Source organism: Stenotrophomonas geniculata ATCC 19374 = JCM 13324 (assembly GCF_001431625.1).
GTDB lineage: Bacteria > Pseudomonadota > Gammaproteobacteria > Xanthomonadales > Xanthomonadaceae > Stenotrophomonas > Stenotrophomonas geniculata.
In genome coordinates this window covers 1-53,652 of the sequence record NZ_LLXT01000046.1, presented here as the reverse complement: position 1 = coordinate 53,652, position 53,652 = coordinate 1, and the positions used below count along the sequence as shown (strand labels likewise).

Below are 53,652 nucleotides of genomic sequence, written 5' to 3'. Positions count from 1 at the left end.
TCGAGCTGTTGCCGATGCCCGCAGACATCCGGGCCATCTACGACGCAGCCCAACGCAACACGCCTTTCAGCAAGGACGTGGACGACGCCCTGGCCGCGCACCGCAACGCACACGGCGAAGCGGAGCAAATCGAGCACGCCCAGCGTGTGGATCCTGCGGATGCCATGCCCTCGGAGCGCTACCGGGCGTATGTGAGCCAACGCCGCTATGCGGTCCGCGCCTGCATTCAGGCCGGCATGGCACGAAAGGACATCGCAAGGTTCCTCGGGGTGGCTGTTTACACCTTGCAGAAAGATGCTCAAGCCCTTGGACTGCGGTTGCCGGTCTGCCAACGACAACCGAGGAGCATTGCAGGGCACTCGGTTGAGGAAGTGCTGAGCCTGCTCCACGAACTGGGCACCCGCACCCGTGTGGCGGCTCGGATCGGCGTCACGCAGCAAGCGGTTAGCCTGTTTTGCAAGAAATACGAACTGGACATACCGCAAAACGGAAAGAAGGCGGTTGTTCTGGCTCGGCGCAAAGAGGTGCGCCGGTTGAGCGAGGCCGGCCTATCGGTGTCTGAAATGGCGCAACAGTTGGCCGTGCCATACGCGTGCATAACGGCCGACCGCAAAGCGCTGAAGCTGCCGCGTGTGCGTCTGCCGGCAGAGAAAATGACCCTTTTGGGCTTGAGTCGAGCAGAGATCGAGGCCCTTCTTGCTCGATTCCAGACCATCAAGGCAGTGGCGTTGCATCTCGGAACCAGTGGGGCGCATGTGTCCTCTTACATGAAGAGAGCCGGCCTCAAAGCGCCACGGGACGGGCGATGCCGCCAGGCCAACACACCATCGACCGACCGCAAACCGCTGAAGCTTCCGGGCATGCGTAAACCGGCGGAGAAAATGACCCTCTCGGGCTTGAGTCGAGCAGAGGTCGAGATCCTGCTCGTCCGATTCCAGACGGCCAACGCTGTGGCTCTGCATCTTGGGGTCAGCGCGTCGTCTATATCTGTTTACATGAAAAGAGCAGGTCTCAAAGCGCCGCGCGATGGGCGACGTCGTCAGGCCGCTCCATCATGATTCCACGCAAAGGCTTCCTCGGCGGCCGCTCCCCGGCCCAGGTTCAATCCTTGCTGGACGAAGGGGGGACTCAGCGCGCCTTGGCCCAACGCCTGGGCGTCACCCACCAAGCCGTGAACCGCTTTGTCCGGCGGCACCGCCTGGCGGGCTCCGGACGGCAGGCGTTCCGGGACCGCCAAGCCCGCGAGCTCGCTGAGCGTCGCCAGCAGGTGCAGCGGCTGGTCCGAGCCGGGCTGACCTCGGTCGAGGTGGCCCAGCGCTTGGGCGTGTCGCCGGCCACCATCGGCCTGGACCGCCAAGCCCTTTGGTTGGGGCGCGTCCTGAAAGGGCCGGAGCACCGCACCTTGCGGGGGCTGGCCCTGGACCAGGTTCGGGCTCGCTTAAAGGAGGTCAGCCGGGCTCAGTTGGCGCGGGAGCTCGGGGTGAGCAGCTCGGCCGTGTATCGCTACTGCAGGAATGCGGGCCTCAGCACGTAGTAGCCGAGACATATCTCCAGGCCCAAGTGCCGATGCGTCGTCAGGCTCTAAAGCCCCGCCGGTTTCCTATTTCGCAAAGCTCATTTCGATCAATGATTTAGAGCCGGATGGTCCCTTAGGGATTGGCCCAAATGCACCCGTTGAAGGATACTTGGAGCCTGTTCGAGGGGATGTATTCGATGCCACTGCTCAACTGGTCCGACCGTGATGAGGACCTGACCCGCTCCGCCCTGACGCCCTATCGACTCTTGGAGCCGGTGGCAAGCTTGTCCTATGGGGAGGTGGACGCTCCCAACATGCTGATCGAGGGCGACAACCTGGATGCGTTGAAGGCGTTGCTGCCTTACTACGCCGGCCAGGTTGGTTGCGTCTACATAGACCCGCCGTTCAATACCGGAGCGATGTTCCCGAAATACGACGACAACTTCGAGCATTCGATTTGGTTGTCAATGATGTATGCCAGGCTCGAACTCATCCACGAGCTTGTTTCAGAGAAGGGATCTCTTTTTCTTCATCTGGACGATAACGAGGTTGACTATGCGAAGGTGATGCTGGATGAGATTTTTGGCCGGTCCAACTTCGTCAACAGGATAACTATCGCTGCCCGCTCTCCTTCTGCATTTAGCACTGTCAATCCTGGTGTATTCAAAGCATCGGAATACATTCTTTGGTATGCCAAGAACAAAGAGAAGTTTGAAGACGTAAGTGCCCGCATTCCACGCGGTGTTGATTATGCCTACAACCTTTGGCTGGAGAACCGGGATTTGCCTGAGAGTGAATGGAGGTTTTCGTCTCTTGCCGATAAATACGCTGAGGTGCCACGGAACGCAAGGATCAAACACCCTAAGTCTATTCTCCAGCACTTCGACAAGTGGGTTCTGAAGAACTCAAGCCAAGTCTGCCGCTTAGCATCCATTAGCGACTCCGGTGCGGGTCAGGCAATCGTTGATCTAAAGAAAGAGTCTCTCAGTCGACCTGGTGAGGTTCTAAAGCTGGAGCGGGGCGAATCGCTCGATACGGTCTACATCTTGGACGGTCAGCAAATCCTTTTCTACAGCAAGAACGTTGTTGAGATTGATGGAGAGCCTGTCGCCTCCTCAATGCTTACGAATATCTGGAGTGATATCTCGTGGGAGGGTATTGCTGGCGAGGGCGGCGTGACATTTAAGAAAGGTAAAAAGCCCGAGCGGCTCCTGCGTCGTTGCATTGAGTTAACGACTAAACCTGGGGACCTTGTTCTCGATAGTTTTCTTGGAAGCGGGACGACAGCAGCAGTTGCTTTGAAGCTCAATCGCAGGTTTGTTGGTATTGAGCGAGGTGACCAGGCGCGAAGCCATTGCCAAGCGAGGCTTGTATCCGTTGTGGAAGGAGAGCAATCAGGTATTTCGAAAGAAGTCGGTTGGAAAGGTGGCGGTGGCTTTCGCTTCTACAAGCTCGGCGTGCCCGTGTTCGATGACGAGGGTCACATCCGCGACGGCATCAAGTTCGAGCACCTGGCCGCCCACGTCTGGTTCGCCGAGACTGGTGCCGCACGCTCCACTCGAGCCCCGAAGCAGTCGTTCCTGGGTGAGCACCATGGGATCGGCTACTACCTGCTGTTCAACGGCATTTTGGGCGATGAGAGCAAGACCGGCGGCAACGTGCTGACCAAGCGGGTGTTGAAAGGCCTGCAGCCCTTTGACGGGCCCAAGGTGATCTACGGGGAGTCCTGCGACTTGCCAAAGGAGCGTCTGGAAGAACTCCAGATCACCTTCAAACAGACCCCCTACGACATCAAGGCACGCTAAGCATGGCTCTCTCCCTCAAGGTGTATCAGCAGCGGGCCCTGTCCAGCCTGGCCCAGTTCCTCGAAGACGCCCGGCTGACTGGCGCCGCATCCGCGTTTGAGAAGAACGTGGATGCCGGTCTGGTCACGCAATACAAACCCATGCCTCATCTGGAGGCCTCGCCCTACGTGTGCCTGCGCATTCCGACGGGCGGCGGCAAAACCGTCATGGGCGCACACATCATCCAGGCGGCAGGTGACGCCTACCTCGAGCGCGAGTTTCCGCTGGTCATGTGGATGGTCCCCACCACCCAGATCAAGACCCAGACGCTGGAAGCCTTCAAAAACCCCCGACACCCCTACCGGCAAGAACTGGACGAGGCGTTCGGGGGCAAGGTCGCCGTGTTCGATGTGGAGGACTTCACCCACATCCGCCCCGCTGATCTGGGAACCAAGGTCTGCGTGGTCATTTCGACGATGGCCGCGCTGCGCGTGGAGAACCAGGAGGGGCGCAAGGTCTATGAGCACCACGAGGACCTAGAGCCCCATTTCGCCGGCAGCGTGTCCGATTTGCCCTACTTGGAGCAGAACAAGGCGGGAAAGGCCATCGCGTCCTTTGCCAATCTGCTGAAACTTCACGGTCCGTTGGTCATCACCGACGAAGCCCACAATGCCAACACGCCCTTGTCCTACCAGGTCTACGAGCGGCTTGGTGCCAAGGTCGTGGTGGAGCTCACGGCCACGCCGGAAGCCAGTAAGAGCAACGTGCTGGTCAGCGTCAGTGCCTTTGAGCTCAAGGGCGCGGACATGATCAAGTTCCCAGTCGTGCTCAAGGAGCACGTGGGGCAATGGGAAGTCGCCGTGGGCAGCGCTGTGGCCCGCCGCAACGAGTTGGGCAAGACCGCGCTGGGCGAGCCGGACTACATCCGGCCGATCCTGCTCATCCAAGCCGAAAACGCCAAAGGCACCGCCACGGTCGAGGAGGTCAAGAAGCACCTCATCGACAACGAGAAGGTGCCCGAGAAGGCGATTGCCATCGCCACGGGCGATCAGCGGGAGATCGACGGGGTGGACCTGTTCGCCAAGGACTGCCCCATCGAGGTCATCATCACCAAGCAAGCGCTCAAGGAAGGGTGGGATTGCTCCTTTGCCTACGTCTTTTGCTCGGTGGCCCAGGTCAAGAGCGACAAGGACATCCAGCAGCTGCTGGGCCGCGTGCTGCGCATGCCGTATGCCACCCGCCGCAAGCAGGAGGCCATGAACAAGGCCTACGCGCACGTCACCACTGCGGCGTTCAATCTGGCTGCCGCAGAGCTCACCAAGTCGCTCATCGACATCGGGTTCAACCCGCTGGAGGCCGTGGGCGCGGTGCTGGCGGATCCCACACCTGGGCCCGGCTTGGACTTGCGAGGCGGCAAGGTCAATCCGGTTCCCGTGACGCCCAAGACCACCATTGCCGTGAGCAAACAACCGGATCTTACTGGTATCCCTGCTCGGGACCAGACCAGCGTTGTTTTCACTCCGAACGAGGAAGGCAAGGGCGGCTCGGTGGAGATCACGGGCGAGGTGGACGAGTCCACCGTGGAAGCGATCACCAAGGCTGTGCCAACCAAGGAGCGCGAGGAAGCGGCGGCTACAATCCAGCGGCACCAGATCGCCGCCAAGGCCGTCAAAGCCCCTAGCCAGAACGGCGCGGTGTTCAGCGTGCCGCGGCTGGGGGTCATGGAGCAGGGCGAGCTGGAGTTCGTGGAGAGCGGCGCCACGCCGCCGGGCTTCACCTGGGACTTGCTGGCCTATCCGCCGGACCTGTCCAGCCTCAAGTTCAACGTCGACAGCCAGACCTTTGAGGTGGACCTGGTCGATTCGAAAGTGAGCTACACCAAGATCGACGACGACGTGAATACCTACCTGCCGGGCTTTGCCAAGGACCGCACTCAAGCGGACTTGGTCGGCTGGCTGGACCAGAAGATCCGTGATCCGGCGGTCAAGCAGCCCGTGCTGCGGGAGTGGTTGCGCCGGTCCATCAGCGGGCTGTCCGAAGATCGGGGCTTCTCGCTATCGCAACTGCTCAATGGCCAGTTCGTGCTCCGACGGAAGCTCGGCGAGCAGCTTCAGATCGCCAAGGCGGAGGCGCTCAAGGAAGGCTTCCAGCAAGCGCTGTTCGGTGCCGACGCCGACATCGTGGTCAGCGACGAGCCCGGTGCGATGTTCACCTACCCGGCGGACATGACCCAGTATCCGGCGCATGCCTACTACCAAGGCGGCACGTATCGCTTCCGCAAGCACTACTACCCCCTCGTGGGCGATCTTCAATGGAAGACCGCTGGGGGCAAGGTGGGTGAGGAGTTCCTCTGCGCCCAGGCCATCGACCAGCTGGATGAGGTGGAGTTCTGGGTTCGCAACTTGGTGGACAAGAGCCAGTTCTGGATGCCGACGTCCAAGCAGCGCACCTACCCGGACTTCGTGGCGCGGCTTAAAGATGGTCGACTGCTCGTCGTTGAATACAAGGGTGGTGACCGTTACTCCGCGGACTCCGAGAAGGAGAAGCGCATGATCGGCGAGCTATGGGCCGCTAAGAGCAACGGCCGAGGTGTCTACCTCATGGCCCAGCTGCGGGACGAGAAGGGCAACAGCATCACCGAGCAACTTAAAGCAGCGATCTCTAAATGATCAGGTGTGAGTGGGGTTCACCCCCGTATTACGAACACCGGAAGGCCGCTTGACCATACAGTGCAAGGAGGGTGTGTGACCGAAGACGAGATCGAACAACGAAAGATTGAAGCCAGAGTGCGCTTGGCTAAAGGAAGCATGGATAAGGCTGGAAAAGAGCTTGAAGAAGCTGAAAGGGTCGCGAAGGAGAGTCCTACACCTTTCAAGCGGAAGCTGGTGAATCAGGCTAAGGGGCGCTACAGCAAGGCCGCGCAAGTTTTTGACAGAGCCGTGGGCGACAAGATGAAGAGAGAGCTTGGGGGCGGTAAGGATGGACCCGGGCGAAGGATGTAAACGGGATGCTTATCGCACGGGCTGATTCTCGGATCGTTGATCGCCCGCTATACGAGCCCGCGATGCCTTGGTTGAAATCCTAGATATGGATCGAAGGCTGAAGCGCATGGCGGATCACGTAGCCTCCCGTTGGCTGTTCTCCGCTAAGGTCTCAAGCTGCGATACGGCGAGCGTCTAGGTTGGCAATGCCCAGAATGTCGAGAGCAAGGAAATGGTCCGCACCACAAACTGGCCCAGCGCGAAGTTGTCCCCCCAGCAGAAGGCCATCGTCGCCGCGCACGCGGTGCTGAACCTGGCAGAAGGCAAGGCCGGCGAACGCGAGCTGCGCAGCCTGCTGGTCAACGAGATCGGCCTGGCCTGGGCACCGTTAAACTGCCTCCAATACCTGTCCGGCAAAGAAGCCCCGGCCGCGCTCACTGCGTTGCCAGACGAATGGCAGGCGCTGGAGCGCAACAAGAAAGACCCCCTGCGTGCCTCGGTCATTTCCTTGGTCATGGTCAAAGACGTCTGCGGCGCTGGGGGCTGCAAGCTCTCCGGCGCCAAGATAGCCGAGCGGCTGGAAGAGCTGCGAACCGCAATGGAGCCCAAATAGCGATGGATCACTTCGAAGGTGTGGTGCTGGACTATCTGCGCGCCGACCGAGCGCTGTTCGTCAACAGCCAGTGCTGCATCCAACTCAACGAAGGCGCGAACCCGGATACTAGCGGCCCGCACTGGTATTGCGACGCCGTCGCGGTCAGCTTCAAGGAGCAGGCGGCCTACCTCTGCGAAATCACCTACGCCGCACGCGCGCCGTCGCTGCTGGCCCGTCTGCGGGCGTGGGACGAGCATTGGCCTGGGGTCAGGGCAGCCCTGGCTCGGGACAGCGGTGTGCCGCTGGATTGGAGTGCCAGGCCCTGGCTCTTTGTCCCAGAGTCCAATGCCAAGGGCATTCAATCCGCCATCGGCGGGCTGAAGAACCTCCCCAGCCCCCGTGTCACCTTCTTGGAGGAAGTGTTGCCCTGGCGCTACCGCTCCTGGGATCGCGGTGCATACGTGGACGAGTCGCCATGACCGATCTCAATATCACGGCCACCAGCTACGCACTGCTGCAGGGCAAGTCCACCTGCTGGAAGTGCTCGGAGTCGATCGTGGTGACCGCCATTTGGGTGCCTAGGTTCCTCGACAACGAGGACGAGGAGTATCCAGAGGAAGGCGGCCCATCGCTGCTGAAATACGTCAGCGAGCTGGACGTGGGCACGATGGCCCGGGTCAGGGCCGCGGCCCCCTGGCTCAAGCCCAACTACTCGCAGACGGCCAACCAAACCTATGTGGCCAACCACTGTCAAATCTGCGGTGCGCTGCAGGGAGACCATTTCATATTCAGCCCAGACGGCCCGTTCTTCCCCCAGGACCAGGCCGGCGTGGACCAGCTCACGGTCATCCCCGGGCACGGGCCCCTGATGGCGAGCGCTTCCACGGCGCAGTCGGACTGGATGGGACTGGTCAAGCTTCCCACGCACGCCTGACATCGAGGCAGACGGGATTTCGGCCAAGGGTCTCTACCACTGCGAATGAGGCTGGGCATACTTCTGCCCATCCCTTGTTCCTCGGAATCCTTCTGCTGGCTCATCCCCGGCCTATTTTTTTGCCTGGTGTCAGGCCTCGCCTCGCTGGGCTTGGCGGTCCTTGGTGAGCGCAACCGCCTCCTCATACGTGGCTGCTTTGCCGCTAAGAAGCAGATCCAACGCGACCCGGTGCCGGGCGGTGTAGTAAATGTTCCCCAGTGGCAACACCGTCGCTGGACGCATCGCGGGGCCAAGGGTGTAGACGAAGTGCGGAGAATGGGTTTCCGGCCAATGCGGGTCTACGTCCTGAAGCCGATCAACCGTGTCTACGCGCTCGATGAAGTGGACACTTCGGAACTGCGATAGGTAGCGGAAGCCGATGTAGGCCGGCGGGACAGTGGGCCAGCCATTGCCACCGATGGGATGGAAATACTTGCCCTGCTTGGTGACGACATCGATCCAGGTCAGCTCTTGAGAGCTGGGCATCAAGTCTCGGCTTAGCGAAACCACATAGGCGAGCGAGTCAAACGCGTTGGAGGTCATTCCGTATTCCGATAGGTGCAAGGCGAGCTGGTCCAGCCACAAGCGTTCGATTTGGTTTCTGGTCGCAGCATGAGCCCGCTTCGCCATGGCACGGATTTCAGACCAGGAGAGGTGATCGACGGGGATGCCCTTGACGTCCGCGGGAAGGTGCCTAACGGCCCAATCCTTCCGAGCCGCGCTGACCGAGATGAGCCGCTTGTGCTGCACATTCGAGTCGGCCAAGCGATGGACATACCGGGCAAGTTGCGCATGCGTGGCCACCTGCCAGTGTCGCTTGGCTTCAAACACCAGATGAAAGGCCGTGCCTGAAAGAACCTCCAAATCAGTGAACCCGCGATCCTTCATGCCGAAGTCTTGGCTGGAAAGCGCCACCTGTGCCAACGGATCAAGCCCCATGGAACCGAAGAGCTCCGCACGAAGCGCTGCGGACTGCTCCAAGCACCATCCCAGGGCATAGGTGCCCGCGTTCTCATCGCAGCCGGCTAGCCCAAAGCAACTGACGGGTTCTGCCCCCCGAATCAACATCAAAGCCTCCTTGCAGTGGGGCAAGGCATCGCCCCTACTGGGTCGACTGATGTTGCCAGAACTTCTGGTTTTGGGGCCACCACTTCCCCGCGTTGACGCGCCTCATCACGAGCGCCCGGAAAGCATCGGCGGAAGGAGCTGGCCCGCTTCGCTTGTGCCTGCACTGGTTGCACCGGGCATGCGCGGCCACCACGTTCCCGGATACGTCTCGGCCCCCGTCTTGCTGGGCGAGCAGGTGCTCGGCGGTGCATTGAAAGGCTCGGGCCTTGCTGGGCTTCAGCCCGAGCTCTGAAGGAGCCGCGAGCCACATCGGCAGGCCGCAGTAGTAGCAGCGGCCGAACTGGGCATGGAAGGCAGACGTGCGGAGGGATTTGCGGCGTTTGGTCGTCATGGATGGCTCCGGAATCAAAAAAAGATTCCCGCGCCCCCATTGGGTGGACCTCGGGCACCCGGAGCCTATTGGCTATGCGAGCACAACACCGACGCTTCTGCGACCGGCGATTGCTTTTTAGCTCACTCGTGTCCTCGGTGCAAGCGCTTGGGTTGGCTCCTGCAACTCTTGTTGCCCGATCCTCTTGCGGAAATGGATTTATCGAGTATTGGTGAAGTAAGCCCAGGTCGGGCCATATCCCTTTTCCCCAATATCCGAGGAGGATTTTTCATGCGCAAGACCCTTTCTTTTTCTCTGGCCTTGATGGCCGCGTTTTCTGCCACTTCGGCGTCCGCCGCTGACGTCACCGAAGACCTGATGATTTCTGCGACCGTGAACAACGAGTGCAGCCTACTCGTGACCCAGCTGGGCGGCGGTGAATACAACGGCTTGGCGTCCGGCACGCAGGGCTATTCCAATGGTGCGTTGATGGTTCGCTGCAACCAAGGCACCGCCTTCAGCATCGTGCCCGGCGATGGGTTGAACTACGGCGCCGCGATTGCTCGTCCCAATCACCGCGCCGTGTCCGATGGGGCCGGAAACTTCGTCGCCTACGGCCTCTTCAAAGATCCTGGTGCCAGTCAAGTGTGGGGCAGTGGGGGCGACGCTTGGGAGGGCGTGGGAACCGGTGAGCAGCAGATGATTGGCATCGGTTATGCCTTCTATGATTTGAACAAGGTGCCCGGCGGGACCTTCTCCGATACCATCGCCGTGACCCTGACTTACTGACCCTCAAAGGGTTTCTACCAAACCCCCGGATATCTCCGGGGGTTTTCTTTTGAGGGTGGGTTGACAACTTTAAATGTTTTGGTTGGATCAAAGGAGGTGATCGATTTGGAGGAATGATGTTGAAGCGTTTGTTGGTGGTTCCATTGTTTATGCTGTGCGCCGCTCCTGCGTGGGCGGGCAACGTGTCGTTGTTTCCCACAAGCATCGTGGCCCCGGCTGGAGAAAAGGCAGGGGCGTTGACCTTGGAAAACCATGGGGAAACCCCCGAGCGCTTTCAGGTGACGGTGCTGGACTGGTCCCAAGATCCCAGCGGGCAGGACGTGACCGGCCCCGCCAAGGCGGTGATCGCGGCACCGTCCATTGTCGAAATCCCGCCTGGGTCACGCCGGGCCGTGCGGTTGGTCCGCACCCAAGGCGTCGGCACGCCCGGCTACTACCGCGTGCTGCTGCGCCAGTTGCCCCAGCCGTCCACGGCGGGCCAGGTGCAGTTGTTGATCCACCAGAACCTGCCGGTGGGGTTTGAAGACGCCAAGGCCGGTCCTCCGGTGCTCACGGCCCGCCTGACCGCCAACGGCCTTCTGCTGACCAACACCGGTCCGACCGCCGCGCGCCTGACCGCCGTCGGTCCTCAAGGCATGCCGGCGTGGCGCGAAGGGGCGCTGGGATGGGTATTGCCGGGGCAGAGCAAGCACGTGGAGCTCAAGCCAGGCCTCAAGGCGTCCACGCTCTCAATCACGGTCAACGGGTCCCCCGTCGCCGTCCCCGTGAACTGAGGGCGACACGTGCGGCGTGGAAGCGTCCTGGGCCTCGCGCTGGCCCTGTCCATCGGCAGCGCTCACGCGGCCATTCCAGACGGGGTGGAGCCGGTGCTGGCCGCGCCGATCCAGGCTAACGGGCTGCCCGCCAAGGACCCGGTGTTGCTCTGGCAGCAAAGTGGGGCCTGGGTGGCCGAATCCACGACCTGGCAGCAGCTCGGCGTGACCCTTCGCCCGGGCGAGGAGGGCCAGGACCTGACCGACCAAGCCTTGGGCGTGACCGTGGCTTACACCCCCGAGAACGCCACCGTCCAGCTCACCATTCCGGCTGACCGCAAGCCGGCGCAGCAGCTCAGCCAGCACGGCACTCCGGTTTCTCAGGTGTCGCCCGCCATCGGGGGCGTCTTGGTCAACTACAACCTCGCCACCCAGATTGCAGGCGGCCAACAAGCGACGTCCTTGGCACTGGAGGCGCGCACCGGAGGGCGTTGGGGCGTGGTCTCCACCACCGGGCAGCTCAACCAATCCCCCAACGGGTTTGGCATGCGCCGCGGCATGACCGCTTGGCAGAAAGACGACCTGCCGCGCCAACGGACTTGGCAAGCCGGCGATGTCTACGCCACGCCCCGCATCGGCCCGGTGGCGCTGGGCGGCATTCGCCTCGCGAAGGACCCGGCAGCGCTGGATCCGCTCACGCCGACGTGGCCCGTCCCGACCTTGGGGGGCATCGCGTTGGATCCGGGGCAGGTCAAGGTCCTGTCCAACCAAGCCGAAATCACGCGCCAGGACGTCAACGCCGGCCCCTTCACCGTGGACGGTCGAAACGTGGCATTTGGAGCCAGCCAGACGGCGGTGGTGGTGCGTGACGCCTACGGCCGGGAAACCGCCGTTTCCACTGCACGGCTCTATGTCGCCCCGACCCTGCTGCGTCCCGGGCTCTCCGCCTGGGAAATCGCCGCCGGCCAGGTCCGCGAAGACGAAAATCGCTACGGCACGGCCGGCGTCAGTGCTTCTTGGGCCAAGGGCGTCAACGACCGCTGGACCATCCGAGCCGGTGGGCAGGTGGACGAGAACGGCAAGGGCAACGTCACCGTGGGTTCCACCTGGGCCCCGGGCACCTGGGGCGTGCTTGACGGCGAGGTGGGCCGCTCAAGCGACGGCGGGACGCGCTGGGCTGCCGGCTACGACTACCGAGGGCCCGCGTTTGGCGTGCGGCTGGAACACGAAGAAAACGACGGCTTCTGGCGACTGCAGAGCGAGACGGCGCTGCCCATCGTTTCGCGCACCCAAGCCAGCGTTTCCTACCGCCCGGATCGCCGCTTCACCGTGCGTGGCATCTACAGCGCCATCGACACGGGGCGCTCCAGCCTGGCCTTCGCCTCCTTGGGCGCGAGCGCGAACCTGGGCACTGCAGGCCAGGTGTCCGCCAACGTGCTGAAGGACCTCAACGGCGGCGATCTCCAGGTATCGGCGAGCTACACGTATCGCTTCGGCAGCAAGGCCAGCGTGGGCGTGCGGGCCCGCCAAGCCCCAGGCCAGGATGCCCTGACCACCCGAGCGACCTACCGCACCGACGGCGGCCTTCGCTTGGCGGCAGAGCACACCGAGGGCGATCAGGGCAGCACCCGGGCCACGGCGGATGCCATGACGCGTTACGGCGACGCCCGGATCATGGTGGACCACTACGACGGGCAAACCCAGGTGGCGGCCAACTTCTCCGGTGCCGTGTTCCTGGACCACCGCGGCGTGGCCTTCGGGCGTCCCGCCTACGCCAGCTTCGCCGTGGTGGATGTGCCCGGGCAAGCGGGCTTGCCGGTGCGGGTCAACGGGGCGCCGGTGGGCATCACCAACCGGCAGGGGCGCGTGCTGGTCACCAACGTGCCCTCCCTGCTGCACACCACCTTCAGTCTCAAAGATAAAGACCTGCCCGTGGGTGTGGAGATTGGGGAGACCGAAAAGCAATCGGTGGCCCCCCGCCAAGGCGGCGTGCGGGTGACCTTCCCCGTGCTGACCCAGAACGCCCGGGCCTTCACCCTGACAGGGGCCAGCATCGCGCCGGGCACGCTGGCATCTACGCCGAACGAACAAGCAATGGTGGGCTACGACGGAGCGCTCTACTTGGAGCACCCCGAGCCGGGGATGGCCGTCGAGGTGTCGGGCGTGTGCAAAGCCGTGTTGCCGTCAGCCCTACCAGGCGTGGAAGCCGTGGTGGAGGTGAGGTGCAACTAGCCGCTTAGATCTCCCTCGCGAGTGGGCGGCACCCCTAGCACTCTTGCCTTTGCAGCAATGACTGCGCAAACGGTCAACCCACATTCTGGGCAAACCGCAGGCTTGAGGAGCCTCTCTGGCAAGATAGGAACGATGGCCCCGCATTCGCAGCGCAGCCCCAGGGCTTCGACCTTCTGCACCCGTCGCTCCGGGTCCCCCTTGATGGCCAAATAGCTCGAGTTGCACTTGGTATTCGGGCAGAAAACGGGCTTGTCCCCCGCTTGCTCTGCCGGGCCGAGAATCAGCACATGGCCGCAGTCGACGCATTTGCCCGTCGCGAGATCCTTGCCGGCAGCGATCAGCGTCGAGCTCGCAACCTCTTCCAGCTCACCGATGAGAACACGGAGCCTTTCGATCTTCGGCCGTGCGTTCGTCAGATCTTTGCGCAAATGGAGAAAGCTCCCCAACGAGTTGTAGTAACTGCGAAACTTGCCCCAAGGAATGCGTTTGGCCTCGCCTATCGGCAAAAAATCCTTGTCCTTGAAAGCGGCCTTCAAGTCAGTTGAGGCGAAATCGAGGTCTTCGGGCAGCGGCGTGACCGAGATGGAAAAGCTGGCTGTTTGATCAGAGTTGGGGTCGAACGTGGCCAGCATTTTGATGATCTGGTCCGGTCGCCATTCGCGAGCAAGCTCGGTGGAAACGTCTTCACCGTATGCAGCCAAGTTCTGATAAGCCACAGATTCCAGGCAGAATCGTAGTTCCAGCGCGGCGTAGATCAATGACGCGTCATCGCCCCTGCTGATTAGTTCTTTAGCCGTGCTTAAACGTTCCGCGATGTTGTAAAGGGCCATAATCAAAGGTTACTCGATTGGAACTCGGGATCAAGTTAACAGCTGCCTGTAGGCGCTATCTCCCAACGCGATTGCCTAAATGCGTGGGCGGGACTAGAGTTCGTGGAAGGGGGGATGGCCAGACCAGTTGAGAAGGAGCGCCCAATGCCCATCAGGGCCGTGGTGTATGTCAGCGAGGCGTCCGACGCATTGCGCGGCGATCTGCTTGGCCTCCGGAGCGGCAAGCTCCAGGAGCTGGTCGACGACGCAACTCGTTTTAACCGGGACGCAGGTGTCAGTGGGGTGCTCTTGTTCGACGGGACGCGCTTCCTCCAATACTTGGAGGGCCCCCCGGACGGGTTGGACGTGGCGTTCTCAAGGGTGCTCGGAGCCTCGAGTCATCACGATCTGATCGAACTGCAAAGAGGGACGATCACGGATCGTCGCTTGCCTTACTGGCCTATGCGCTGGTTGCCTGTGGAAGTCAAAGAGCTGAGCGAGGTCGCAGAGGGCGACTGGGCCGGCTTCAAGGTGCGGGGGGATGGAGAAGCGTTGAACGCAACCGCGATCGACCGTTTAATGTTCCTAGTGAGCAGGCGCGCACTGGTAGGAAGGTGAACCAGTGGCGACCGCCAGGCAGCGCAAGGAATCCGACCCCTACGTGCAGCCCAAGTCTTCGTGGATCGCCGTAACAAGCTGTCGGAAGCGGTAAGGCTTCGGGAGAAATCGAACCTTCTCGGGCAGCGGGGGCAGCTGCGAGCGTTGAAGGCCAGACGCGAGCATGACGCGGGCCTGGGGTTGAGCAACCGCGGCTTCCGCCGCGACCTCCAGCCCGTCGGCGCTGTCCGGCATGTTGAAGTCGGTCACTACCACCGCGAACTTGGCGCTGCCGCGCAGGAGGACGAGGGCCTCGTCCCCGTTGCTGGCGGGAGTGACTTGGAAGCCCTGAGAGGTCAGGGCCTCGACGACGACGCTGCGGAGATCGTCTTCGTCTTCAACAAACAACACGTGGATCGGCATCTCAATGCTCTGGTGCGGGGAAGCAAAGGCTGACGCGGGTTCCCTTCCCAAGCTCGCTCTGGAGCTCGGTGAACCCGCCGGACTGGGCCGTGAAGCCAAACACTTGGCTCAAGCCCAGCCCGCTGCCCCTTCCGATGGGTTTGGTAGTGAAAAACGGTTCAAATACCCTGGCCTGCTGGTCCGCCTCAATCCCTGAACCGTCGTCTCGGACGCTCAAGCAGATGTAAGGGCTTTCACTGGCGTTGGGCAACGTAGGATCGCGGGTTTGCCGCGCAGAGGCCGTGATGAGGATCGTTCCGCCCTTCGGCATGGCATCGCGGCTGTTGCACACCAGGTTAAGGATTGCGGCCTCCAGCTGTGCTTTGTCCAGCGACAAGGTCGGAAGGCCTCGAGAAACCTCGACCGTCAATGCGATCGCGTCGCCGGCAGAGCGGCGCAGCAGCGCTTCGCATTCGGCCATCAAGGCGGCCAAATCGACGGCCTCTGGCACCAGGGTTTGGCCCTTGCCAAAGGTCAGCAACTGCCGAGTCAGAAGGGCCCCGCGCTCAGCGGCCCGCTGCGCCGTGTCAATGAGCTTGGCCACGCCCCCGTCTTTGACCCGCAGGCTGATGAGGTCCAGGCAGTTGGCCACGATCGTCAACAGGTTGTTGAAATCATGGGCCAAGCCCAGCGTGAACTTACCGATGGCCTCCATCTTCTGCGCCTGCAGGAGATCGCGCTGGGCTTGGAGCAGCTGCTCCTGCGCTTCGTGGCGCTCGGTGATGTCGCGGGTGATTTTGGCAAACCCCACCAGTTCCCCGTCTTCCCAGATGGGGTCTATCACCACACTGGCGCGAAAGCGCGTTCCGTCTTGGCGCAACCGCCAGCCTTCGGCGACATAGCGCCCCTCCAAGGCCGCGGTCCGCAGGTTTCGCTCTGGTAGGCCGGCTTGGGCCTCCTCGGGCAGGTAGAAGCGGGAAAAGTTGGTGCCGACCACGTCGGCAGCCTGGTAGCCCTTGATTCGTTGCCCACCCGGGTTCCAGGTCTGGATCACCCCGCTGGGGTCGAGCATGTATAGGGCGTAGTCGGTGACGGAGTTCACCAGCAGGGCAAACTGCCGGCTCTCGTCCCTCAAATCGGTTTTCGCTTTCGCTGGTCGGTTCATGGGTCATCCTCTCGGCAGGGCCACCGAAGGGCGACAGAGTGCGCAGTGTAGAAGAGCGACGGCCGTCATCCTTTTACGCCCTCTTCACAAATCGGGCGAGCCCTCGGGCCACACTGTTCAATCGTGGCACAACCACGCAGAGCGCTTGTAGGGAGAAAGTCATGGGATTGGACGGCAAAGCAGTAAGGGTTCTTCTTGTAGAGGACGAACCCACCCTCATGATGGTCTTGGAGCAGGCCATTGCCCAAGTCGGCTACGACGTCTCCAAGACGGCGGAAGACTTGCCCACAGCCTTGGCATGCGCCGAGGAAGCCGCTTTCGATGTGGCGGTGCTGGACGTCAACTTGAACGGGGTCGAGTCTTACCCCGTGGCCGATCGCTTGGTCGAGTTGGGGGTGCCGTTCCTGTTTACGACCGGTCTTGGGGCCAACCGGCTGCCCGAACGCTTCAAAGGCACGCCCTTCCTTGAAAAGCCTTTTCGCCTGAAAGAGATCGCCGCCGCCCTCCAGTCCCTTCGCCAGGAACTGGAGGTTCACTGAGTTTCCGGACCTAGCACCGGTCGGGACCTTCGGGTCCCTTTTTTTATTTCAGCGGGGCGGCGGTCTGCTGGTAGGTGCCCACGATCTCGCTCACGCCCAGGATGTGGCCCTTCGCGGCCTTCAGCACCTCGTCCCGCGTTGCCCCGGCCTTCATATCAAGCACGGTGTCCAAGGCCAACAGCTGGAAGTGGTAATGGTGGGGTCGATCGCCCACTGGCGGTTTGGGGCCGAAATACCCCACAGACCCCCGGCTGTTCACCCCCTGCAGCATTCCCTCCGGCTTCAGGAGTCGCGGATCGACCGGCAGGCCCTCCGGCAGCGATGGCGTGCTGGCGGGGATGTTGTAGGCGACCCAGTGAACGAAGGGTTTGACGTTGGCTGCATCCGGGTCCTCCATGATCAGCGCATAAGACTTGGCACCAGGCACCGGGCTCCACGAAAGAGCGGGCGACGCATCGTCGTGATACGCGCTGAAGCGGGAAGGCAACGCTTGGCCCGAGGAGAACGACGGAGAGCGGATCTCGAACGCAGCGGCGTTGCCGATCCGATCCTTGGCCAACGGGACCCCCGAGCCTTGATTGACTTGGGCCATCAAGGGCCTGCTAGGCACTGCCGCCGCGGGGGAGGCGGACGCTTGGCCCTGGCCGTAAGTCACACGGTAGATGACGCCGTTGGCATCGTCGCCAACCAGCAGGGCCCCCCCCTTGGTCATCGCCAGACCGACGGGCCGTGCGATGTGCGCTTGGCCGTTGTCGACCAGGAAGCCGGTCAAGAAGGGCTCAAAGCCGACCGGCTTGCCGGCGTCGAAACGAACCCGCACCACCTCGTAGCCCGACGCAGGCTTGCGGTTCCAGGAACCGCGCATCGTCACGAAGGCGTCCCCCCGGTAAGCTGCCGGAAACTGCTGGCCGGTGTAGAACAGCATCTGCATGGGGGCCGCGTGGGCGGTGTAGCCCAGCACCATGGGCTCGCTTGTCGCCGCCCATTGCTGTTTGCTGATCTGCCCTGGCGGTGTGCTCTGGGGATTCACCCCGTCCTTGCCCCAGATGTGGGGCCAACCATACTTCTTTCCTTTCTGAATGCGGTTGAGCTCCTCGGGCTGCTCATCGTTGCCCAAGTAGTCGATGCCGTGATCCATCCCCCACAGCTCCCCCGTTTTGGGGTCCCAAGCAAAGCCGATGGTGTTCCGCAGGCCACTGGCGAAGATGGAACGGCTCTTGCCATTCGGCGAGGACCTCAGCAGTGCCGCGTGCTCGGGATTGGTCTCGTTGCACGCGTTACAGGACGAGCCCACGCTGATGTAGAGCATCCCATCGGGGCCAAAGGCCAGCGTGCGGTTGGGGTGCTGACCGCCATCGGGCAGGTCGTTGATGATCCGTTCCTCTGGACCCAACGTCCCGTCGGGGTGTATGGGGGCGCGATACACGTCGTTGGCCGTGGCGACATACAGCTGCCCGTTGGCGATGGCCAGGCCGTGCGCCCCTGGACGCGAGAAGACCACCTTCGGTTCGGCGTCCAAGGCTCCGTCTTCATTGGCATCCTCCAGCAACAGCACGTCGCCTTGATCTCGACGTGAGACATAAATCCGCCCGTCTGGTGCCACGGCGATGATCCGGGGATTCTGAAGGCCTTGCGCAAGGGGACGCACTTGGAAGCCGCTGGGCACCTTCAGGGCCTGAACGCGCTCGGGCGTCGCATCTACCTTGGCGGGTTTGAACGTATGGACGTTGGCTTGGACGTCGGTTCCGTCCCCCTGCTGAGCCAAGGCGAGGGAGGGGGCCAAGAAGACGAGCAAAAGCGCGGAACGGGTCATGAGGATGGCCTGGCGCTGAGGAGCGTTCAGCATGGGGCGGGAGCGGTCAATGGGCTGCGAATGCGTCGCATGCGCGCCGTTCACCACGAAGGCCATCGATCGCCAGGCCCACACATCGCCGGTCTCGGACGGTCCGCCGTTCGCCAAGCCTTCACTCGGGGATCGCTTGATCCGCATCCCAGCCTCGATACGGTAAGGCTTCGCCCGACACGAGAGGAGGACATCCATGGCAGAGCTCAAAGAGAACCTGTTGGACTGGCTGCGCGACGCACACGCGATGGAACAGCAAGCCGAAACCATGCTGAAGGGGCAGGCTTCGCGGATCGAGCACTACCCCGTGCTGAAGGCGCGCATTGAAGAGCACATTCAGGAAACCATTGGCCAGCGCGAACGGCTGGAAGGGTGCATCAAGCGCTTGGGCGGCTCGCCGTCGACCCTCAAGGACGTGATGGGCAAGATGGCAGCCTTCGGTCAGGCCGTCGGCGGCATGACGACCTCCGACGAGATCGTCAAAGGCGCGATGGCCGGTTACGTCTTCGAGCATTTCGAGATCGCCTCCTACACGGCCCTGATCGCCGCAGCGAAGACGGTGGGCGATGCAGAAACGGCCCGGATCTGCGAAGAAATCCTCGTGCAGGAAGAGGCGATGGCCGACTGGCTGGCGGCCCACCTGCCCGAGGTGACCGAAGAGTTCATGGTGCGCGACGCCACGCCGGGCGTCGAAGCCAAAAAGTAACCGCTGCGCCGCGCCGGCCGGGTTCACGCCCGGCCGACGCGGCCGGGCCTACAACGAAAGGCCCTAGGATTGGAGGCGGCTGGCATGCCCAGGCCCATCTGGAGTGGTTCGTTGTCCTTCGGGCTGCTCAACGTTCCGGTGTCCCTCATGTCCGGCGAGCGTCGCATGGATCTGAGCTTTCGCATGTTGGACGCACGAAACAAAAAGCCCATTCGCTACGAGCGGGTCAACGCCGAAACCGGCGAAGAAGTGCCTTGGAAGGACATCGTCAAAGCCTTCGAATACGACAAGGGCAGCTACGTCGTCATAGAGAAAGAAGACATCGCCGCGGCCGCCCCCGAGACGCACGAGTCCATCGACGTGGAGGCCTTTGTCGACGCCGAGAGCATCGGGCTGAGGTTCTTCGAAAAACCCTACATCTTGGTGCCTGGCAAGAAGGCAGAAAAGGGCTATGTCCTGCTCCGAGAGACCCTGAAGGAAACCGGCAAGGTGGGCATCGCCAGGGTGGTCATCCGCACGCGCGAATACATTTGCGCGGTGATGCCCGAAGGCGATGCGTTGATCATGATCCTGCTTCGCTACCCGCAGGAGTTGGTGGCTCCGGACGAATACAAACTGCCGCAGGGGGGGGCGTCGGACTACCGGGTTGCGCCCAAAGAGCTCGAAATGGCCAAGCAGCTGATTGAGAGCATGACCTCTGAGTGGGAGCCGGACAGCTACCAGGACGAGTTCCGCGAGCGCCTGTCCGACATCATCAAGAAGCGGGTGAAGCAGGCCGGAGCCACGACCACCTTCGAGGAACCGGAACATCGCGAGGACTCGGCGACCAACGTGGTGGACTTCATGGCGCTGCTCCAGAAGAGCTTGGAAACCAACAAGCGCACCCCGGCGAAAGCAACGCCGGTGAAGACCGCCTCCAAGTCCTCCACCAAAGACAGCAAGCCTGCCAAGAAGGCCGCCATAAAGAAGGCCCCAGCAAAGAAAGCCGCAAAGAAAGCCCCCGCCAAGAAGGCTCTAAAGAGCGCCTGATCACCCAAGGAGAATCCCATGAGCGACGACAAGAAGAACACCGGCAGCCCGGACCGCGACCGCATCAACGTCAACGAAGACTACGAGCTGCAGTATTGGACCAAGGCGCTGGGCGTGTCGGTCGATCAGGTCCGGGCCGCTGTCAAAGCCGTTGGCCCCACCGCTGCGGCCGTTCGCAAGCACTTGGGCAAGTAACGTGGCGCCGTCATGTCCTTGGTCGAATACCGTCGCAAGCGCCGCTTTGACCAGACCAACGAGCCCGAGCCTGGCAAAGCGCTGCCGCAAGGGCAGCGCGCCATTTTCGTGGTCCAACTTCACCACGCCAGCCGCCGGCACTACGACTTCCGGCTGCAAATCGGCGACGCCCTGAAGAGTTGGGCCGTCCCCAAGGGCCCTAGCTACGACCCCAAGGTCAAGCGGATGGCCGTGGAAGTAGAAGACCATCCCGTCGACTACGCCAGCTTCGAAGGCGAGATCCCCAAGGGGCAATACGGCGGTGGGCACGTGGCCCAGTTTGATCACGGCGTCTGGGCCACCCAAGGAGACCCAGAGGCACAACTTGCCAAGGGTCACCTGCGCTTCGAGCTGTTTGGCACCAAGCTCAAAGGCGGGTGGCACCTGGTCCGCTCCGGCAAGCCTGCCCGTCAGCCGCAGTGGCTGTTGTTCAAGGACGACGATGCGTATGCGAGCGATCTGGAAGCGGACGATCTGCTCGCCGATGTGTCGGCGGCCCCAACGGCAGACATCAAGAGGGCCGGCGGCGGTAAAGCCGACAAGAAGAAGCTCAAAGCCCCCCCTGCAAAGCGTGCGCGACGGAAGAACTGGGCCAAGAAGGCCTTGGCCCTGCCCAAAGCGAAAGAGGCGGCCCCGCCTTCCGGTCCCTTCGAGCCCCAGTTGGCCAAGCTGGGGGACGCCCCACCGCAGGGCGACCAATGGGTCCATGAGATCAAGTGGGACGGGTATCGGATCCTCGCAACGGTCGCCGATGGGGCCGTCCGGCTCTGGTCCCGCAACGCGTTGGAGTGGACCGACAAGATCCCCGAGATACGCGACGCCGTGGCGGAGTTGGGCCTTACCTCTGCTGCCTTGGATGGCGAACTCATCGCCGGATCGGGCACCAAGGAGGACTTCAACCTGCTCCAGGCGACATTGTCCGGGGAGCGGCAAGGCGCGCTGGCCTACGCGCTCTTCGACCTGCTCCACATCGATGGCGTGGACGTGGCCGCAGCACCTCTGTTGGAGCGCAAGGCGCTCCTGCAGGAGCTGCTGGCGGGCCAGGCCGGCCACTTGGCCTTCAGCTCTCACGTCCAAGGCGACGGCAACGAAGCCTACCGCCTGGCTGGCGAACAGCACTTTGAAGGCATCATTTCCAAGCGCGCCGATCGCGGCTACCACCCCGGCCGCAGCGACGACTGGCGCAAGACCAAGCAGCTGGCCAGCGACGAGTTCGCCGTGGTCGGTTACACGGCCCCCAAGGGCAGCCGCAGCGGCTTTGGCTCGCTTTTACTGGCCAAGCCCGACGCCAAACACGGTTGGCTCTACGTGGGCCGGGTGGGCACCGGGTTCTCCGACGCCTTGATCAAGGACGTGAGCAAGAGGATCCAAGGGGGAGGCAAGAAGCCGACGGCCTACGTGCCCACCGAGGACACCGATCTTCGCTCTGCCACGTGGTTCGAGCCGCGCTTCGTGGTGGAGGTGTTCTATCGCGGCATCGGGGGGCAGCAACTGCTGCGCCAAGCCTCCTTGAAAGCCGTGCGGGCCGACAAGGACGTGGCCGATCTGACCGACTCAGACCGAGCCCCGGTAAAGGGCGGCCGCGGGAAGCGGGCATCGGCGGTGCCTTCTGCCCGCAAGACCGCCCCAACGCCTCAAGCCGATCGCATGCCGCCCAAGCTGTCCTCCCCGAGCAAGGTCCTTTTCCCTGGCGACGGCTATACGAAGCAAGACGTTTGGGATTACTACTCGGCGGTCATGGATCACCTGCTCCCAGAGGTGATCAATCGGCCCCTCTCGATCATTCGCTGCCCCGCCGGCACCGGCAAGCCTTGCTTCTTCCAGAAGCACCACACCGCCGGGCTGGAGCTGGTGGACTCGGTCAAGTTGAAGGAGGACAGCGGCATCAACGCCCACTACTTGGTGGTCCGGGACGCGGCTAGCTTGCTGGAGCTGGTCCAGTTCAATGCCCTGGAGTTCCATCCGTGGGGAAGCCACGCGGAGGAGCCCGACCGTGCCGACCGGGTGGTATTCGATCTAGACCCCGGCCCAGACGTGCCTTTCGCGGAGGTAAAAAAGGCTGCCACTGATATCCGGAAGCTTCTGGCCCAACTAGAGCTGGAGTCCTTCCTGCGGGTATCCGGAGGCAAGGGCCTTCATGTCGTGGTGCCCCTCAACCCGGGGTGCGACTGGGACCTGACCAAGCGCTTCGCCAAAGGATTCGCCGACGCGCTGGCCCAGTCGGAACCTCAGCGGTTCTTGGCCACCGCCGCCAAGGCCCTGCGAAACAAGCGGATATTCGTCGATTACCTCCGCAACGGACGAGGAGCCACCGCCGTGGCATCCTATTCACTGCGAGGGAGGCCTGGCGCTCCGGTGGCCATGCCCTTGGCGTGGAGTGAGCTGGCCAAGCTCAAGCGGGCTGACGCGTTCACGATCAAGGACGTGCCGGGCAAGCTGAAACGTCGCCGCAAGGACCCTTGGGAGGGCATCGATGCGTTGAAGCAGAACTTGTCGAAATGGGCCCGAAACGACTAGCCCTTATCTCCGCGGTCGTGTCCGAGCGCAGACGGGCAGACGCGAGCGTCGTTGGCAGCTGCCGAGCACGTGATGAGCACGCGGGCTTGATGCCGGCTCCTGTCCAATGAGGCTCATGCAGTGCGATGCTCCCGCTCCGACCCCGGTGACCGTCTGGACCATCGGGCATTCCACTCGACCTTGGGACGAGTTCTTACACCTGCTGTTCGCACAAGGCATCTCGGCGATCGCGGACGTGCGTCGTTTCCCAGGATCGCGTCGTCACCCTTGGTTCGCATCCGAGCAGATGGCTAAAACGCTGCCAGCGCACGGCGTGGAGTATCTTTGGATTCCTGAACTGGGCGGGCGGCGCAAGGTGCAGCCGGATTCGCCCAATGGTGCGTGGGACAACGCCGCGTTTCAGGGCTACGCAGACCACATGGCGACCGCCGAGTTCGCCGGCGGGCTATCGAAGGTGCTTGCACTGGGGGGCGAACATCGGACCGCGCTGATGTGCGCGGAGGCACCGTGGTGGCGTTGCCACCGACGTCTCATCTCCGACCTGCTGACGCACCGGGGCCATGAGGTGCTGCACATCGTGTCCCACGCCGAACCCAAACCGCATCCGCTGAACCCGATGGCGCAGGCCGTCGGGCCAGCGCTTGTCTACCCACCGGCTCAGACGGAGCTGTTCTGAACCAACCAGTAGGGCGATCGCGTGTCGGGCCCGCCCGGCGCATTTTCTCCCTATCGAAGCTATGCGGACATGTCGGCTGCCTTGCAGTTGGCGCGCGCTTGCCGCACGGTGTTGTTGATAGACGACGGGCAGCCGCGCAACCCTGCCTGAATCGGCTTAGGCGGTCGTCCCCGGTCCCGGCTTCAGGTAATGGATCGGAGGCTGCCCCGTCAGAAAGTTGGCGTTCTCCTGAGGGATTCAGACAGGCTTTCGCTCCTTATGTCTGCCATGAAGTAGTCTGGAAGCGATGTTGATGCGCAGGTAAGAACACGATGCGGGGGGGGACGAGAAGTGACCGGTATGACTCGCTCTGCAGCGCGCTCGATAGGATTCATGGACGGCAAGAGCTGACGGAGTTCGCTTCGGATTGGGGCCTCCACCGCAGTCCTAGCGAGGATGGCACAGTGGAGGTATGGAAAGGCGCGGCGATGGGGGCCGGCGTTGAGATCTTGTTGCTTCCGCCCGTGTCCGCTTCCAGCGACTGGGCCATCTCGACGCTGGTCACGGTCGGAGGCCGGGTCGAGCATGTCAGACGACGTCCGTTTCGGATCTGACGAAGAGTGGCTGCTAAACGCCTACCACGGCTTTCCTTGGTGCAGCCAATACTGGGTCAGCAGGGAGGCGGCGCGTCGGTTCGCCGACGTCGACGCCAAGCCAGGACCTGTCCCACCACGGCCGTGAGCAGCAGCAGGGCATTGGTCACCACGAATACCGTTGACCCCAAAAGTGCACTGTAAACGGTGAACAGGGTGGACGCGGTCATCTGACCGACGAACAGCCACTTGGAGACCGTTTCGGGGTGGGGAGACTGCCACTGTTTGATCATTTGCCGGACCAGCGTGGCAATCAGCACTACGGTTGCAGCCCAGCCGAGAACATCAGGATGCATGGCCGCTCAACCGTCCTTTGAGTCGTGGACAGTTGAACCGTCTTGGTCGTGCGCCGGGCGCTTATGAGGCTCCTCAATGATTTCCTTGTTGAGGATGCGAACCTCACCCACCATCAGCAGGCGCATGTCGCGCACGATGTAGTCGGCCAACGCCTCATTGGTGATGTCGTCACCGGCGATGTCCAGCCGGAAGCCTTGGCCCTGAATCCCGCCCCCGTTGCTGAAATCAATCTCGAAATCAAAGCACACCCGCTTATCCATGTTGCCCTCTCCATCGGTGAGATTGGGCGGCACTGAAGGGCCGCTTGCTACGCTAAAGGCGATCATCGGCGTAAGGAGGGCAGCCCACAACTGGCCCCATGCCCGGATCTGAGGGCAGGCTCACTGCCGTTCCCGCTTTCGGCGGTCGTAGAGTTTCATGTCCGCGCGATTGATGGTATCGGCCACCGATTCCCAGGGCCGACCAATGGCGCAACCGCCGGAAAAGCGGATCGGTGCAGGTCAGCGTGGCCGAAATAGTGCGGCGGGCGTTGAACGATTTCTGACCGTGCCAGCACCCGTGGTGGTGCCCGTGTGCGACAAGATCCTGGCTTGGGGACACTACATCCACGGTCGCCAGTGGAAGCACCCGGAAACCCTCCGAGCCTTGTTTGAAAGTCGGCTCATCCTGCACCCGGCTGATCCGTCTGACGACACCGCAAGCGCTTGGAACTGGGTCAAGGCATGCTTGCCAGCGCAAGTGTGGACGCGCATGGAGGCTCCAACCCCAGCAGAGCTTGAGCGGGTCATACAGACCGATGCGAAGGCCCGGGAAGCTTTGCTTGCTCCACGCCTGGAGCTATCCGAGGAAGAAACGAGGCGATGCTTTGACGTTCGGTTGATCGCCGGACTGCCCATGACCGTCGCCCGGAAAGGATGGCCAGGGGCGCCATTGATGCATGGCGCGTATGGCCGCCACTGGATCATCGAATCGACCGCGAGCAAGAGGGAAGATATCCTTCTGCAGGACATCGGATTGCGTGTCTGGGCCGAGTCGATGGCCATGAAGGCCAATCGCGCCACCCAGCAGGCTGCATCCGATGAGACACGGGGCTCCGAAGGGTTCTTGGTGACGCACGAGGTGGGGAACTCCTGAAGCCGTTCCTGGGCGGGCGGTTTAAGAACGGCAACATCCACGTCATCTTCCACAAGCACGCCTTGCACCTGGTTGACCGCCTGAACGCCCGGATCGCGGGACCGCTGCCCAAGGCTTTGCCGGCGCCCGGTAGCCTCTAGACATTGCGGCATTGCATGGTGGAACGTGGGGGTGGGCACGGCCAGTCCCCCGCAACCGCCGAGGCCTGCTCCAGTGGCCGGCGGAAGGCATGCCTTCACTGACTCTTGAGGGTGAAGCCCCGTAACAGTCTCCAAGGGAGAGCGGGGGTTGAGCCGTTGAGGATTTACAGCGGTCTCGCAAAACGGCAGGATCGGGGTTTGACCAACCCCAAGGGAAAGCCGTGGCACTGACGCTTGAACAAATCCGAAAGAAAAAGGCCGAGGCCGAGGCCTTGCTGGCCGAAATGGAAAAGGCGGAAAGCGAAGCGGTCGCCGCTGAAGCCGGGGCCAGCTTTGCAGGAGTCTACGAGACCTTGCAGCAGTTTGGGCAGCATTACACAACGAAGCAGAAGAACGATCTGAAGGCGCTGCTTGAGCCACGCAAGGCGGTTTCCGCGAGCGCCGGCATCAGTCGCGCCCCGAAGTTCCAGATCCCGGACGGCACCACCTGGGCTGGCACTGGACGTCAGCCGAAGGCCTTCCTTGCGTGGGCCGAAACCGCTGAAGGCAAGGCGTGGAAAAAGAAGCACCCGGACCAGGAATGGCCGGCGCACCCGTTCAAGGCCTGATTGCCATTGAGCGTTGCAGACAGCGCCCCGGGAAACCGGGGCTTTTTTTGTGGGCGTTGAAACCAAGGGAAGGCAAAGCGGGGCTGGGGCGGGAGCCCCGGCCCATGTCCTAACCCTCCCCGGTGGGGGCTTTTCAGGCGCGGCCCAGGCCGCGTTCTTTTGATCTCTTGAAAAGAAAAAAGCAACGCAAAAATAAAAAGCGGCTCAAATCAAAAGCGTTGTGTGGAGAAGGGGCGGGTGGGGGCCTCGGCTTCCGCCGGGCCCGGCGCTGCTGGAAAATGTGCTGCGCTTCAAGTTGTTCAACGCTTTGCTGCCACTTTGGCAGTTTTGATATTTAGTCGATAAAACGTCGAGTGAAAGTATTGCGATTTTTTGGGGGTGGCTTAGTTTGAGTGGGTAGCGAGGGAGTGCCCCCTCTTCAAAGGTTTTCGCATGATTGCTTACGTTATTGACCGGTCCGGCTTGCTTCCTCTTGGTTATCGGGGGTTCTTCTAATGGCCCACCACCACGCCAGCCCTATCCAACTCAAGACGGGCGAGTGGGGCGCCCGGGTGCCCGCCCCGAACGTTCGGAACGGCGACAGGCTCACTGTGGTTGCCGGGAGCGGCAGCTCCTGGGAAGCCGTCGTTGTCGGCGTGGTTTGGCAAGGCCCGGAGGCCGCGATTTGCCAAACGGCTCGGGGGCTCATGCAGTGTGGGTGCTGCGGGGAAGTGGGGCAGAAAGGGGCCTACCCCTTCTCAACGTATCCGGCAGAAATGCAGCGTTGCGACGATTGCGCGGGTTCGGCATGAAGACGCCAGCAACGAGTCGCCGCAAACGCTTCTACGCATACCAGCGCCGCTCGGGTGGCCAGTGCTACTTCGACAAAGCCATGCACGCCCACCTCCAGCGGTATCCGCACACCATCGGCCATTACCAGCTCACACGCTTCCTGGGCACTTCCGCGTTGCTGACCGCTGAAGAAGCGGCCGCCCAAGGATGGATGGCCAAGCCGCACGGGAGCCCTGCATGACCAAACGCTACATTCTCCGCCCCCCAGAACGCTTGGTCGAAACCATCCACGAGACGTGGATTGACGCGCCCAGCAAAGCCGCGTTTCAAGCCTTGGCCGCCGCGCAAGGCCTGAGCATGCGCGCTGCACTGGCTCAACTCATCGAGCAACACGCCCAGATTCGAGAACCGTTTTCCCCTCGACGCCCGACGCCGTGGACCGGGGAGGGGTCGAAGGGGCGAGAGCGCTACAGGGCCGCGCTCCCCAGTGTGCAGCTGGGACTCCATGCCGTGACGGCCCTGCAGATTGACGCTAACCGGGCTGGGATTCGTCTGACCGAGGCCGTCCGCCAGCTGGTCTGGCTATGCATCCAAGCCAACGCCTGATCCCTCGGACGCCTTTTGCGGGCATGGGGCCAAGGACAGCCACGCGGAGGCTGGGGGAAGCCCTGGCCCACGTCCTAACCTCCCCGGAGGGGGCTTTTCAGGCGCGGCCCAGGCCGCGTTCTTTTGAGCTCTTGAAGAGAAAAAGGCAACGTCAAAAGTGGCATGAAGCAAAAGCGCATTGGGGGAAGGGCGGGTGGCCTCGGCTTCCGCCGGGCCCGACGCTGGGCTGGAAATGTGAGGTGTTTTAGGGTTTTTGTGTTTTCTGCTTTTTTCCGTCAGTTTTGTGTTTTAGTCATAAAAATGTAGGGTCAATCTATTGCGAAAAGTTGGTTTTCTTTTACTTTGAGATCAGAGAAGAGCGCCGATGCTCTTTAACCAAAGGGAACCCCATGTTGACGTTCTTTGCTTTTTGCCTCTTGGCTGGATTGGTCGCCGGATTGGCCATTGCTGATCGACTGGATGCGCTCTGATGAATACCCGCAGCCAAACCCAAGCGCCCGCCCGGTCCTCCACCCCTGGAGCCCTCCTGCGATTCCTGTTCGACGCCATGTCGGGCATGGGAGCGGCCAAGCTGGGATGGGAGATGGTGACCGACCCCAAGGCCAAGCTGTCGGACATTGCCATCGGCGTGTCGCTCTGCCTGGCTCCTGCAGCGATTGCGGCCACTTGGGCGCTTTGCCTGTTCGGCATCGCCCAACACCACCAGCTTTTTTGAAACCCGAACCCCTGACAACCACGGAGGACCTCGCTCGTGCGAAAACTTTTCAACAAACTGCTCAACATCGCCCTTTTTGGCATGGTTCTGTTCGCCCTGGACCAAGTCCCGGAACGCCTGGATCGCATGTCGCAAACCGCCCAGAACCTGGTTCAGCAGGTGGGCTACTCGGGCCCCATGCAGGGCATCCCCTCGGGCGTGCCAGACGGTTACGAGTTCTGATGACCCCCGCACCCTGGCCATCGTCGGAGCTCGTTCGCCTCGCATGGGCGGCACGCCGGGATCCTCTTGCCCGGCAGCACCTGCTTCAGGCGTTCCAAGAGGGGGCCGATTTCCATACCCCTCTGTCCAGCAGCGATCTGAACGACGACCTGTTTGCCGTCCCTGGGGATTGCTTGGCCGGGGTGGTGATTCGGGAAATGACGGGCGTCAAGGACGCCGAAGAGTGGCTGCACGCGTTTCTTCGCGCGCACGAGTTGCATCAAGCGCTGCCACCTGCTGTGGGAAGCGCTGGCAAGCGGCGCTTCTGATGAACGTGAGCACGCAGTAACGGGTGGTCAGGGCTACGCCTTGGGTTTCGCCGCGGTTTCCGCTCGCTTACCGAACTCCTTGCACCATTCGAGCATGTCTTGAACGTCCTTTAGCAGTTCGTCCGGACCCGGAAGCCAACTGGGGGTGTCGGTGGGTTGGGAGTGCTCGAATGCCGAATACTTCGTCATCATCCCGTCGATCAGTGCGCAGTCTGCTGGGGTGATTGCACTGAGCCGCTGTAGCTTGTTGAGCGTGTTGATCTCGCGCCGGTAGCGGTTGATGACGCCAGAACAAAGCTCGTCCTCTACAGAGCGCTCAACCAAGATTCGGAAGTTGCTGCAGGCGGCCTTCAGGGCAAGTTCTTTTAGTGGCGGATCAAGCTTCTTAAGCTGTCCGATGCTGCTGATCATTTGGTTCAAGCCGGATTGTGGCTTCAGAGAGAACGTATTGATCTGCGCCGGCATGCCGGTCCTGCTTCCATCGCGGGCGATCGATTCAACCGCGACCTTGACCGTAGGCTGATCGAGGTTGGCCCGCTGCTTGGCGGCACTCTGCAGTAGGACCATCAGTGACAATCGATGTGTGAACACGATCACCTGGCGATGCTCGGCCAGATCTACGAGGCGTTTGGCGACCGCCTCCTCAAAGCGCTGATCCAGGGAGGAGATGGGGTCGTCGAAGATCACGGGCATGCCCCGTTCAAGGCCCGTCGCGTCGGCCAGGAAGGCTGCCAACGCCACGATGCGTTGCTCACCCTCGCTCAGGATTTCACGATTCTTCTGGGCGCCTTGCGCGTCCTTCAGCTCAACGTAAAACGTGAACGCCCCTTTGCCTTGGGATCGATACGACATGCGGACAGGAAGCGAATGGCCCCCCAGCGCCCGCAACTCGGCATTGAAGCGGTCGCAATAGCCCTTGGCCAACTCCGACTCGCCAATGTCATTGCTTTTGGTCGTCAACTGGCTGGTTGAGGTGGACCGGACAGCGGCTTCCACCGTTCCCACGCGTTTGAGGCGGATCACGTCGGCCCATACCGCATCGCGCTGCTCCGACAGCCACTGTTGTGCTTTCAGCTCTGCTAGGCGGCTTTCCTTCTCCTTCCGTCCCGTCGGGTCCAGCAAGCCCGCCAGCGCGTCGCGATCAGCGCTAGTGGTCTTGACCTTCTGATCGTAGGCGTTGGTCCACACCGACCACTGCACTGCCGGAGCCGCCGTGGCCTCGGCCATGGCTTTCAATCTCGCATGGATGGCCTCAAACAGCTCAGTGGCTTGGGGGGCTTCCAAGCCAATAGCAGCGCACTGGGCCTGCCAGGCGACATCGGTGAGAGGACTGGGCAACGCTTTCTTCAGCGCCGTCAGCGCGTCTTCCGCGCTCTTAGCTTCTGTCTGCAGGGTGTCGTTGAGGTAGCTTTCAAAGCTGGCCAAGCGGGCCTTGCCGTCGTCTCCCAACGGTTGCTGGCAGAGGACACAACGGGATTCGTCCCCAACGTGGGGGAAAGGGTGGTCACGGTAGGCAAGACCTGTCGAATACGCCTTTGCAGCGTCCCAAAGGGTTCGCCACACGGCGTCTCCGACGCCTTTGAGCGGCAGCCCATTGAGGAAGGCCGTGGCATAGGCGGTGGCGGCCTGGCGCTTGACCTCTGCATTGCTGCGGGCATCCAAGAGGGCTTGGGCCTTCTCGCCGTTCAAGCTCTCCTTCAATGCCGAGATGCTTGTGGCCATCTGCGACAAGCGTTCTAGCTCTCCGACGGCCTTGGCGTGGGCCACTTCAGGGTTCGCCTGGGCCAGTGCGGTCTCCAGCGCCAAACGCTCATCGTTCAGTGCAGCGGGGAAGGCGCAACGCTGGTTAATATCCTCTTCGGTCAGTTTCGCCGTCAACTTCCGGAGGACCGTTGCAGCGCTGCTCTGCGCGTGCTCTTCCGGGATGATGGGCAGTTTGCTGGTGAGCTTGGCGGCGCGGGCCTTCAATCGGGTGGCGAGATCGTCTGAGATGTGGATGAGCATCCCGACGAACCGCATCGCCCGGGGAAGATGGGTGGCGGTGGTGGCGCTGTCTCCGAACTCCAGCGCTGTGGCTGAGTCGAAGACCGGGACCGCTTTCAACGTCGAATGGGCACCGTCGGATGCTTGCCAAGTGAGATCAGCAGACGATGTCGTGCCGTCGGATCGGGTCGCCGTGACTTTGATCAAGGCAGAGGCAGCATCGGGATTCTGCTTGAACACGTTGCCGTGGATAGATCCCTTGGCCCGCGCGCCACAAACGTGCTTCATCAAACGGGCGTAGCCCGATTTCCCGGCCCCGTTGGGTCCGTAGACCACGGTCATCTGGCCTTGGCTGAGGTCCAATGCCGCGTCCTCGCCAAGGGCATTGACGCCGCAGATGGAGGAGACCGAGTCGATGCGAAGCTCAGCGGCGGTGGGTGTCCCCAAGATGGTTCCCGGTGCCAACGCCGGGTGGGGAGCATCCAGCTTCTTGGCTGCCTCGGCCAGGCAGTGATCCGCCAGCGCCTCCATCTCCTCTTCGTTCGGCATGCGGCGGTGCTGGATCACCGTGGAAGCGGCCATGCGCAGCCAGCTTGGGCGGCCATTCAACCACTCTTCCAGAGTCGTAGGCGCAGCGGCCCCATTCTTGTTCGCCATCGGTCACTTCCCCTGTGAATGGCCAGAGCCAGGAAGGCTCCGTTCCCCTTCCGCAATAGTGACGCGGGTCACATTTGGAGGCAAGTCGGTGATGGTCGTAGGGGATGGGGAAATGGTTTTCCCGAACGGTAGGGATCAGGCCTCTGAGGGGGCATCGATCTGGGCGGCAGCCAGGGCGGCTGCCAGATCACGGTTCAGTGCTCGCGCTTCAGCCCGCAGTTCGCTCCAGTTCGGCGTCCCGACCGGGCCTTGCCCACGCATCGACGCGAGCCAAGCATGGGATCGCAGCCTGGCCGCTTCCGCGGCTGGCGTCGAGGACTTGAGGGCGTCCAACGCGGCCAACTGGATTTCCAGAAGGTTGATGTCCATCAGCGCCTGCAACTGCTCCGGTGCCATCGGGCTTGGCGCATCCCGCTGCAGCCACCAGCGTCGAAGTCGTTTCAGCATGTCTTCTCTTCCCTGAGATCGTTGTCGCTACTCGGGAGGATGGCCACGCCACGGCTCTGGGCGTAATCCCTCACCTTCGTCAGCAGCTCTCGCTGCTGTTCGGGTTCAAGCCGCGACATCACCAGCAACGTCTCTGCCACTAGATCATTTGTGGCATGGAAATAGGCGACCGGCATGCCAAGTGCTTGGGCCAGCTTTTCCATCGTTGCAGGATCCGGCACGCGATCTCCTCTCTCGTAACGAGAAACCCTGGGAGCGGCGGAGTTTTCCTCGTCCAACCCAAGCACGGCCCCCAACTGTGCTTGCGTCAGGCCCTTGGCCAGCCGGGCCTCGCGCAAGCGGCGGCCAAACGTGTGAGCTGGGGCGAGAGGGGCAGGCATGGGCGATCACGAACCGGGAACAATCCCCAAGTCTGCCGCTTCCCATGCTGCACCGCATTTGCCAAAATGGCAAATAAGGCCATGGTGGCCGGGATCAGGGGGATGCATGAAGCAAGCGATTGCAGCCGTGGCCGTGTGCCTGGCGTTGGCCAGCGGGACGGCCACCGCCCAGGACGGCATTTTGGGAAGGATTGGCAAGGGGTTGATGCAGGCGGGCAAGGACGCCGCCTCGGCCCCGGCGACCAAGCGTTACCTGGAGCCGGCAGGCACTTACTGGGACGACGGCGACCCTCCAGTGCTCGACGGCTACACCCGGATCCGGTGGGGCTTGGCGGCCACCGCGTCGGCCGGTTTCGGCATGTGCGAAGACAACCTCTTTGCCCAGGCCAAGGCCGGCGCTGCCCTGGCACCGGCGATGCGAACCCACTGCATTGGCTCATGGGGGCACCAGTTCAAACGCGTAGGCCTGCAAGGCGATCCGGCCTCTGCGTTTGAGGCCAAGGCGCGGCAGATCGCCTCTACCGATGCGTTCTACCTGCGGCCCTACATCGACGTGGAGATCGACCCCAAGACCAACATTCTCCACGCCTACGTGCTGGTCATGAACCACGACTGGTATCCCCGCTCGCCTGACTTTCTTCCGACGGCCGTTATCGGCCCTTCGCCGTTGGGCAAGGGCAGTGCGGTGGTCGGGGTCGAGCATGGCGGGCGCTACCACGCCGCGCTGCGATTGAAGCCGGAAGACGCGGCCGAGCTGCGACGGGTGGGGCGCGACGCCGCGGGAGACCGAATCTTTTTCAAGGTCGTGGAGGGCAGGTTGAAGCCCAACGGCCTGCCCGACATCGTTCTCCAAATCGACCGGCTGGAGATCGGCTACAAGACCCAGAACATCGGCATCACCCCCTCCAAAGACAAGGACGCATGACATGAAGCACGCACTGATCGTGGCCGCAGCAGCGGCACTTTTGACCCTGACCGCCTGCTCTGGTGACAAGGGCCCCTCAAAGGAGGACGGGGTGAAGGTCGTGGAAGGCTTTTTCACCGAGCAGGGGAGGCAGGCAACCCTCCAGCGCTCTTGGCGGTTTGAAGTCACCGACGCGGGCGGCTTGGATCTCGACTGCGAGAAGAAGCCCAATGGGGATCAAGAATGCATGGTGGGCGGGTCGGTAAAAGCGCAGGGGTCCATCGGTGGCCAGCCCACCAAGCCCGAGCCAAGCACCCTCAAGCCGAAGCTGCGTGCACTGTTCCGCCCGCAGGGCGAGGGCTGGCAAGTGGTCGAAGTGACCGACGAAGGGACGTCTGCGGGCTAAACGGGCCGCAGTCCGCCGCTTGACTGCACGCCGGTCCCGATCAAGCGTGCAGCCATCCAACAGGGGAGGACCATATGAACCGCTATCCGCCGCAGCAAGTTGTGTATGCGCCGCCGGGCCCATCCGCGCTGATCCTCCCTAGCGTCATCTTGGGCCCGTTGGGCCTGGTTGGGCTGGCGGCCGGCCTGGAGGTGATGAAGCGCGACTTCTTCATTGGCCTGGTCTGTTGTGTGCCCGGTGCGCTCGTCTTCGCGTTCTTGGCGTTTTGCCTGGCGCTCCACATCCGGGCTCAGCAGCTCTGGGACTGGCACGTCCGCACGGGGCGGATGCCGTATTTTCGGAAGCACGGCTTCCTGAAAGGGGCGCTGCTCGGGGGCGGATTGGGCGTGGTGACGGTGGTGGCGGCCGCCGTTCTGGGGTTCAAGTATGCGGAGCATCCCCAGTTTGGGGAGATCGCTACCGCAGCGTTTTACTTGGTTTGGCTCTGGGGCGTGCTGTTGATCGGCGTGCTGGCCGTAGTGTTCGGGTGGGTCAAGCGGGCGTGGGATAGAACGGCCCTCCCCAGATGATGCTCTCTGCAACTGGCCGCCTAGTCTGAATGATATATTCGCCTACCTAAGCAGCACCACGCCGGACTTACGACCGCGCCGTTCATTGGGTCAGGAAGACCAGCTGGTGCCGCCTAATGTCATTTGCAACGCGCTTAGGTAAGCGTGCGGAAACTCAATCAGGGGGAGTCATGAAGGTTATCCGAATCGTAGTCTCAGCATTGGCTCTAGTGCCTATTGCATGTTTTGCCAAGGGGCCTATAGGTATTGGAAAGCTTGAGGTTGGAGTGTCGCGCAGCGCCGTTGAGGGCCTTTCGCCCACTGACGGGGTTTACCTTGCCGCTCCTCTGGAGCCTTACGAATACAAACATTCAAGTCCAGTGTCGGGCGAGGATAAGTTTAATACGAAGATCGTCAGTCCTTTGAGTGACCAGCCTCAAGAGGCGGTTCTTACGTTCGTCGCAGGGCAGTTGCAATCGATAAATATTGATCTGGGTGATTCCAATCGGATCGTGGATAGCGTCAAGTCGTTGATCACCAGCAAGTATGGTGAGCCCAAGGTGGACAACTCCATGAAAGAAGAGCAGTGCGTCTACAAGGGCGGGCAGAACTTCAAGGTTTCTTCGGGAGCGATTCGCTACGAGTGGAAGCAGGATCGCCCAAATGCAGAAGCGGTCACAGCTTCGCTGTCGGATGTGGTGATGGACATGTGTCCTTCCAACCTGCGCTATGCGATTGGTGCGATCAAGGTTAAGAGTTTGACGATTGGTATTGCCAAGCCCGAGAAACCAGTGGTGAATCCCTTCTAAGGGCAAATCACCTGTTCTCGGGCTCTAGCTCGATGTCAGGTTGGCCCCCGGCACGTCAACGTAATCTCTTGATAGTCCACCCGCACCGGGTTGTAGAACTGGCGATACCAGTTGAACGCCAAGGTCTGGCCCACGTTGTGCTCGTTGCACGCCGGCAGGCCTTGCTGGGTGCCAAACCCACCGTTGGGCGTGCATCCGGGCTGGCCCGTGCAGGTCGTGTAGGGCGTCGAAGCCACCACGGACGACTCGGGCCACTCCCAGCGATAGGGATTGTTGCTCTTGCCCACTAGGTCGGACGCGCACGCTTGCCGGCACACGGCCAAAGAGGTGCCGCCGCTGGTCCAGTTGTAGTCGCAGTAATGCATGCCCATGTTGGAGACGCATTCGAAGTCGTAGGAATAGGCGTAGCGGATGTTCCCGGCGTCCGAAAGCGCGTTGCATTGCTCTTCGTAGAACGCCGACTCGCTCACGTTGGCGGGCCAGTTGCCGGGCATCGGTGCGGGCGTCTCCACCCGGTGGATGGGCACGTTGGCGATGGCCCAGTCCAGCTTTGCTTTCTCCGCTGGCGTCAGGCGCACCACCGCATCCGGATACCAGTAAGAAATGCCACTCGAACCCGAGGTGGGCGGAACGTCCTGCCCATCGGCGGAGTGCCACGCCACAACCTGCAAGCTGCCATCGCTGCAGCGAGCAGCCGTGGGCTTGCATGTGTTGACCTCGTTGCGACGCGCACCTGTATCCACCCAGTTGGACCAGCCCCCGTAAGTCGGGCTGGGCAGGGCGGTGGTGCCAAACGGGCAATGGGTGAACACGTCTCGAGACCGCACCTGCTGGCGCTCCCAGGTGTGCGTCCCAGCTTGGCCCGACGGGCAGGGTTGAGAAGTGGGCAGCCATTGATCGCGTTCCTCCTGGGAGCTTCCAGGGCAGGCCTGGCAATCCCTCGTCGTCACGGCCGCCACCGTCTGGGCTTGAACCCACGCCTCGGGATGCTTCCACGCGGCGTCTGAGTTTGGATCCACGTCGCCGGGAGCGCAGACCTGGCGCGTGCGCACCGTCTCTGTGCCCCACGTGCCCGCCGGACAGCTCGCCCGGGCCGCCGAGCTTTCCGATTGCCGGCACGGCACCAAGGCCGGCGGAGCCGGGGTGGGGACCGGCGTTGGGAGCGGCTGAGGCACCGGAACGCTGGGCGCAACAGGAAGCGGCGGAACCGCCGGGGAAGGAGCAACCCCAGGGCTTGGCGACACGCTCCCAGGAACGCCCGGCACTGCATCGGGCACGCTGGGAGCGGTGGATACGGGGCCAGCCGGTGTCGGCGTTGAAGGGCCAGGGACGGCGGGCGTGGAGGGCAGGGGAAGCGTGGGCACCACGGCCACCGACGAGCCGGCCACAAGGCCTGAGTAATAAACGACATCGACCACGGCCCCATCGGCCCCGCACGCCAATCCCAAGCCGGGGATGTCTAGGGTTCCGCCGTTGCCCAACAAAACACTGGTGTTGCCCACGATCACGTCCCGCACGTTCGCGTCGCCTGCGATGGCGGAGACGAACGGCACGCAGGCCCGCGCAGGAAGCCCAGACAGCCCCACGGTGAAGGCATCTCCTGCCAGGCGCACCGTGGCCGGGGCCACGGTCACCGCGCCGCCCCATGCGTTGCTCATGGTCGCTGCGCTGCCTTGGCGGAAGTCTGTGGGGGCCAGCCCATCTTCAAGCACGTTCAACGTGCTGACGCCGCGGAACGAGCCGACGATGCCATGGGACCGATCAACGCGGCTGGCCAGGTCCCGAACGTTCTCGACGTCCGACGCCAGGTTGACCCGAGTGGTGACGCGGGGGTAGACCCAGAACGCGGCGGCCCCCATTGCGGTGGCAACCCCCAATGCGAGCAGCAACTCGACCAAGCCAAAGCCTGGGGCGGAAGAACGGCGGCGAGGGCGCGCATGCGATGTCATGCACTTCAGCATGCGACACCACCGCGTTTTGACAAGCCCTGGCGACAGTTTTCATTTTTAGTCAAAAATCTTTCAAATCAATGGGTTGACAGGGATCTGGGGAGTGGTTCGATCGTGGTGTAGGAGCGGTTTAATGGGTAAGCCGACCTATCCACAAAAAGAGAGTGAAGACATGAAGATTCATCCCGTCGAGCCTGCCAGCACCGACCTGGCGCATTTCCAGATCCACACCGCCACGCAGTTTCTGGATTGCACCAACGGCTTGAATCAGCTGGCCAACAAGCATCGCCGGATCCAGCGCTTGGCCACGCGCGCCCGTTATGAGCGGCGTGGAAGAAGGAAGAGGAGCGGTTCGCATAAGCCTTTTGAACCTCGCCCTGCTCTTTGTTGGTCTCTTGGGAGTCGCGGTGTTCGATGACCCCCGCCTTCTCAAGGCGGCGGCGGTGACGGCGGCCGGATTGTCATCATAGGCAACGACTGCTACGGGAACTGCGAAGGGACGGAGGGGAAGCGAACTCCTGCTTACCCGAGACCTCAGCAGCCAAAGCAGATCCGGCCGAGAGGTCATTTATCGCCCTCTAGCCTCGCTCATCCGCGTAAGATTGATCCCAGCCTACCATTGCAAACCGGTCATGAAGACAGAGGGTTTCCGCCACACCATGCGAGACACGATGGGTGGGCATACCTACGTTGTCACCATCACCAGTCCGACCGATGAAGTCTTCCACTACTTGGCGACGGTAGACGGTGTGGACGTCAAGGTGCGGGAGAGGGGTGTGATCCGCAATAAGGGCGACGCGATGCAGCTAGCCTTGGCCGCCGTCGAACGGCACATCGCAGACCTGTCTCACAAGATCGCCCACGATTCGACTACGGCAAGTTGATAGCGCACCAGCGTTGTTCTGAAACTGCGGTTCTCGCAACCGCGTGTGGCTAACCGCCGTGAGTGGATCTCTGGCGCGCGTGGGAAGCAGGGGCTGCCTCCCCTTGGGCTGCGGCCTTACGCCAAGATCTGGCGCAGAAGCAACAAGCCACCGACCGGGTTGCCGGCGTGATCCAGCGAGCGGTCCAAACTTCCCCACGGGGCGACGAACAGCCGATCCAGCACAGTGTTGGGCTGCATAAAGCAGCACATGTCCCAAGCCGGGAAGCGCCGGGTTTCGATCAGCGATTCCCAAGCACATGGAGGTTGGTGTGGTCATCGCTGGCCCTGATGCGTCCAATGGCGCCTTCTATGCCATCGTTTGGTCCCTCCACGTATTGGAGAAAGCGGGCTCCATCGAAGAGCATCGCTCCTGTCACGCCGCCTAGCCGGTTGAAGCGTTGTGCACCGCGCACGATCTGATCGAGGCGGGTGGAATCAATTCCCGGGTCGGCAACGCTTCGGTAGGCAACGGCTCGCAGCATGGATGGGCTCGTTTGAAGTGGATTGAACACGATACTCCCTGGTGGTTCGCCGCGCTTGGCCGATCCAGTTCATCGCGCACCTGACTAAATCGGCTTCACGTGAGGCTCAGCAGCGCAGCACGCTGCCTTCTCCCTCGCCGTCTGATGCTAAGCCATACGCCACGGTTGGTAACTTGAATGTGCGAGCGGGACGCGAATGAAAGCTGTGGTGCGGCTGGTGAGACTGGACGGTTTCGCTTGGTCTGGGTCGAGCGCGTGAGCGCGGGTCCGCAGGCGGTGTCCAAAGCGCTGAAAGTCCACGCCCGTTGCCACATGTGCGACAGTGATTTCGTTTCAAGCGAGCCCATTGGGCTGACATCGATCTCCGGTGGCGCCGTGCTCAGCTGCAGCCATTGCAGCAACCGCTAGGCGATAGGTCAGGGCCTCTTCGACGATCTCCCTCCGGCATCACGCTGACTGGCGCTTTGATCGACGCGTCAAATGCCGCTGCAAAGGCGATCCCGGCGTCACTGCTCCAAAGGCGCCAAATCTCCTCCAGACCCAGCATGGCATTCGCGTTGCATCCCGGACAAGTGACCCAGACACCCGCGTTATCCGTCTGCAGTCCGCCACCGATGGTGACGGTGGACCTAGCTCGGCACGCTTGGCAGGTCATCAGGATAGCTGCAGATCCAGCCCTCGCCCCCTTGCTCAGCAGTGTGGGATCGACTTGGTGGATTACAAAGTCGGTCGAAGATTGCATTGAACAGTCAACGCGAAGAGAGAGCGCTGTCGGAAGCGGAGCGAGCAGTGTGAGATGTTTCTGACCGAATATGAACAGGATCACTGATGAAGACGGGTGCATTGCCTAGACTGTTCAATCAACTCGATTTCCCGGTTCCAAGCACTAGTAGGAGGTCAGAAGTGGGCGATTGCAACGGCAACAAATGACGCGGCTGGCTTTCACGCCCATATCACGCGGTTGTGGCGATCTTCACTTGTAGCGGACAGGGGACTGCTGAGCGCCAATGGCCCGGGCGCTCAGAGGTGCTGCCACCCCACGGGCCTGCAGGACCCCCGCCATGGACCTCCTTTTGTCTCTTGCTCTTGTGATCTTGGCTGCCGCAGCTGCGTTGGGGTTGCTCCAACTCGCAATCGCGCTTTTCAAAGCGCCGTCGTGTCGGCAATGGCTGCGCCGCGGAGAAGCGAAATGATGCGTTCGTTTCGCTACGCCTACCAAAAGGCTCGCACTTGGCACAGCTCCGTGCCGACATCGATTTGGGCCGGATTTCGCTATTCGTTGACTGGCGACACGGGCTACTTCAAGTCGCACGGTGGATGGCGTCTGTCTCGCGTGCACCGCGGAACTGAATCGGCGGAGCCATGAGCGCCTCGGTGCTCAAGCTGAGCCTGGCGAGGCAGTTAAAGGATTAGGCCCTGCGCAGCCTGCTCGGGTTGTTTCGCCCGGAGAACGGCATGTTGTGGTGCTGTGAGCGCGCCTACCTGGACGGCCGAAATGGTGGGCAGCGCGTGGGCGTTGCTCTCACCGCTGCCGCTGTCTGATACTGAACCCGTCCATCGCTGGAAGCTCCCAAGTCGGTCGTCCACGGGCGACAGGCGGGACGAATCGATCAACCCGGTCAACAACGAGCAGCCCGATGATACGCAGCAAGCTGGCTCACAAGCGCGTTCTCGCCCAAGGCGGATCAGTTCTGGTCTGGTTGACTTCGTTCAAGAAAAAGTACCTCTTCACCGCTAGTGGCATCGGGACGCCTGGGCAGTACGGTGTGGAGCTACGGCAGGACACGAAAGCAAGTCGGAGAGCCCTCCAGGTTCGCTTTTCGGGTCGAAGTTCCACGAGGTGTCCGTGGGCGATGAATCAGCGTCGATGATCACCCTCCATCGGTCTTTGACGTCGGCTGGACCGCGAGATGGAATCTTTTTTCTCTGCAGCACTTCGGTCGTTGAGGCCGCAGTCCTCGCGCACCTCGGGGCGACGCTGCCAACTAGGTCAACTCTCTTGCAGCCAGCTTGATTTAGAATGGTCCCAACCATGGCGCATCCTTAACGGTTCAGAAGGACCGCACCTTCGGTCCGAGCCCGACTGCGTTTTCTACACAGCTGATCTACTCTTGGCCTGTTTAGACTCACTGGTGCGGAGTTGGAGGTGGCCCTCAATGCCCAAGTGTGCGCTGGTGTTCGTGAGCGCGGCGGTGGATGGCATCGCTGATGAGCGCTTGCCCGAAGTCATGCGTGCAGGCCGAGAGTTCAATGCCAAGTGCGGCTCGCGTGCAGTTGTATGCTTCGACGGCAGCAGGTTTTTAACGTATATGGAAGGCACAGCGAGTGCGGTGGCTGCGAGCTCCGTTTACACCGAGTCCGTCACCCTGCATACCGAAATCGTTGAGCTGGCGCGGGGATCCATCCAGCAGTTGCGGTTCCCTGCGCATGCATTGCTCTTCCTGCGGATTTCAGAAGCCGAGCTCAAAGCACTGATGAGGTCTAACTGGGTGAATTTCTCCCAACGCTTCGGAGGGAAATTCATCCCAGAAACGGGGATGGAGCGGCTTGCCGCATTGGTCGGCAATCGTCTCGATGACGTTCCGCAGTGATGGGTAACGGATTTCCTCTGTAGGCCGCCCGATTCACGTTGCACAGTGGAAGCAGGGGAGTCATGAATTTGAGGCATTCGACAGGGGCATGCCATGCGGTTGGAATTTACTCACAGCCACATCTACCCAGGGGCCACCGCGTCCCTGACAGGCGAGCAGGCTGAACTGGGCGAGAGAACCACCTGCTTGGTCGAGCTCAGTGACGGCGTGGTCCTCTCGACCAGCTGTCTGATTCAAGGGGGGGAGATCATGCTATTCATGCCGGACTACCTGACCGCCCGTGGGGCAAAGATTCCGGCAAAGGACTGGGTGCTGCGGAAGGATCTGGAAACAGGCGCCTGGAAGGCAAAATCAAAGGTTGCTGTGTAGCACTTGTTGCTCTTCCCGACCCGTCAGGTTGTTGGGTCTGAAGCAATCTTAGGAGCGTGTCATGCCAAACCGTGCGGTGGTTTTTGTGAGTGAGGCCAGCCCCTACCTTAGCCTTGGGCGGCTGGTTGAGTTGATGGCCGACGCGGAGCGGTTCAACAGACAGGCCGGCGTGACCGGGGTGACCTTGTACGACGGGGCCCGGTTCCTGTCCTACATGGAGGGTCCACCGGATGGCCTTCGCGTTGCCTACGCCAGGGCATCCGAAGCGCGCAGCCACCTGAACTTCATCGAGTTGGCACGCGGGCGTGTCTCGCAACGTCGGCTGCCGCGGTGGCCTATGCGGCTGTTTGAGGCCAAGGAGGGCCAGCTGCAGAGCATCGCGATGGCAGACTGGGCCAGCTTCTCTCAGCGGGGCGATGCGGACGCAATGAATGCAACGGCGATGGATCTCCTTGTGCGCTTCACGGGAGGGCCGTCTGCCTCCGTCTACGTGGGGCCCCTCTCGAAGCCACTCTGAAGAATTCATCTACGGGGTCGTCCGCGCAGGCCGCACGCCAGATACCGCTGCCCGATCCCTCTATTGCCGCAGCAGAAATATGACCAAGAGGCGCGCTGTACGCTGACAGCCCACGGCACAGCGAAGGGACCGAGCGGCGCTGTTGGAAAGCGCTCAGCCAGTACGTTCACCAGCAAAAAGCCAGACCAGCGGCTAGGCGGTTTCGACCACTGGTTTGGTGCGCGGCGCACGTTGGCCTAGAAAGGCCAGTGGCTAGGGGTGCCGATCACGACGATGCCCTGAATTGCCGGGGCGTCACCTAGGGCGAGGGGGAGTCACCCCGTTGGTTCGGCGGCGCCAACTGGGGTCAGCGCCATAGCGGAGAGTTTCACGATTGTCGCGTCCATCGGACGCACGGACATCTTGCTAGGACGGAGGTCAAGCGCCAGTGAACAGGCTTGGGTCCAGCCGCGCGGGAGGGCTACCCAACCTGGATGGCGGCCAGAGCGTCTTTTGTTGAGAGAGGCCGGCCGTAATGCCATCCCTGGCCGATGGCGTCCGGCGCGATCCGGTAGAGCAGCAAATCTTGCTCTTCTGTTTCGACGCCTTCTGCGATGACATCCAGCCCAAGCTCACGTGCGATGCGATATATCCCTGGCAACACGGGCCGCAGGGGGGAGTCCTCGTTGATAGCGGCCACGAACATGCGATCGATCTTGATTCCTCGAAACGGCGATTGGGCGAGGTGGGAGAAATTCGCGCTGCCCGTCCCGAAGTCGTCGATCAAGAACCGGTATCCCAGAACCGAGAGGGCCTGCATGTTGCTCTTGGCGGTGGCAGACACGAGTTCTTCCCGTTCGGTGATCTCGATGCGAATTTGTTCGGGGAGCACGCCAAAATCGGTGGTAACGCTGCTGATGTAGCGAACGATGCACTCTTGGGCCATGTCCACAGGCTCGGCATTGATGCTCACGTAGAGGTTCCTGTGCTCCCGCAAAGCGGGGGCGAGGTCATTCATGGCACGGGCCAGGACGTATCGAAAAAGATCAGGACTCAGGCCGAGGCGGTGGGCGATGGGCACGAAGATGGCCGGCGGGATTTCATCGTCTCCCGGCGGGCGCCAGCGGCTGAGCGCTTCAAATCCCACGAGCTCCCGCGTGCCAATCCGACGCAGGGGCTGGTAGGCCAGTTCGATCTCGCTGCGCTTCAGCGCAAGCACCAGCCGTTGCTGGATGGTTTGCCGTGCCGTGATTCAGTGTTTGATCAGCAGGAACGCCAGCAACAGCCCCATCGACGCCCCGGCTGCCAAGATGGTGGTGAGCAACGCCGAGGGCAGCTCGGACACCACGTGCCTAGGGCTGGTGACGAAGGCGCAGACGTCAGCCACATGGCTGCAATGCTGAGCTTGGACGACAGAGGGGTTGCCGACGCGGCTGGTCGGGGACAAGGTCCGGAATGCAAATGATCGGTCCTTCGTTTCGATGCTGATGGAGCTGCTGCGCGCAGGGTCCAAGCTCTCGAAGGCAGACGGAGAAGACACGGTGAACGTGTCGCCTTGGGCGATCAGATTGGACCCGGTGTAGGGGGAGCCAACGAGATCCGATGCATGCCAAATCCGGACACCTCCGCTGGAGAAGCGTGGAGCGGGGAGGCTGTAGGGGCGCGAGCGCCCCCAAAGGGCGCTGCAGACAAGGCGTCCGTCTTGGATGCGACCGATGTCGCTCATATAGCTGGAGCGAAACGCAATCTCTTTCAGCGAGTCAATGTCGGCGGCCGAGCAGCGAGGCAGCCCTATGCGAGACGCTTGTTCGGCCGCGACGCGCCTTGCGAGAGAGATAGCCTCCGAGCGTGCCACCGCGGCTTCTGCCACTGCCTCCGATCCTTCCTTGTCACGGACGTAGAGAATGGCTTGGGCGACGGCGAGCATCGCCAGAAGGCACACCGTCGTGGCCCCTACGACCGTCAAGGCATAGCGAACCCGATCCTTTCGAACGCTCAAAGCAACCCCCGATCTGAAACGCGCCATCGCTTCGCTGGGCTTCCCGCCTCATTTACCTTGTTACAGGTTTATCGGCAAGCTGCCCATGAACTTCAGCCCCACCTCCACTGGCTTGCAAGCCTTGATCGAACAACCACGCATCTGCGTCTGAACTGTACAGCCGCAGGCCGTGAGCGAGGCGACCGCCAGCGTTGACAACTGCGGCGGCCAATTATCGTAGATCAATACTGTTACACGGTTGGCGTGGGCAGGCGCTTGGTCGAGCCCAAGCTTGCGAGGGCACGCCTGCGCTCTCCGTCAGACACCCGATGCAATGGTGCTGTGGTGCAAGGAGCGGACGGGAGAGGTGTCGGCAGCTTGTGGGCGATGGCGCCTACTTTGGGGCGATGGGCGCGCTAGGCTGCTCTTTGATCAGCCAAGCGAGGAAGGCCAAACGATTCGGGAGAATTTCAGGTCGAACGCCCAGGCGCAGATTGCATTCGAATTCGTCGAAGTAAGCCATTCCAGCCGAGAACTCCACGCTGTTGGGTCGCATCGACTTGACCTTGGCAAGCGGCTCATCGACGGCCCCGCTACAACACGCCTTCAACATCTCCATCAGCTGCGACTTACCCACCTCGGTGAGTCCAAACCGGGCTGGCTTGCCCGGCTGGAAGCAAACCAGGTCTTGATCACACAAGGCCGTCAGCCTCGTTTGCGAGGGACGAAACCCCTGGGCCGCCATGCACAGGTCTGCGAAGTGATCCAGAGGAGCGGTCATAGCGGTGGTTGTGTTCGCTCATGCAAGGCCATGCGTGTCACTGTGATGCCCACCGATCGAAGGCGCAAGCCTCTTTGCGTTCAGCGTGGACGAGGCCCGGGCTGGCCTTAATACCGGTGGCGGCCCCCAGACAGATCGAGCGCTCCCTTGCTGGAGCTCCCATCCCGCGAGACGTGTGATGGAACAGGTACACCCATTGGACGATGACCGCCACGATTGGGCCGGCAGGTCGCCCACGGTCCATGGGGGTGCTGCTAGGGCTGGCCCCCTCCCCGCGTGTCTCAGCCGCCCAAGCGGATGGCGTCGTTTGGAGAGCTGCGGCCCACCTTTCCCATGAATTCCGATGATCAGCAGCCTTGTTCTTAACATGCAGTCCCTGAGCGATGGTGGGAGTGTTTGTGTCTGGCGCACCACGTTCAAGGGCAAGGTCTTCTACACCGCATGCGGGGTCGGAACCCCTGCAATGGAGCATGTCTCTGAGCGGACGGCGGTGGCTAAGCGCGCGCTTCAGGATCAGGCTGACCAAGCGGGCATGCAGCGCCAGCACGACGTGTTTGTGAGAACCCCCTAAGCCGCAGGAATCAGCATCCACTCCACGCTCACGGAGGCCTACCACCACGAGGCCGTGTTTTTCCTGTGCGCTGATCCGGCGGTTGAGCAAGAGCTTACTGCATTTTTGAACGTTGTAGCGTCGTAACATATCGCCTGGAAGGCTACTGACTACGAGACTGGTTTGACGGAAGTCGGCGGGAGCGAGCCCCTCCCCGAGAACGTTCATCGTGCTGGCGCTGCGTAGCGAGCCGGCGACGCCGTGGGAACCTTCAATACGGCTGGCCAGATCCCGAACGTTCTCCACATCCGACGCCACGTAGAGCCGGATGGCGACACGGGGGTAGACCCATAACGCGGCGGCGCTAATTGCGGTGGCAACCCAGTGCGAGCAGCACTCGACCAGGCCAACGCCTGGGGCGTTAACAGGAAGGCGAGGCCAGTAGTGACGTGTCATGCACGTCGACATGCGACAGAACCGCGTTCTGGCAAGCCCTGAGAGTAGTTTCTGTTTTTAGTCAAAAATGCTTCAAATCAATGGGTTGACACGGGTTGAACTTGTGGTTGGATCAGTGTGTAGGAGCGGTTTAATGGGTAAACCGACCTATCCACAAAAAGAGAGTGACGACATGAAGATTCATCCCGTCGAGCCTGCCAGCACTGACTTGGCGCATTTCCAACTCCACACCGCCGCGCGGTTCCTGGACCGCACCAATGGCCTCAATCAGCTGGCCGACAAGCACCGCAGGATCCAGCGCTTGGCCACCCGCGCCCGCCATGAGCGGCGTTGGAAGAAGGAAGAGGAGCGCTTCGCATGAGCCTCTTGAACATGGCCCTGCTGTTTGTCGGTCTCCTGGGCACCGCGGTGTTCTACCGGGACCTGGTCGCCAACCCCATCTCCGCCGGGCGCGCCCTGGTGCGCTTCTATCGCGTGTCAGCCCCTGTTCGACAGGGCAGCAAAGCTCAGAAGGCATCCCGGCAGTGGTGGAGCATCGTGCTGGTGCCGTTCTACGCACTGGTGGCCTTGGCGCTCATCGGGGTTCTGGGAGGTGGGCAATGAGCGCCGGGACCGAAAGCCTCATCCGAGCCATCCAAACCAACGACTCTCTGGCTTTTTATGGGTGGCTGCACACACTCAAGGGAACGCCCGACCTCGACGCTGGCGTGGCCGGCGATCCCGGCATCACTGCGTTGGCCGTCGCGAGCGTCATGTATTCCAAGGCCATCCAGTCGGACCGGATCTTGGCGGCGCGCTATGCGGCGATGGTGGAGGCGCTCATGGACGCCGGGGCAAATCCGTTGGTTCGGATCGGGCAGCGGTTCGTGGTGCGACGGGGGCACACGGGGAAGCTGGAGCAGCGCTGGGTGGACGAAGGCCGAACGCTGGCGGAGGTTTGTGGGGGCGTTCTTTGCCCGGCCATGCAGGCATGGTTTCGACGCCAACGGGCAGGCGAATGGTCCAACACCGCGCTTCATCGCCCTCATCCCGCCTATGCCCACCTCCGGCGGTGCCACAACGCCGTGGCCTGAAGCCAAAGCCGGCGGCTGCTCGCCGCCGAAAAGCGGGGTGGAGACAACGGCAGGGTGGGCCACGGCTCCCGCCGGGCCCCGGGGTCGCTGAACCTCCGACGTCTGCACGGCTAAACCCCCTCTAGCTGCATGGCTCTTGCGGGATTAGGTTTGCATCGTAGTGTGTTGCACGACCTACCCATAAAAGGAGCCCGTCTCATGCGTCTCGTTGTCTGCTGCTTCAAGGGGGGCGTGGGGCGCACCACGCTTTCGCTCAACCTCGCCGCCGCGTTTGCCGGCCAATCCCGTGTGCTCGTCAACGACCGTGACCCTCAATGTGGTTCGGTCGCTTGGTCTGCGATGAGCGACGGGGAGACCCCGTTTACCGTGAGCCGTGCCTCATCCCCAGGCTTCGACCTGGAGATTCAAGACCTGCCGCCCAGCGCCCCAGTGAAAGACCAGCTGCCGGACGCGGACCTCTATCTAGTTCCCACGTTGCTCGATGGTGGATCGTTTGTGGTCTATTTGCGGACGATTGAAACCCTGCGACGTCAGGGCAAGCCCTTCCTGCCGGTCGCCAACCGAGTCAACCTCAAGCGGGCGGAGCACCGCCGCCGCCTGGAAGACCCGAGCCTGGCCGGTGCCATCGTCATTCCCGAGCGGGCGGCGTTGGCGAGCTACTACGAGCTGGGGGAGACCGTGTTTTCCATGCGCGGCTCAGGGGTGGACAAGGCGAGACAGGATATTTTGCGGGTAGGTCAGGCTATCCAAAAAAGGTTGGCAAACCCGGGCCGGGGGCATGCATGATGGAGCTCCCAATGCTGCCCCTGCCGGACCTCATGGCTGCCAAGAAGACCCCCGCCAAGAACGCCGTTGCCAAAGCTCGCAAAGACCTGTCCAAGGCTGCGAAAGTGGTTCATGCCAAGCCGCAGCGGGAGTATGCGCCGCTCATTGATCTGGACCAGTTTTCCGAAGAGCAGCTGGCAGAGCTGATGGTGGCTGCAGGGGACGCGCCTGGGCGGAGAACGTATTTCGATTACTCTGAGGAACGGCCCTACATCCGGGACGGCCAGAGGGTTCATCTGGAGGTGGGACGCGACTCCACCATGTTCGACTACCGCGACGAGAACGGGGCGCGGGTGGAGCGAACGATGGTCACCGTGCCGCCCAAGCTCCGGGAGCAGATTCAGGACGTCACCGGGGAAGAGCAGCCCATCGTCACGACAGCCATCATCGCGCTGGCGTCTTGGGCCTGCCAGGAGCTCAAAAGAACCAAGCGCCGCCTAGTCGTGACCACGGCGACCGACGACCTGGATCTGGTGCGGAAACAGGTTCGGAAAGCCATCGTGGGGCGGGCGAGGAAACAACGGTAGCCCTGGGTTGGTAGTGAACGACAGGCGGCCATGGGCCGCCTTTTTTATGGCTGGCGGTGAGTGGAAAAGCAACGTCAAAAGCGGCTGAAAGCAAAAGCGTAGTGGAGAAAAGGCGGGTGGGGCCTCGGCTTCCGCCGGGCCCGTGCTTGGCTGTAAGTGTGAGGTGTTGCAGGGTTTTTGTGTTTTCTGCGGTTGCCCGTCAGTTCTACACTTTAGTCAAATAAATGTGTTGTTTTTGAGTTTACATTTTACGGGCCTGTCGTAACCTGGATTTGTAGGGAGGCAATACCGCTGACCTGAAAACCAAACAAGGATTCATCATGAAAACCCCTCGCCGCCAAACCCTCGAAAACCGCGCCGCCCGTTTGCGGCTGCGACTCTCCGAGGCTGGGCTCCACGTCAAAATGGAAGCCGCCAACAACTGCGAAGCCATGCCGCGGTGGGAGCTTTCGGACGGGAAATACCAAGACAGTCTTTGCGGGTATGCCACCCTGGCCGAGGTTTCCGAGGCGTTGGATCACAAGGAAATCATGGCAGAGCTATGAGCAGGTCCTACGCCATCCCTGGGGTGGTAGTGAAAGACAGGCGGCCATCGGTCGCCTTTTTTATGGCTGGCGGCGGGTGGAAAGAGCGACGGCAAAAGCGGCTAGAGCAAAAGCGTGTTGGGGAAAGGCGGGTGGGGCCTCGGCTTCCGCCGGGCCCGGTGCTTGGCTGGAAGTGTGAGGCGTTTCAGGGTTTTTGTGTTTTCTGCGGTTGCCCGTCAGTTCTACACTTTAGTCAAATAAATGTGTTGTTTTTGAGTTTACATTCTACGGGCCTGTCGTAACCTGGATTTATAGGAAAGCAATACCGCTGACCGAAAAGGCCAAAAAGGTAACCGCCATGCAAAAAAACACTTTCACCATCGAAGCTGATTACTCCACCAATAGCTGGAGCAGCAACTGGGAGCCCATCGACAACGCGGAATACTCGACACTCGCCGAAGCCGAAGCCGGCATGGAAGATCTGGAGCAGAAACTGGGCTGGCGCAACATGCGCATCGTGGATGAAACGCGTTTTGTTTGGGCCTACGGACAGGAGGGCGAGGATGAAGATGCCTAAGCTCTATGCCATCCAATCCAAGCAACCGGCCCCGCGCCGGTTGTCTGGACCGAAGAAAGAGCTGATCTACGTCGATGCATCCAACGTTCTGATTGAAAGCGATGCGCATGTCCTAGATATGCGAGAGCTTCTCAAGCTCCACAAAGAAGATTTAAAAAAGAGGAGCAATAGCGTTTTGCAGGAGATCGCTCGTGGTTCGTAACCCCTACGCCATCCGACCCAAGCAGCCGGCCCCGCGCCGGCTGCCCACGGTTCGCATTGCCCCGGCCAAGGCGGCCGCATTCCGGGCTCTCGCTCGCCAGCAGGGGCTCACGGCCAGCAGTGCATTGGCTGCCCTGGTGGCCGCCCATGCCGACATCCGCCAGCCGTTCGGGCCCCGGGTCCGTGCCCAGCATGGGCCTGATGGGATGCGCTACGGCGCGGTGCTGCCCGATCCCAAAGTTTCTGAAGAGGTGGCCAAGAGCCTGATCCAAGACGCACGAGCTGCTAGGATCTCGCTGGGCGAGGCGATGCGGCAGTTGGTTGACCGGTGCCTGGAGCAGAGCAGGTGAGGCGGGGAACAAACGGGGGAGGGGAAGCGGCGGCCTGAGGGTCGCCTTTTTTATGCCTGCAGTCTGGCGATGCTGGGAGAAAAGGGGGGGGGCGCCCCTTTGGGTGGTGGCTGGGTTTTTGGGATGTGGGAGAGTTGAGCGGTGGCTGGGGCGGAAGCCCCGGCCCATGTCCTAACCTCCCCGGAGGGGGCTTTTCAGGCGCGGCCCCGGGCCGCGTTCTTTTGAGCTCTAGGAGAGAGAAGGCAACGGCAAAAGCGGCTCAAAGCAAAAGCGGAAAAGCGCGGTGGGAAAAGGGCAGGTCGGGCCGCGGCTTCCGCCGGGCCCGGTGCTTGGCTGAAAACGTGAGGTGTTTCAGGGTTTTGTGTTTTCTGCGGTTGCCCGTCAGTTCTGCACTTTAGTCAAATAAATGTGTTGCTTTCGGGTTTACATTTTTATGCTCTGTCGTAACCTGGATTTGTAGGGAGGCAATACCGCTAACCTGAAAACAAACAAGGATATTTATGAAGATTCACACTCTTGCGACCGACGGAAGCCAAGTTATCGCTATCACCCAAGCTGCTTCCAGCGGTGGGAAGTATGGGCATCCTGTTATGCTTTCTGCGATTCGTTTTGACTTGACTTCATTCGATCAAGTGATGGAAGAGTTGAATAAGAACGGCCATCGCCACGAAAAGAGCTTCGAAGTGATCGAGCGCTGGAGGGTGGACGCCAGGAATCAGGGACCTCGCTCCCGCTTCGGCCAAACCTTGGCTGCTCTGCGTGAAGAGGTCGGTGACAATCTGAAGGGCAACGTGCTCTTCGCGACAGAGGACGAAGAAGAAGATCCGGTGGAATCGTTCAAGCCAATGACTCGCGCTATTGGCCTCGATATCGCTTTGCCTGCCGCCAGCTCCGCAGCCCGCCAGCCGGTGCGCTTTTGAGGGCACACTACGAAGCCAAGCCCACGAAGCTTAAGAAGAGCCCCGGTAAGCCGGGGCTTTTTATTGGGCGGGGGCTAGGGAGGCATAGAAGCAAGAGCGGCCAGGGTGCCGCCTTTCTTTTGTCTGCTCCCCCGTCACCGCTCACCCCATACGCTCTTCCCCATGACTCCACTTACCACCCCAGACGGCCGTTACCTCATCGTCCGAGGGCGCCTTTGGCGCACCACAAACCCGGGCCTAAGTGAGCCGGAGAGGGAGCGCCTGGTCCACGACCTCATGGACGCCCGCCGAGCCGTGAAGGCAGCCAAGGCCTCCGCGAACCCCGACGCGCTGGCAGCCGCTCGGGGCGCCGTGGACAGCGCTAAAAGAGGATTGGGCGAACGAGGCCCGGTGTGGTGGACCGATGGGGAGAGGGATTGGAACCGGCACTTGGTGAAGAACTCCCCCTATGCGGGGTGGTTCTACCAACAAGCCAATGGTGAGGCGGAGACCGGCGCGCTGTAGGATGTGGGCTTGCACCGACTTCCGCCTCATGCGTCAGGGATGCTGTAGCCATGGCAAGGAACAAGCCGATCGATTTCCCAGTGCTCCTGGTCGAGTGCGACACAACTGGCGTAACGCGAGACGACCCGATCATTCACATCATGTGCGTGCTGGTCGATAAGGGGCAGGACGGCAACGCGCATCCTGCTGCCACTTATACCGGCTACCAGGAGGTGGCCACGCCATCTTCGGAAGATGCCTTCAGGGCACACGGTATCTCAAACGAGCGGCTGAAAGGGGAGAGCCTCGACTTGGAGCAGATCCGCGGTCTGATCGCCCAAGCCGGCTCCATTGTTTCGAGGAGCCCACGGTTCAACGCTAAGAAACTTCACGCGCTAGTGCCCGAGTGCTTGGAGAAGCGTTGGTTCCCCTATCCCCACAGGATTCAGAACTGGCGCTGGGAGCATTTCCCGGCCGTGGCTCGCATGGCGATCATGTGTGGTGAGGTGGAGAACGACGGCTATGGAACCATCCATCACCTGTCCGAGCTCCTTAAAATCGAAGCAAGCTCATACGAGGTAGTGTTTGACGAGGACGGGCCGCCGACGCTGACCGTCAAGTTCGGGAGGCGCAAGGTGCTGGAATGCTTCCCCGAGGCCTTGCTGAAGTGTGTAGAAGGGGATCGGTTCCGCTTCCATGGGAAGGAGGGCTACGACTTCATCACCGCCTACTGCGACTCGGGCGATGCCTACCGTGACCGCGCCTTCCGCTTGCAAACAACCCCCTCGAATCTGGCGCTGTCTGGGACGTGGGCCTACCTGCAGAAGATCAAGGGCAACGAATACCTCATTGGTGCATAGGCCAGCATTTCGCGCCGAGCGTTAGCCCGTGCTCTCGTTTACCAATCGCGCCCAGACAGTCTGTAGAGATCTAACCTCATCGCTGCACGCCCGGTATTCGTCCAGCGGCATCGGGGCCTCCAGGCCGCGCTTCACCCGCTCCAGGTATTTGTTCTTCCGGGCCATAGCCTCGCGATACGCCAGCTCTGCTTCATCCAACCGGTCTGCCCACTTAGCGGCCTTCAGCTGGGCCAGCCGGCGAACGGAATCCGGGTTGGTGGACAGCACTTTGGGAGCATGAGGCAGCGACGGGCCGCCGGCCATCGGAACGCGCTTGTGGTTACTGACAGGGTCCATCACTCGGTGGCGCCAGCACTCTCTCCACTCGTTTGCATCGAGCGGGCCGCCGCCTGGCACGTCCAGCTGCACGACGATCCCGTGGTCTTCAATCAGCGACCACACGGCCCTCAGGAACGCGTCTGCCGGCACCCGCAGAAGCGTCACCTGGCCCTCTGCCAGCACCTCGGCCCCGTCCCTCATTCGTAACGCCAGCAGGGCCTCGCTCAGTGCCAGGGCATCGCCTGACCGGGTGCTCCAGCCCACCAAACCCACCCTCTCCCCATCTACCTCACCCGACCAGGCATAGACCCTGAAGCGGGGCTTGTCGAAACGGGCGGACAGGTGTGCTAGCAGCCGCTCACGCTTCGAGTGACGGCTCAACGGGGTGAAATGGTTCTCCGCGTAGAGCAACGCAGAGCGCCGACGCTCCAGCAGCAGGGCCACCCGGTCAGGGTCCGCCGACGCTTGCCAGTCCGACCAGCTCACGACATCGCGCAGGCCCTTGGCAGCAGCGCAGGGACGGCAGGCAGGCACCCAGTTTTCGACAACGGAAGCTGGCCCTCCCAGTTGCGCGGGGACCAGTGGCGTAGCCGTCCAAGACTTGGGAGAGGACAGGTCCAGTGGAGCGGAGCAGAAGGCGCAGGCGTTGCCGAACTCGGCCAAAACAGCCTTGCGTTGCCACCCGTTGGCCTTGCCTTCCAGCGGGGCATCGGCTCGGGCAATGGCATCCAAGAAGGGGGTCAGCTCAAGCACGGAACACCCCCCAGCCGTTCTGCGTAGGCCGAGCACCTGGATCGCAGAACGGGGGCAGTGGGGCGTTGCAGGAGCCTGAAAAAGATTTGACTAAAACGCTATGCCGAGCCTGTCGAACCTCCCCAGCGACCGCCGATCCAAAACCCAGAGCCCGCTTGCCCGAAACATTTCCAGACCAGCGCTGGCCCCCCAACCGCTGATCGAATACCGGGGGGCAGTGAACTTCAACCGGGGCCACTCGCTTGACTAAAACGGATGGGGTCAACGCTTTCCAGGCACCCGAACCAAAACCAAGAACCCCAGCACTCGTCCTCCAGAACCCCCGAGCAAAGTTGACTAAAACGGATGGAGGCAGGGCTTTCAGAACACCCGGGCAGCGTGACTGAACCCAACCACTCACGCGATCCCATGCTGGCGTCCGCTTGACTAAAACGAACCGGGGCAGGCGGCGGGAGTGGGGAAAATGGCGGTCCCCGATTTCTGAGGCAGGGGGTGCGGAGTCGGTGGGGAGGTGGGGAGC

64 protein-coding genes are annotated in these 53,652 nt (G+C 61.9%); 47 read left to right on the top strand and 17 right to left on the bottom strand.

The window, feature by feature from the left end; genetic code table 11:
* Positions 1 to 14 precede the first annotated feature (14 nt).
* The 8 genes from ARC63_RS02925 to ARC63_RS02890 all read left to right on the top strand — a co-directional run bounded on the left by ARC63_RS02925 (position 15) and on the right by ARC63_RS02890 (position 7,810).
* Positions 15 to 1,058, top strand: a complete 1,044-nt coding sequence (locus ARC63_RS02925; RefSeq protein WP_139042369.1) for a hypothetical protein — start codon at positions 15 to 17, stop codon at positions 1,056 to 1,058.
* Complete coding sequence (locus tag ARC63_RS02920) at positions 1,055 to 1,534, top strand: hypothetical protein (protein WP_057502473.1); 480 nt, start codon at positions 1,055 to 1,057, stop codon at positions 1,532 to 1,534. The genes ARC63_RS02925 and ARC63_RS02920 overlap by 4 nt, the downstream gene beginning before the upstream one ends.
* A gap of 131 nt (positions 1,535 to 1,665) precedes the next feature.
* Positions 1,666 to 3,321: a site-specific DNA-methyltransferase gene (locus ARC63_RS02915; protein WP_197585577.1), complete on the top strand. Its 1,656-nt coding sequence runs from the start codon at positions 1,666 to 1,668 to the stop codon at positions 3,319 to 3,321.
* Positions 3,322 to 3,323: 2 nt separating this feature from the next.
* Positions 3,324 to 5,969, top strand: coding sequence for a DEAD/DEAH box helicase (locus ARC63_RS02910; RefSeq protein ID WP_033833386.1), 2,646 nt, complete (start codon positions 3,324 to 3,326; stop codon positions 5,967 to 5,969).
* Between the two features lie 75 nt (positions 5,970 to 6,044).
* On the top strand, positions 6,045 to 6,302 hold the full coding sequence (locus ARC63_RS02905; protein WP_032960334.1) for a hypothetical protein: 258 nt from the start codon (positions 6,045 to 6,047) through the stop codon (positions 6,300 to 6,302).
* A gap of 211 nt (positions 6,303 to 6,513) precedes the next feature.
* The gene (locus tag ARC63_RS02900; protein WP_033833387.1) at positions 6,514 to 6,894 is read left to right on the top strand and encodes a hypothetical protein; all 381 of its coding nucleotides are present in this window, start codon (positions 6,514 to 6,516) and stop codon (positions 6,892 to 6,894) included.
* A gap of 2 nt (positions 6,895 to 6,896) precedes the next feature.
* Complete coding sequence (locus ARC63_RS02895) at positions 6,897 to 7,355, top strand: hypothetical protein (RefSeq protein WP_032960331.1); 459 nt, start codon at positions 6,897 to 6,899, stop codon at positions 7,353 to 7,355.
* The gene (locus ARC63_RS02890) at positions 7,352 to 7,810 is read left to right on the top strand and encodes a hypothetical protein (RefSeq protein ID WP_057502472.1); all 459 of its coding nucleotides are present in this window, start codon (positions 7,352 to 7,354) and stop codon (positions 7,808 to 7,810) included. The genes ARC63_RS02895 and ARC63_RS02890 overlap by 4 nt, the downstream gene beginning before the upstream one ends.
* A gap of 129 nt (positions 7,811 to 7,939) precedes the next feature.
* On the opposite strand, the gene ARC63_RS02885 is transcribed toward ARC63_RS02890, so the two are convergent.
* Both ARC63_RS02885 and ARC63_RS02880 read right to left on the bottom strand, forming a co-directional pair.
* Positions 7,940 to 8,917: a hypothetical protein gene (locus tag ARC63_RS02885; RefSeq protein WP_057502471.1), complete on the bottom strand. Its 978-nt coding sequence runs from the start codon at positions 8,915 to 8,917 to the stop codon at positions 7,940 to 7,942.
* Positions 8,918 to 8,951: 34 nt separating this feature from the next.
* Entirely contained in the window at positions 8,952 to 9,308 is a 357-nt protein-coding gene (locus tag ARC63_RS02880; RefSeq protein ID WP_057502470.1) for an HNH endonuclease, read from the bottom strand.
* A gap of 270 nt (positions 9,309 to 9,578) precedes the next feature.
* Between ARC63_RS02880 and ARC63_RS02875 the strand changes: the two genes are divergently transcribed.
* The 3 genes from ARC63_RS02875 (at position 9,579) to ARC63_RS02865 (ending at position 13,060) form a co-directional block, all read left to right on the top strand.
* Positions 9,579 to 10,076, top strand: coding sequence for a Csu type fimbrial protein (locus ARC63_RS02875; protein ID WP_158003718.1), 498 nt, complete (start codon positions 9,579 to 9,581; stop codon positions 10,074 to 10,076).
* 116 nt (positions 10,077 to 10,192) lie between these two features.
* Entirely contained in the window at positions 10,193 to 10,849 is a 657-nt protein-coding gene (locus tag ARC63_RS02870) for a fimbrial biogenesis chaperone (protein ID WP_158003717.1), read from the top strand.
* 9 nt (positions 10,850 to 10,858) lie between these two features.
* On the top strand, positions 10,859 to 13,060 hold the full coding sequence (locus tag ARC63_RS02865) for a fimbria/pilus outer membrane usher protein (protein ID WP_057502467.1): 2,202 nt from the start codon (positions 10,859 to 10,861) through the stop codon (positions 13,058 to 13,060).
* Here ARC63_RS02865 and ARC63_RS02860 read toward each other — a convergent pair.
* On the bottom strand, positions 13,057 to 13,890 hold the full coding sequence (locus ARC63_RS02860) for a hypothetical protein (protein ID WP_057502466.1): 834 nt from the start codon (positions 13,888 to 13,890) through the stop codon (positions 13,057 to 13,059). The two genes, ARC63_RS02865 and ARC63_RS02860, sit on opposite strands and share 4 nt — an antisense overlap.
* 144 nt (positions 13,891 to 14,034) lie before the next feature.
* On the opposite strand from ARC63_RS02860, the gene ARC63_RS02855 reads away from it, so the two are divergent.
* Positions 14,035 to 14,487: a BLUF domain-containing protein gene (locus ARC63_RS02855; RefSeq protein WP_049452149.1), complete on the top strand. Its 453-nt coding sequence runs from the start codon at positions 14,035 to 14,037 to the stop codon at positions 14,485 to 14,487.
* A 39-nt stretch (positions 14,488 to 14,526) separates the two neighbouring features.
* Here the strand turns inward: ARC63_RS02855 and ARC63_RS02850 are convergent, their stop codons facing one another.
* The gene (locus ARC63_RS02850; protein ID WP_049433813.1) at positions 14,527 to 14,889 is read right to left on the bottom strand and encodes a response regulator; all 363 of its coding nucleotides are present in this window, start codon (positions 14,887 to 14,889) and stop codon (positions 14,527 to 14,529) included.
* Position 14,890: 1 nt separating this feature from the next.
* Complete coding sequence (locus ARC63_RS02845; RefSeq protein ID WP_057502465.1) at positions 14,891 to 16,033, bottom strand: two-component system sensor histidine kinase NtrB; 1,143 nt, start codon at positions 16,031 to 16,033, stop codon at positions 14,891 to 14,893.
* 161 nt (positions 16,034 to 16,194) lie between these two features.
* Here ARC63_RS02845 and ARC63_RS02840 point away from each other — a divergent pair, with 161 nt between their 5' ends.
* On the top strand, positions 16,195 to 16,572 hold the full coding sequence (locus tag ARC63_RS02840) for a response regulator (RefSeq protein WP_064968318.1): 378 nt from the start codon (positions 16,195 to 16,197) through the stop codon (positions 16,570 to 16,572).
* A 43-nt stretch (positions 16,573 to 16,615) separates the two neighbouring features.
* Here ARC63_RS02840 and ARC63_RS02835 read toward each other — a convergent pair whose 3' ends face one another.
* Complete coding sequence (locus ARC63_RS02835; protein ID WP_197604534.1) at positions 16,616 to 18,613, bottom strand: YbhB/YbcL family Raf kinase inhibitor-like protein; 1,998 nt, start codon at positions 18,611 to 18,613, stop codon at positions 16,616 to 16,618.
* Between ARC63_RS02835 and ARC63_RS02830 the strand changes: the two genes are divergently transcribed.
* The 5 genes from ARC63_RS02830 (at position 18,612) to ARC63_RS02815 (ending at position 23,577) form a co-directional block, all read left to right on the top strand.
* The gene (locus ARC63_RS02830; RefSeq protein ID WP_057502464.1) at positions 18,612 to 19,121 is read left to right on the top strand and encodes a ferritin-like domain-containing protein; all 510 of its coding nucleotides are present in this window, start codon (positions 18,612 to 18,614) and stop codon (positions 19,119 to 19,121) included. The two genes, ARC63_RS02835 and ARC63_RS02830, sit on opposite strands and share 2 nt — an antisense overlap.
* An 84-nt stretch (positions 19,122 to 19,205) precedes the next feature.
* Entirely contained in the window at positions 19,206 to 20,150 is a 945-nt protein-coding gene (gene ku / locus ARC63_RS02825) for a non-homologous end joining protein Ku (protein ID WP_024957538.1), read from the top strand.
* An 18-nt stretch (positions 20,151 to 20,168) separates the two neighbouring features.
* Positions 20,169 to 20,345: a DUF3606 domain-containing protein gene (locus ARC63_RS22505; RefSeq protein WP_064485349.1), complete on the top strand. Its 177-nt coding sequence runs from the start codon at positions 20,169 to 20,171 to the stop codon at positions 20,343 to 20,345.
* Between the two features lie 12 nt (positions 20,346 to 20,357).
* On the top strand, positions 20,358 to 22,901 hold the full coding sequence (ligD, locus tag ARC63_RS02820; protein ID WP_057502463.1) for a DNA ligase D: 2,544 nt from the start codon (positions 20,358 to 20,360) through the stop codon (positions 22,899 to 22,901).
* A 106-nt stretch (positions 22,902 to 23,007) separates the two neighbouring features.
* A complete protein-coding gene (locus tag ARC63_RS02815) occupies positions 23,008 to 23,577 on the top strand; it encodes a DUF488 domain-containing protein (protein ID WP_082587800.1) in 570 nt (189 codons plus the stop codon).
* Positions 23,578 to 24,226: 649 nt separating this feature from the next.
* Here ARC63_RS02815 and ARC63_RS02805 read toward each other — a convergent pair.
* Together ARC63_RS02805 and ARC63_RS02800 are read right to left on the bottom strand one after the other, a co-directional pair.
* Complete coding sequence (locus ARC63_RS02805; protein WP_057502461.1) at positions 24,227 to 24,505, bottom strand: PQ-loop repeat-containing protein; 279 nt, start codon at positions 24,503 to 24,505, stop codon at positions 24,227 to 24,229.
* A gap of 6 nt (positions 24,506 to 24,511) precedes the next feature.
* A complete protein-coding gene (locus ARC63_RS02800; protein ID WP_040008411.1) occupies positions 24,512 to 24,766 on the bottom strand; it encodes a hypothetical protein in 255 nt (84 codons plus the stop codon).
* A gap of 157 nt (positions 24,767 to 24,923) precedes the next feature.
* Here ARC63_RS02800 and ARC63_RS02795 point away from each other — a divergent pair, with 157 nt between their 5' ends.
* The 7 genes from ARC63_RS02795 (at position 24,924) to ARC63_RS02765 (ending at position 29,010) form a co-directional block, all read left to right on the top strand.
* On the top strand, positions 24,924 to 25,640 hold the full coding sequence (locus tag ARC63_RS02795; RefSeq protein ID WP_139042367.1) for a hypothetical protein: 717 nt from the start codon (positions 24,924 to 24,926) through the stop codon (positions 25,638 to 25,640).
* A gap of 361 nt (positions 25,641 to 26,001) precedes the next feature.
* On the top strand, positions 26,002 to 26,388 hold the full coding sequence (locus ARC63_RS02790; RefSeq protein WP_057502459.1) for an H-NS family nucleoid-associated regulatory protein: 387 nt from the start codon (positions 26,002 to 26,004) through the stop codon (positions 26,386 to 26,388).
* Positions 26,389 to 27,175: 787 nt separating this feature from the next.
* Positions 27,176 to 27,400: a hypothetical protein gene (locus ARC63_RS02785; RefSeq protein WP_024957547.1), complete on the top strand. Its 225-nt coding sequence runs from the start codon at positions 27,176 to 27,178 to the stop codon at positions 27,398 to 27,400.
* Positions 27,397 to 27,765, top strand: a complete 369-nt coding sequence (locus ARC63_RS02780; RefSeq protein ID WP_024957548.1) for a hypothetical protein — start codon at positions 27,397 to 27,399, stop codon at positions 27,763 to 27,765. The genes ARC63_RS02785 and ARC63_RS02780 overlap by 4 nt, the downstream gene beginning before the upstream one ends.
* A 469-nt stretch (positions 27,766 to 28,234) precedes the next feature.
* Complete coding sequence (locus ARC63_RS02775; protein WP_024958712.1) at positions 28,235 to 28,480, top strand: hypothetical protein; 246 nt, start codon at positions 28,235 to 28,237, stop codon at positions 28,478 to 28,480.
* A gap of 36 nt (positions 28,481 to 28,516) precedes the next feature.
* Entirely contained in the window at positions 28,517 to 28,702 is a 186-nt protein-coding gene (locus ARC63_RS02770; protein WP_008268538.1) for a hypothetical protein, read from the top strand.
* Entirely contained in the window at positions 28,702 to 29,010 is a 309-nt protein-coding gene (locus ARC63_RS02765; protein WP_024958711.1) for a hypothetical protein, read from the top strand. The genes ARC63_RS02770 and ARC63_RS02765 overlap by 1 nt, the downstream gene beginning before the upstream one ends.
* 33 nt (positions 29,011 to 29,043) lie before the next feature.
* Here ARC63_RS02765 and ARC63_RS02760 read toward each other — a convergent pair whose 3' ends face one another.
* The 3 genes from ARC63_RS02760 to ARC63_RS02750 form a co-directional block, all read right to left on the bottom strand.
* Positions 29,044 to 31,650 (bottom strand): AAA family ATPase, encoded by a 2,607-nt coding sequence (locus ARC63_RS02760; protein WP_230548558.1) that lies wholly within the window; start codon positions 31,648 to 31,650, stop codon positions 29,044 to 29,046.
* Positions 31,651 to 31,785: 135 nt separating this feature from the next.
* Positions 31,786 to 32,097, bottom strand: a complete 312-nt coding sequence (locus ARC63_RS02755; RefSeq protein WP_136191685.1) for a hypothetical protein — start codon at positions 32,095 to 32,097, stop codon at positions 31,786 to 31,788.
* The gene (locus tag ARC63_RS02750; protein ID WP_024958708.1) at positions 32,091 to 32,477 is read right to left on the bottom strand and encodes a helix-turn-helix domain-containing protein; all 387 of its coding nucleotides are present in this window, start codon (positions 32,475 to 32,477) and stop codon (positions 32,091 to 32,093) included. The genes ARC63_RS02755 and ARC63_RS02750 overlap by 7 nt, the downstream gene beginning before the upstream one ends.
* Positions 32,478 to 32,583: 106 nt before the next feature.
* Here ARC63_RS02750 and ARC63_RS02745 point away from each other — a divergent pair, with 106 nt between their 5' ends.
* The 4 genes from ARC63_RS02745 to ARC63_RS02730 all read left to right on the top strand — a co-directional run bounded on the left by ARC63_RS02745 (position 32,584) and on the right by ARC63_RS02730 (position 35,144).
* Positions 32,584 to 33,402 (top strand): hypothetical protein, encoded by an 819-nt coding sequence (locus ARC63_RS02745; RefSeq protein ID WP_057502458.1) that lies wholly within the window; start codon positions 32,584 to 32,586, stop codon positions 33,400 to 33,402.
* A gap of 1 nt (position 33,403) precedes the next feature.
* Positions 33,404 to 33,787 carry a hypothetical protein gene (locus ARC63_RS02740; protein ID WP_046433505.1) on the top strand — a complete coding sequence of 128 codons (384 nt, stop codon included), beginning with the start codon at positions 33,404 to 33,406 and terminating at the stop codon, positions 33,785 to 33,787.
* Between the two features lie 74 nt (positions 33,788 to 33,861).
* Positions 33,862 to 34,356, top strand: coding sequence for a hypothetical protein (locus ARC63_RS02735; protein WP_224119381.1), 495 nt, complete (start codon positions 33,862 to 33,864; stop codon positions 34,354 to 34,356).
* Positions 34,357 to 34,526: 170 nt separating this feature from the next.
* The gene (locus ARC63_RS02730; RefSeq protein ID WP_139042366.1) at positions 34,527 to 35,144 is read left to right on the top strand and encodes a hypothetical protein; all 618 of its coding nucleotides are present in this window, start codon (positions 34,527 to 34,529) and stop codon (positions 35,142 to 35,144) included.
* A 35-nt stretch (positions 35,145 to 35,179) separates the two neighbouring features.
* Here the strand turns inward: ARC63_RS02730 and ARC63_RS02725 are convergent, their stop codons facing one another.
* A complete protein-coding gene (locus ARC63_RS02725) occupies positions 35,180 to 37,042 on the bottom strand; it encodes a type 4 pilus major pilin (RefSeq protein WP_057502457.1) in 1,863 nt (620 codons plus the stop codon).
* Positions 37,043 to 37,226: 184 nt separating this feature from the next.
* Between ARC63_RS02725 and ARC63_RS23080 the strand changes: the two genes are divergently transcribed.
* Complete coding sequence (locus ARC63_RS23080) at positions 37,227 to 37,511, top strand: hypothetical protein (RefSeq protein WP_139042365.1); 285 nt, start codon at positions 37,227 to 37,229, stop codon at positions 37,509 to 37,511.
* A gap of 214 nt (positions 37,512 to 37,725) precedes the next feature.
* Entirely contained in the window at positions 37,726 to 37,977 is a 252-nt protein-coding gene (locus ARC63_RS02720; RefSeq protein ID WP_049452607.1) for a hypothetical protein, read from the top strand.
* Positions 37,978 to 38,257: 280 nt separating this feature from the next.
* Here the strand turns inward: ARC63_RS02720 and ARC63_RS22620 are convergent, their stop codons facing one another.
* Positions 38,258 to 38,500: a BLUF domain-containing protein gene (locus ARC63_RS22620; protein WP_080353422.1), complete on the bottom strand. Its 243-nt coding sequence runs from the start codon at positions 38,498 to 38,500 to the stop codon at positions 38,258 to 38,260.
* A 2,156-nt stretch (positions 38,501 to 40,656) separates the two neighbouring features.
* Between ARC63_RS22620 and ARC63_RS02715 the strand changes: the two genes are divergently transcribed.
* The 3 genes from ARC63_RS02715 to ARC63_RS02705 all read left to right on the top strand — a co-directional run bounded on the left by ARC63_RS02715 (position 40,657) and on the right by ARC63_RS02705 (position 41,977).
* Positions 40,657 to 41,091 (top strand): BLUF domain-containing protein, encoded by a 435-nt coding sequence (locus ARC63_RS02715; RefSeq protein ID WP_049452608.1) that lies wholly within the window; start codon positions 40,657 to 40,659, stop codon positions 41,089 to 41,091.
* Positions 41,092 to 41,184: 93 nt separating this feature from the next.
* Positions 41,185 to 41,460 (top strand): hypothetical protein, encoded by a 276-nt coding sequence (locus tag ARC63_RS02710; RefSeq protein WP_049452609.1) that lies wholly within the window; start codon positions 41,185 to 41,187, stop codon positions 41,458 to 41,460.
* A 61-nt stretch (positions 41,461 to 41,521) separates the two neighbouring features.
* Entirely contained in the window at positions 41,522 to 41,977 is a 456-nt protein-coding gene (locus ARC63_RS02705) for a BLUF domain-containing protein (RefSeq protein ID WP_049452610.1), read from the top strand.
* A 460-nt stretch (positions 41,978 to 42,437) separates the two neighbouring features.
* On the opposite strand, the gene ARC63_RS23550 is transcribed toward ARC63_RS02705, so the two are convergent.
* The 3 genes from ARC63_RS23550 to ARC63_RS02695 form a co-directional block, all read right to left on the bottom strand.
* Complete coding sequence (locus ARC63_RS23550; RefSeq protein ID WP_231298562.1) at positions 42,438 to 43,175, bottom strand: EAL domain-containing protein; 738 nt, start codon at positions 43,173 to 43,175, stop codon at positions 42,438 to 42,440.
* A 33-nt stretch (positions 43,176 to 43,208) separates the two neighbouring features.
* Complete coding sequence (locus ARC63_RS23545) at positions 43,209 to 43,883, bottom strand: CSS-motif domain-containing protein (protein ID WP_231298561.1); 675 nt, start codon at positions 43,881 to 43,883, stop codon at positions 43,209 to 43,211.
* Positions 43,884 to 44,328: 445 nt separating this feature from the next.
* Positions 44,329 to 44,715, bottom strand: a complete 387-nt coding sequence (locus ARC63_RS02695) for a hypothetical protein (protein WP_049452611.1) — start codon at positions 44,713 to 44,715, stop codon at positions 44,329 to 44,331.
* Positions 44,716 to 45,058: 343 nt separating this feature from the next.
* Between ARC63_RS02695 and ARC63_RS02690 the strand changes: the two genes are divergently transcribed.
* From ARC63_RS02690 to ARC63_RS02630, 13 genes are all read left to right on the top strand, one after another.
* Positions 45,059 to 45,286, top strand: a complete 228-nt coding sequence (locus ARC63_RS02690) for a hypothetical protein (RefSeq protein WP_049452612.1) — start codon at positions 45,059 to 45,061, stop codon at positions 45,284 to 45,286.
* Positions 45,287 to 45,854: 568 nt separating this feature from the next.
* Positions 45,855 to 46,082 carry a hypothetical protein gene (locus tag ARC63_RS02685; protein ID WP_139042364.1) on the top strand — a complete coding sequence of 76 codons (228 nt, stop codon included), beginning with the start codon at positions 45,855 to 45,857 and terminating at the stop codon, positions 46,080 to 46,082.
* Complete coding sequence (locus tag ARC63_RS02680) at positions 46,079 to 46,324, top strand: hypothetical protein (protein WP_049452613.1); 246 nt, start codon at positions 46,079 to 46,081, stop codon at positions 46,322 to 46,324. Before ARC63_RS02685 ends, ARC63_RS02680 begins: the two co-directional genes overlap by 4 nt.
* Positions 46,321 to 46,794: a hypothetical protein gene (locus ARC63_RS02675; protein WP_049452614.1), complete on the top strand. Its 474-nt coding sequence runs from the start codon at positions 46,321 to 46,323 to the stop codon at positions 46,792 to 46,794. Before ARC63_RS02680 ends, ARC63_RS02675 begins: the two co-directional genes overlap by 4 nt.
* Before the next feature lie 198 nt (positions 46,795 to 46,992).
* On the top strand, positions 46,993 to 47,580 hold the full coding sequence (locus ARC63_RS02670; RefSeq protein ID WP_049452615.1) for a ParA family protein: 588 nt from the start codon (positions 46,993 to 46,995) through the stop codon (positions 47,578 to 47,580).
* Positions 47,581 to 47,591: 11 nt separating this feature from the next.
* Entirely contained in the window at positions 47,592 to 48,146 is a 555-nt protein-coding gene (locus ARC63_RS02665) for a hypothetical protein (protein WP_049452616.1), read from the top strand.
* 320 nt (positions 48,147 to 48,466) lie between these two features.
* A complete protein-coding gene (locus tag ARC63_RS02660; protein WP_049453705.1) occupies positions 48,467 to 48,691 on the top strand; it encodes a hypothetical protein in 225 nt (74 codons plus the stop codon).
* Between the two features lie 337 nt (positions 48,692 to 49,028).
* Entirely contained in the window at positions 49,029 to 49,247 is a 219-nt protein-coding gene (locus ARC63_RS02655; RefSeq protein WP_024957698.1) for a hypothetical protein, read from the top strand.
* Entirely contained in the window at positions 49,234 to 49,449 is a 216-nt protein-coding gene (locus ARC63_RS02650) for a hypothetical protein (RefSeq protein ID WP_024957697.1), read from the top strand. Before ARC63_RS02655 ends, ARC63_RS02650 begins: the two co-directional genes overlap by 14 nt.
* Complete coding sequence (locus tag ARC63_RS02645) at positions 49,439 to 49,798, top strand: hypothetical protein (RefSeq protein ID WP_049452731.1); 360 nt, start codon at positions 49,439 to 49,441, stop codon at positions 49,796 to 49,798. Before ARC63_RS02650 ends, ARC63_RS02645 begins: the two co-directional genes overlap by 11 nt.
* A gap of 500 nt (positions 49,799 to 50,298) precedes the next feature.
* Positions 50,299 to 50,718 (top strand): hypothetical protein, encoded by a 420-nt coding sequence (locus tag ARC63_RS02640; RefSeq protein WP_049452734.1) that lies wholly within the window; start codon positions 50,299 to 50,301, stop codon positions 50,716 to 50,718.
* Positions 50,719 to 50,880: 162 nt separating this feature from the next.
* The gene (locus ARC63_RS23485; RefSeq protein WP_049452735.1) at positions 50,881 to 51,222 is read left to right on the top strand and encodes a hypothetical protein; all 342 of its coding nucleotides are present in this window, start codon (positions 50,881 to 50,883) and stop codon (positions 51,220 to 51,222) included.
* Positions 51,223 to 51,272: 50 nt separating this feature from the next.
* On the top strand, positions 51,273 to 52,061 hold the full coding sequence (locus ARC63_RS02630; protein ID WP_049452737.1) for a hypothetical protein: 789 nt from the start codon (positions 51,273 to 51,275) through the stop codon (positions 52,059 to 52,061).
* Between the two features lie 21 nt (positions 52,062 to 52,082).
* Here the strand turns inward: ARC63_RS02630 and ARC63_RS23390 are convergent, their stop codons facing one another.
* Positions 52,083 to 53,132 carry a hypothetical protein gene (locus tag ARC63_RS23390; RefSeq protein WP_049452739.1) on the bottom strand — a complete coding sequence of 350 codons (1,050 nt, stop codon included), beginning with the start codon at positions 53,130 to 53,132 and terminating at the stop codon, positions 52,083 to 52,085.
* Between the last annotated feature and the right edge of the window lie 520 nt (positions 53,133 to 53,652).

Coding starts and splice junctions, on each gene's coding strand:
- ARC63_RS02925 (WP_139042369.1), top strand. CDS start 15: ATGCCCGCAGACATCCGGGCCATCTACGACGCAGCCCAACGCAACACG.
- ARC63_RS02920 (WP_057502473.1), top strand. CDS start 1,055: ATGATTCCACGCAAAGGCTTCCTCGGCGGCCGCTCCCCGGCCCAGGTT.
- ARC63_RS02915 (WP_197585577.1), top strand. CDS start 1,666: ATGCACCCGTTGAAGGATACTTGGAGCCTGTTCGAGGGGATGTATTCG.
- ARC63_RS02910 (WP_033833386.1), top strand. CDS start 3,324: ATGGCTCTCTCCCTCAAGGTGTATCAGCAGCGGGCCCTGTCCAGCCTG.
- ARC63_RS02900 (WP_033833387.1), top strand. CDS start 6,514: ATGGTCCGCACCACAAACTGGCCCAGCGCGAAGTTGTCCCCCCAGCAG.
- ARC63_RS02895 (WP_032960331.1), top strand. CDS start 6,897: ATGGATCACTTCGAAGGTGTGGTGCTGGACTATCTGCGCGCCGACCGA.
- ARC63_RS02890 (WP_057502472.1), top strand. CDS start 7,352: ATGACCGATCTCAATATCACGGCCACCAGCTACGCACTGCTGCAGGGC.
- ARC63_RS02885 (WP_057502471.1), bottom strand. CDS start 8,917: ATGTTGATTCGGGGGGCAGAACCCGTCAGTTGCTTTGGGCTAGCCGGC.
- ARC63_RS02880 (WP_057502470.1), bottom strand. CDS start 9,308: ATGACGACCAAACGCCGCAAATCCCTCCGCACGTCTGCCTTCCATGCC.
- ARC63_RS02875 (WP_158003718.1), top strand. CDS start 9,579: ATGCGCAAGACCCTTTCTTTTTCTCTGGCCTTGATGGCCGCGTTTTCT.
- ARC63_RS02870 (WP_158003717.1), top strand. CDS start 10,193: ATGTTGAAGCGTTTGTTGGTGGTTCCATTGTTTATGCTGTGCGCCGCT.
- ARC63_RS02860 (WP_057502466.1), bottom strand. CDS start 13,890: ATGGCCCTTTACAACATCGCGGAACGTTTAAGCACGGCTAAAGAACTA.
- ARC63_RS02855 (WP_049452149.1), top strand. CDS start 14,035: ATGCCCATCAGGGCCGTGGTGTATGTCAGCGAGGCGTCCGACGCATTG.
- ARC63_RS02850 (WP_049433813.1), bottom strand. CDS start 14,889: ATGCCGATCCACGTGTTGTTTGTTGAAGACGAAGACGATCTCCGCAGC.
- ARC63_RS02845 (WP_057502465.1), bottom strand. CDS start 16,033: ATGAACCGACCAGCGAAAGCGAAAACCGATTTGAGGGACGAGAGCCGG.
- ARC63_RS02840 (WP_064968318.1), top strand. CDS start 16,195: ATGGGATTGGACGGCAAAGCAGTAAGGGTTCTTCTTGTAGAGGACGAA.
- ARC63_RS02830 (WP_057502464.1), top strand. CDS start 18,612: ATGGCAGAGCTCAAAGAGAACCTGTTGGACTGGCTGCGCGACGCACAC.
- ARC63_RS02835 (WP_197604534.1), bottom strand. CDS start 18,613: ATGGATGTCCTCCTCTCGTGTCGGGCGAAGCCTTACCGTATCGAGGCT.
- ku (WP_024957538.1), top strand. CDS start 19,206: ATGCCCAGGCCCATCTGGAGTGGTTCGTTGTCCTTCGGGCTGCTCAAC.
- ARC63_RS22505 (WP_064485349.1), top strand. CDS start 20,169: ATGAGCGACGACAAGAAGAACACCGGCAGCCCGGACCGCGACCGCATC.
- ligD (WP_057502463.1), top strand. CDS start 20,358: ATGTCCTTGGTCGAATACCGTCGCAAGCGCCGCTTTGACCAGACCAAC.
- ARC63_RS02815 (WP_082587800.1), top strand. CDS start 23,008: ATGAGGCTCATGCAGTGCGATGCTCCCGCTCCGACCCCGGTGACCGTC.
- ARC63_RS02805 (WP_057502461.1), bottom strand. CDS start 24,505: ATGCATCCTGATGTTCTCGGCTGGGCTGCAACCGTAGTGCTGATTGCC.
- ARC63_RS02800 (WP_040008411.1), bottom strand. CDS start 24,766: ATGGATAAGCGGGTGTGCTTTGATTTCGAGATTGATTTCAGCAACGGG.
- ARC63_RS02795 (WP_139042367.1), top strand. CDS start 24,924: ATGTCCGCGCGATTGATGGTATCGGCCACCGATTCCCAGGGCCGACCA.
- ARC63_RS02785 (WP_024957547.1), top strand. CDS start 27,176: ATGAAGACGCCAGCAACGAGTCGCCGCAAACGCTTCTACGCATACCAG.
- ARC63_RS02780 (WP_024957548.1), top strand. CDS start 27,397: ATGACCAAACGCTACATTCTCCGCCCCCCAGAACGCTTGGTCGAAACC.
- ARC63_RS02775 (WP_024958712.1), top strand. CDS start 28,235: ATGAATACCCGCAGCCAAACCCAAGCGCCCGCCCGGTCCTCCACCCCT.
- ARC63_RS02765 (WP_024958711.1), top strand. CDS start 28,702: ATGACCCCCGCACCCTGGCCATCGTCGGAGCTCGTTCGCCTCGCATGG.
- ARC63_RS02760 (WP_230548558.1), bottom strand. CDS start 31,650: ATGGCGAACAAGAATGGGGCCGCTGCGCCTACGACTCTGGAAGAGTGG.
- ARC63_RS02755 (WP_136191685.1), bottom strand. CDS start 32,097: ATGCTGAAACGACTTCGACGCTGGTGGCTGCAGCGGGATGCGCCAAGC.
- ARC63_RS02750 (WP_024958708.1), bottom strand. CDS start 32,477: ATGCCTGCCCCTCTCGCCCCAGCTCACACGTTTGGCCGCCGCTTGCGC.
- ARC63_RS02745 (WP_057502458.1), top strand. CDS start 32,584: ATGAAGCAAGCGATTGCAGCCGTGGCCGTGTGCCTGGCGTTGGCCAGC.
- ARC63_RS02740 (WP_046433505.1), top strand. CDS start 33,404: ATGAAGCACGCACTGATCGTGGCCGCAGCAGCGGCACTTTTGACCCTG.
- ARC63_RS02735 (WP_224119381.1), top strand. CDS start 33,862: ATGAACCGCTATCCGCCGCAGCAAGTTGTGTATGCGCCGCCGGGCCCA.
- ARC63_RS02730 (WP_139042366.1), top strand. CDS start 34,527: ATGAAGGTTATCCGAATCGTAGTCTCAGCATTGGCTCTAGTGCCTATT.
- ARC63_RS23080 (WP_139042365.1), top strand. CDS start 37,227: ATGGGTAAGCCGACCTATCCACAAAAAGAGAGTGAAGACATGAAGATT.
- ARC63_RS02720 (WP_049452607.1), top strand. CDS start 37,726: ATGAAGACAGAGGGTTTCCGCCACACCATGCGAGACACGATGGGTGGG.
- ARC63_RS22620 (WP_080353422.1), bottom strand. CDS start 38,500: ATGCTGCGAGCCGTTGCCTACCGAAGCGTTGCCGACCCGGGAATTGAT.
- ARC63_RS02715 (WP_049452608.1), top strand. CDS start 40,657: ATGCCCAAGTGTGCGCTGGTGTTCGTGAGCGCGGCGGTGGATGGCATC.
- ARC63_RS02710 (WP_049452609.1), top strand. CDS start 41,185: ATGCGGTTGGAATTTACTCACAGCCACATCTACCCAGGGGCCACCGCG.
- ARC63_RS02705 (WP_049452610.1), top strand. CDS start 41,522: ATGCCAAACCGTGCGGTGGTTTTTGTGAGTGAGGCCAGCCCCTACCTT.
- ARC63_RS23545 (WP_231298561.1), bottom strand. CDS start 43,883: ATGCTCGCCGTCGCCCAAGCCATTCTCTACGTCCGTGACAAGGAAGGA.
- ARC63_RS02695 (WP_049452611.1), bottom strand. CDS start 44,715: ATGACCGCTCCTCTGGATCACTTCGCAGACCTGTGCATGGCGGCCCAG.
- ARC63_RS02690 (WP_049452612.1), top strand. CDS start 45,059: ATGATCAGCAGCCTTGTTCTTAACATGCAGTCCCTGAGCGATGGTGGG.
- ARC63_RS02685 (WP_139042364.1), top strand. CDS start 45,855: ATGGGTAAACCGACCTATCCACAAAAAGAGAGTGACGACATGAAGATT.
- ARC63_RS02680 (WP_049452613.1), top strand. CDS start 46,079: ATGAGCCTCTTGAACATGGCCCTGCTGTTTGTCGGTCTCCTGGGCACC.
- ARC63_RS02675 (WP_049452614.1), top strand. CDS start 46,321: ATGAGCGCCGGGACCGAAAGCCTCATCCGAGCCATCCAAACCAACGAC.
- ARC63_RS02670 (WP_049452615.1), top strand. CDS start 46,993: ATGCGTCTCGTTGTCTGCTGCTTCAAGGGGGGCGTGGGGCGCACCACG.
- ARC63_RS02665 (WP_049452616.1), top strand. CDS start 47,592: ATGCTGCCCCTGCCGGACCTCATGGCTGCCAAGAAGACCCCCGCCAAG.
- ARC63_RS02660 (WP_049453705.1), top strand. CDS start 48,467: ATGAAAACCCCTCGCCGCCAAACCCTCGAAAACCGCGCCGCCCGTTTG.
- ARC63_RS02655 (WP_024957698.1), top strand. CDS start 49,029: ATGCAAAAAAACACTTTCACCATCGAAGCTGATTACTCCACCAATAGC.
- ARC63_RS02650 (WP_024957697.1), top strand. CDS start 49,234: ATGAAGATGCCTAAGCTCTATGCCATCCAATCCAAGCAACCGGCCCCG.
- ARC63_RS02640 (WP_049452734.1), top strand. CDS start 50,299: ATGAAGATTCACACTCTTGCGACCGACGGAAGCCAAGTTATCGCTATC.
- ARC63_RS23485 (WP_049452735.1), top strand. CDS start 50,881: ATGACTCCACTTACCACCCCAGACGGCCGTTACCTCATCGTCCGAGGG.
- ARC63_RS02630 (WP_049452737.1), top strand. CDS start 51,273: ATGGCAAGGAACAAGCCGATCGATTTCCCAGTGCTCCTGGTCGAGTGC.